50 protein-coding genes are annotated in these 57,671 nt (G+C 43.5%); 29 read left to right on the top strand and 21 right to left on the bottom strand.

The window, feature by feature from the left end; genetic code table 11:
* Positions 1-112 precede the first annotated feature (112 nt).
* Entirely contained in the window at positions 113-1,543 is a 1,431-nt protein-coding gene (locus VJL_RS11205; protein WP_038870800.1) for a methyl-accepting chemotaxis protein, read from the bottom strand.
* A 605-nt stretch (positions 1,544-2,148) separates the two neighbouring features.
* Here VJL_RS11205 and VJL_RS11200 point away from each other — a divergent pair.
* Together VJL_RS11200 and VJL_RS11195 are read left to right on the top strand one after the other, a co-directional pair.
* A complete protein-coding gene (locus VJL_RS11200; RefSeq protein ID WP_038877936.1) occupies positions 2,149-2,745 on the top strand; it encodes an acyl carrier protein phosphodiesterase in 597 nt (198 codons plus the stop codon).
* Positions 2,746-2,820: 75 nt separating this feature from the next.
* Positions 2,821-4,077: a DEAD/DEAH box helicase gene (locus VJL_RS11195; RefSeq protein WP_038870796.1), complete on the top strand. Its 1,257-nt coding sequence runs from the start codon at positions 2,821-2,823 to the stop codon at positions 4,075-4,077.
* Positions 4,078-4,108: 31 nt separating this feature from the next.
* Here VJL_RS11195 and VJL_RS11190 read toward each other — a convergent pair whose 3' ends face one another.
* Positions 4,109-4,897, bottom strand: coding sequence for an EAL domain-containing protein (locus VJL_RS11190; protein WP_038877934.1), 789 nt, complete (start codon positions 4,895-4,897; stop codon positions 4,109-4,111).
* A gap of 194 nt (positions 4,898-5,091) precedes the next feature.
* Complete coding sequence (locus VJL_RS11185; protein WP_038870794.1) at positions 5,092-5,724, bottom strand: hypothetical protein; 633 nt, start codon at positions 5,722-5,724, stop codon at positions 5,092-5,094.
* 130 nt (positions 5,725-5,854) lie between these two features.
* On the opposite strand from VJL_RS11185, the gene VJL_RS11180 reads away from it, so the two are divergent.
* From VJL_RS11180 to VJL_RS11170, 3 genes are all read left to right on the top strand, one after another.
* Positions 5,855-6,097: a DUF2164 domain-containing protein gene (locus tag VJL_RS11180; RefSeq protein ID WP_038877932.1), complete on the top strand. Its 243-nt coding sequence runs from the start codon at positions 5,855-5,857 to the stop codon at positions 6,095-6,097.
* Between the two features lie 173 nt (positions 6,098-6,270).
* Positions 6,271-6,810: a cytochrome b gene (locus VJL_RS11175; RefSeq protein WP_038877930.1), complete on the top strand. Its 540-nt coding sequence runs from the start codon at positions 6,271-6,273 to the stop codon at positions 6,808-6,810.
* Positions 6,807-7,376 (top strand): YceI family protein, encoded by a 570-nt coding sequence (locus VJL_RS11170; RefSeq protein WP_038877928.1) that lies wholly within the window; start codon positions 6,807-6,809, stop codon positions 7,374-7,376. The genes VJL_RS11175 and VJL_RS11170 overlap by 4 nt, the downstream gene beginning before the upstream one ends.
* Before the next feature lie 99 nt (positions 7,377-7,475).
* Here VJL_RS11170 and focA read toward each other — a convergent pair whose 3' ends face one another.
* The gene (gene focA / locus VJL_RS11165) at positions 7,476-8,927 is read right to left on the bottom strand and encodes a formate transporter FocA (RefSeq protein WP_038870786.1); all 1,452 of its coding nucleotides are present in this window, start codon (positions 8,925-8,927) and stop codon (positions 7,476-7,478) included.
* Between the two features lie 287 nt (positions 8,928-9,214).
* Between focA and VJL_RS11160 the strand changes: the two genes are divergently transcribed.
* Positions 9,215-10,120: a LysR substrate-binding domain-containing protein gene (locus tag VJL_RS11160; protein ID WP_038870783.1), complete on the top strand. Its 906-nt coding sequence runs from the start codon at positions 9,215-9,217 to the stop codon at positions 10,118-10,120.
* Between the two features lie 285 nt (positions 10,121-10,405).
* Positions 10,406-10,885, top strand: a complete 480-nt coding sequence (locus VJL_RS11155; protein ID WP_038877926.1) for a DUF1097 domain-containing protein — start codon at positions 10,406-10,408, stop codon at positions 10,883-10,885.
* A gap of 162 nt (positions 10,886-11,047) precedes the next feature.
* Here the strand turns inward: VJL_RS11155 and VJL_RS11150 are convergent, their stop codons facing one another.
* Positions 11,048-12,679 carry an ATP-dependent endonuclease gene (locus VJL_RS11150; protein WP_038877924.1) on the bottom strand — a complete coding sequence of 544 codons (1,632 nt, stop codon included), beginning with the start codon at positions 12,677-12,679 and terminating at the stop codon, positions 11,048-11,050.
* Between the two features lie 273 nt (positions 12,680-12,952).
* Between VJL_RS11150 and VJL_RS11145 the strand changes: the two genes are divergently transcribed.
* The 4 genes from VJL_RS11145 to VJL_RS11125 all read left to right on the top strand — a co-directional run bounded on the left by VJL_RS11145 (position 12,953) and on the right by VJL_RS11125 (position 17,549).
* Entirely contained in the window at positions 12,953-14,695 is a 1,743-nt protein-coding gene (locus tag VJL_RS11145) for a bifunctional metallophosphatase/5'-nucleotidase (protein ID WP_038877922.1), read from the top strand.
* Positions 14,696-15,222: 527 nt separating this feature from the next.
* Entirely contained in the window at positions 15,223-16,242 is a 1,020-nt protein-coding gene (locus tag VJL_RS11135) for a TerC family protein (protein ID WP_038870773.1), read from the top strand.
* A gap of 279 nt (positions 16,243-16,521) precedes the next feature.
* The gene (locus VJL_RS11130) at positions 16,522-16,713 is read left to right on the top strand and encodes a hypothetical protein (protein ID WP_005424996.1); all 192 of its coding nucleotides are present in this window, start codon (positions 16,522-16,524) and stop codon (positions 16,711-16,713) included.
* Between the two features lie 137 nt (positions 16,714-16,850).
* Entirely contained in the window at positions 16,851-17,549 is a 699-nt protein-coding gene (locus VJL_RS11125) for a DUF1223 domain-containing protein (protein ID WP_038870771.1), read from the top strand.
* A 5-nt stretch (positions 17,550-17,554) separates the two neighbouring features.
* Here VJL_RS11125 and VJL_RS11120 read toward each other — a convergent pair whose 3' ends face one another.
* The 5 genes from VJL_RS11120 to VJL_RS11100 form a co-directional block, all read right to left on the bottom strand.
* The gene (locus tag VJL_RS11120) at positions 17,555-18,457 is read right to left on the bottom strand and encodes a homocysteine S-methyltransferase family protein (RefSeq protein WP_038878141.1); all 903 of its coding nucleotides are present in this window, start codon (positions 18,455-18,457) and stop codon (positions 17,555-17,557) included.
* Positions 18,458-18,624: 167 nt separating this feature from the next.
* Positions 18,625-19,182 carry a PhnA domain-containing protein gene (locus VJL_RS11115; protein WP_038870769.1) on the bottom strand — a complete coding sequence of 186 codons (558 nt, stop codon included), beginning with the start codon at positions 19,180-19,182 and terminating at the stop codon, positions 18,625-18,627.
* Between the two features lie 280 nt (positions 19,183-19,462).
* Positions 19,463-19,672 carry a YgdI/YgdR family lipoprotein gene (locus VJL_RS11110; protein ID WP_005435119.1) on the bottom strand — a complete coding sequence of 70 codons (210 nt, stop codon included), beginning with the start codon at positions 19,670-19,672 and terminating at the stop codon, positions 19,463-19,465.
* Between the two features lie 135 nt (positions 19,673-19,807).
* Positions 19,808-22,216 carry a VolA/Pla-1 family phospholipase gene (locus VJL_RS11105; protein ID WP_038877919.1) on the bottom strand — a complete coding sequence of 803 codons (2,409 nt, stop codon included), beginning with the start codon at positions 22,214-22,216 and terminating at the stop codon, positions 19,808-19,810.
* A gap of 22 nt (positions 22,217-22,238) precedes the next feature.
* On the bottom strand, positions 22,239-23,480 hold the full coding sequence (locus tag VJL_RS11100; protein ID WP_038877918.1) for a porin: 1,242 nt from the start codon (positions 23,478-23,480) through the stop codon (positions 22,239-22,241).
* A gap of 411 nt (positions 23,481-23,891) precedes the next feature.
* Between VJL_RS11100 and VJL_RS11095 the strand changes: the two genes are divergently transcribed.
* The gene (locus VJL_RS11095) at positions 23,892-24,920 is read left to right on the top strand and encodes a site-2 protease family protein (protein ID WP_050568835.1); all 1,029 of its coding nucleotides are present in this window, start codon (positions 23,892-23,894) and stop codon (positions 24,918-24,920) included.
* 156 nt (positions 24,921-25,076) lie between these two features.
* Here the strand turns inward: VJL_RS11095 and VJL_RS11090 are convergent, their stop codons facing one another.
* Positions 25,077-25,862: a M48 family metallopeptidase gene (locus tag VJL_RS11090; protein WP_038870761.1), complete on the bottom strand. Its 786-nt coding sequence runs from the start codon at positions 25,860-25,862 to the stop codon at positions 25,077-25,079.
* Between the two features lie 192 nt (positions 25,863-26,054).
* Here VJL_RS11090 and VJL_RS11085 point away from each other — a divergent pair, with 192 nt between their 5' ends.
* From VJL_RS11085 to cutA, 5 genes are all read left to right on the top strand, one after another.
* Entirely contained in the window at positions 26,055-26,489 is a 435-nt protein-coding gene (locus VJL_RS11085; protein ID WP_038870760.1) for a hotdog fold thioesterase, read from the top strand.
* A gap of 17 nt (positions 26,490-26,506) precedes the next feature.
* Positions 26,507-26,740, top strand: a complete 234-nt coding sequence (locus VJL_RS11080) for a DUF3389 domain-containing protein (RefSeq protein ID WP_038870757.1) — start codon at positions 26,507-26,509, stop codon at positions 26,738-26,740.
* Between the two features lie 79 nt (positions 26,741-26,819).
* Positions 26,820-28,526, top strand: coding sequence for an SgrR family transcriptional regulator (locus VJL_RS11075; RefSeq protein ID WP_038877914.1), 1,707 nt, complete (start codon positions 26,820-26,822; stop codon positions 28,524-28,526).
* Positions 28,510-28,761, top strand: a complete 252-nt coding sequence (locus VJL_RS11070; protein ID WP_038870753.1) for a hypothetical protein — start codon at positions 28,510-28,512, stop codon at positions 28,759-28,761. Before VJL_RS11075 ends, VJL_RS11070 begins: the two co-directional genes overlap by 17 nt.
* Before the next feature lie 9 nt (positions 28,762-28,770).
* Positions 28,771-29,103 carry a divalent-cation tolerance protein CutA gene (gene cutA, locus VJL_RS11065; RefSeq protein ID WP_038877912.1) on the top strand — a complete coding sequence of 111 codons (333 nt, stop codon included), beginning with the start codon at positions 28,771-28,773 and terminating at the stop codon, positions 29,101-29,103.
* On the opposite strand, the gene VJL_RS11060 is transcribed toward cutA, so the two are convergent.
* The gene (locus tag VJL_RS11060) at positions 29,065-29,661 is read right to left on the bottom strand and encodes a DUF2238 domain-containing protein (protein WP_038870750.1); all 597 of its coding nucleotides are present in this window, start codon (positions 29,659-29,661) and stop codon (positions 29,065-29,067) included. The genes cutA and VJL_RS11060 overlap by 39 nt on opposite strands.
* Before the next feature lie 222 nt (positions 29,662-29,883).
* On the opposite strand from VJL_RS11060, the gene VJL_RS11055 reads away from it, so the two are divergent.
* Positions 29,884-30,723, top strand: coding sequence for an isopenicillin N synthase family dioxygenase (locus VJL_RS11055; protein ID WP_038870749.1), 840 nt, complete (start codon positions 29,884-29,886; stop codon positions 30,721-30,723).
* Positions 30,724-30,835: 112 nt separating this feature from the next.
* Positions 30,836-31,456, top strand: a complete 621-nt coding sequence (locus VJL_RS11050; RefSeq protein WP_038877910.1) for a DNA-J related domain-containing protein — start codon at positions 30,836-30,838, stop codon at positions 31,454-31,456.
* A gap of 84 nt (positions 31,457-31,540) precedes the next feature.
* Here the strand turns inward: VJL_RS11050 and VJL_RS11045 are convergent, their stop codons facing one another.
* The 4 genes from VJL_RS11045 to tesA all read right to left on the bottom strand — a co-directional run bounded on the left by VJL_RS11045 (position 31,541) and on the right by tesA (position 37,255).
* Positions 31,541-33,196, bottom strand: a complete 1,656-nt coding sequence (locus VJL_RS11045) for an ABC-ATPase domain-containing protein (RefSeq protein WP_038877908.1) — start codon at positions 33,194-33,196, stop codon at positions 31,541-31,543.
* Between the two features lie 72 nt (positions 33,197-33,268).
* On the bottom strand, positions 33,269-35,179 hold the full coding sequence (locus VJL_RS11040) for a bifunctional diguanylate cyclase/phosphodiesterase (protein WP_038877906.1): 1,911 nt from the start codon (positions 35,177-35,179) through the stop codon (positions 33,269-33,271).
* Positions 35,180-35,369: 190 nt separating this feature from the next.
* The gene (gene fabV, locus VJL_RS11035; protein ID WP_038877904.1) at positions 35,370-36,569 is read right to left on the bottom strand and encodes an enoyl-ACP reductase FabV; all 1,200 of its coding nucleotides are present in this window, start codon (positions 36,567-36,569) and stop codon (positions 35,370-35,372) included.
* Positions 36,570-36,652: 83 nt separating this feature from the next.
* A complete protein-coding gene (tesA, locus tag VJL_RS11030) occupies positions 36,653-37,255 on the bottom strand; it encodes a multifunctional acyl-CoA thioesterase I/protease I/lysophospholipase L1 (protein ID WP_038877902.1) in 603 nt (200 codons plus the stop codon).
* Here tesA and VJL_RS11025 point away from each other — a divergent pair.
* The 3 genes from VJL_RS11025 (at position 37,254) to VJL_RS11015 (ending at position 42,190) form a co-directional block, all read left to right on the top strand.
* Positions 37,254-37,955, top strand: coding sequence for an ABC transporter ATP-binding protein (locus tag VJL_RS11025; RefSeq protein WP_038870743.1), 702 nt, complete (start codon positions 37,254-37,256; stop codon positions 37,953-37,955). The genes tesA and VJL_RS11025 overlap by 2 nt on opposite strands.
* A complete protein-coding gene (locus VJL_RS11020; RefSeq protein ID WP_038877900.1) occupies positions 37,946-40,402 on the top strand; it encodes an ABC transporter permease in 2,457 nt (818 codons plus the stop codon). The genes VJL_RS11025 and VJL_RS11020 overlap by 10 nt, the downstream gene beginning before the upstream one ends.
* A 354-nt stretch (positions 40,403-40,756) precedes the next feature.
* Positions 40,757-42,190, top strand: a complete 1,434-nt coding sequence (locus tag VJL_RS11015) for an FAD-dependent oxidoreductase (RefSeq protein WP_038877898.1) — start codon at positions 40,757-40,759, stop codon at positions 42,188-42,190.
* A gap of 52 nt (positions 42,191-42,242) precedes the next feature.
* Here VJL_RS11015 and VJL_RS11010 read toward each other — a convergent pair whose 3' ends face one another.
* From VJL_RS11010 to VJL_RS11000, 3 genes are read right to left on the bottom strand one after another with little or no spacing between them, the layout of a single operon-like run.
* Positions 42,243-43,178 (bottom strand): 5-oxoprolinase subunit C family protein, encoded by a 936-nt coding sequence (locus tag VJL_RS11010; RefSeq protein ID WP_038877896.1) that lies wholly within the window; start codon positions 43,176-43,178, stop codon positions 42,243-42,245.
* A complete protein-coding gene (locus VJL_RS11005; RefSeq protein WP_038877894.1) occupies positions 43,175-43,858 on the bottom strand; it encodes a 5-oxoprolinase subunit B family protein in 684 nt (227 codons plus the stop codon). The genes VJL_RS11010 and VJL_RS11005 overlap by 4 nt, the downstream gene beginning before the upstream one ends.
* Entirely contained in the window at positions 43,858-44,613 is a 756-nt protein-coding gene (locus VJL_RS11000; RefSeq protein WP_038877892.1) for a 5-oxoprolinase subunit PxpA, read from the bottom strand. Before VJL_RS11000 ends, VJL_RS11005 begins: the two co-directional genes overlap by 1 nt.
* 289 nt (positions 44,614-44,902) lie before the next feature.
* Between VJL_RS11000 and VJL_RS10995 the strand changes: the two genes are divergently transcribed.
* Together VJL_RS10995 and galE are read left to right on the top strand one after the other, a co-directional pair.
* The gene (locus tag VJL_RS10995; RefSeq protein WP_038877890.1) at positions 44,903-46,861 is read left to right on the top strand and encodes a diguanylate cyclase domain-containing protein; all 1,959 of its coding nucleotides are present in this window, start codon (positions 44,903-44,905) and stop codon (positions 46,859-46,861) included.
* A gap of 54 nt (positions 46,862-46,915) precedes the next feature.
* Positions 46,916-47,932, top strand: a complete 1,017-nt coding sequence (gene galE, locus VJL_RS10990) for a UDP-glucose 4-epimerase GalE (protein WP_038870736.1) — start codon at positions 46,916-46,918, stop codon at positions 47,930-47,932.
* Positions 47,933-48,408: 476 nt separating this feature from the next.
* Here galE and VJL_RS10985 read toward each other — a convergent pair whose 3' ends face one another.
* Positions 48,409-50,580 carry a TonB-dependent hemoglobin/transferrin/lactoferrin family receptor gene (locus tag VJL_RS10985; protein WP_038877888.1) on the bottom strand — a complete coding sequence of 724 codons (2,172 nt, stop codon included), beginning with the start codon at positions 50,578-50,580 and terminating at the stop codon, positions 48,409-48,411.
* Between the two features lie 235 nt (positions 50,581-50,815).
* Between VJL_RS10985 and VJL_RS10980 the strand changes: the two genes are divergently transcribed.
* Complete coding sequence (locus VJL_RS10980; RefSeq protein ID WP_038877886.1) at positions 50,816-51,703, top strand: LysR substrate-binding domain-containing protein; 888 nt, start codon at positions 50,816-50,818, stop codon at positions 51,701-51,703.
* Between the two features lie 156 nt (positions 51,704-51,859).
* On the opposite strand, the gene VJL_RS10975 is transcribed toward VJL_RS10980, so the two are convergent.
* Complete coding sequence (locus tag VJL_RS10975; RefSeq protein WP_038877885.1) at positions 51,860-54,493, bottom strand: bifunctional acetate--CoA ligase family protein/GNAT family N-acetyltransferase; 2,634 nt, start codon at positions 54,491-54,493, stop codon at positions 51,860-51,862.
* Between the two features lie 236 nt (positions 54,494-54,729).
* Between VJL_RS10975 and VJL_RS10970 the strand changes: the two genes are divergently transcribed.
* The 4 genes from VJL_RS10970 to yciH all read left to right on the top strand — a co-directional run bounded on the left by VJL_RS10970 (position 54,730) and on the right by yciH (position 57,268).
* Positions 54,730-55,299: an SPOR domain-containing protein gene (locus tag VJL_RS10970; RefSeq protein WP_038870728.1), complete on the top strand. Its 570-nt coding sequence runs from the start codon at positions 54,730-54,732 to the stop codon at positions 55,297-55,299.
* Between the two features lie 151 nt (positions 55,300-55,450).
* Entirely contained in the window at positions 55,451-56,440 is a 990-nt protein-coding gene (locus VJL_RS10965) for a D-alanine--D-alanine ligase (RefSeq protein ID WP_038877884.1), read from the top strand.
* A gap of 128 nt (positions 56,441-56,568) precedes the next feature.
* A complete protein-coding gene (locus VJL_RS10960) occupies positions 56,569-56,952 on the top strand; it encodes a DUF3319 domain-containing protein (protein WP_038870724.1) in 384 nt (127 codons plus the stop codon).
* A 4-nt stretch (positions 56,953-56,956) separates the two neighbouring features.
* The gene (gene yciH, locus VJL_RS10955) at positions 56,957-57,268 is read left to right on the top strand and encodes a stress response translation initiation inhibitor YciH (RefSeq protein WP_038870723.1); all 312 of its coding nucleotides are present in this window, start codon (positions 56,957-56,959) and stop codon (positions 57,266-57,268) included.
* The last annotated feature ends 403 nt before the right edge of the window (positions 57,269-57,671 follow it).

The following is a 57,671-nucleotide window of genomic DNA, read 5'->3' as shown; positions in this document are numbered from 1 at the left end:
TTTTGATACGAAAAAGAAATGACGAAACTTAGTGGTAATAATGAATAGATAACGTAATAAACAAGAAAAAGGGCTTCCAATTGGAAGCCCTTGTCGTAGGAAGCGGTTTGCTCTAAGCGGTACGATAACGCTTTAGTATTTCACCTAAAGAGTTTGATGCTTTGGTCAGATTGGTGACTCCCGATGTTGATTGCTCGGCGACTTCTCTGATGGTGTTTGATTGGGAGCGGATATCGGCCAGCTCGGAGGCAATGTCATTTGCGACAGCACTTTGCTCTTCCGCTGAAGTCGATATTTGAATACTCATGTCCATTAATGAGCGGGCCGAACTCGCAATTGAAGCTACATCGCCACCTATCTCATCAATCAAATGACTGCTTGTTTGTGCTTGTTGAACGGTACGGTTGGTGATCGAGGCAATGTTTTGGCTTTCCGTTTGTAGTTTTTCAATCATCGATTGAATCTCAACGGTGGCTTGTTGTGTTCGACTTGCAAGCGTACGTACTTCATCGGCTACCACTGCAAAACCACGGCCTTGTTCACCAGCACGGGCAGCTTCAATTGCTGCGTTTAAAGCGAGTAGGTTGGTTTGTTCAGAAATGGCATTGATTGTGGTAATCACTTCGTTAATTTGAGTGGTGTTTTCATTGAGGCTTCCAACTGAAGCAGACGCCTGCTCAATATAGTTTGATAATGTCTCAATTTCAGATATGACACTCTGAACACGGATACGACTCGTCTCAATTTGTTGTGTATCTTGATCGGACTGCATCATCGCTTGTTGAGAGATATTCGATACTTCTTTTGCGGATGCTGTCATTTCTTCCATTGCCGTCGCAACAGAATCAAGCGTTTGATATTGGTGCGTAATCTGTGTCTCACTCCGACGCATGTCTTTTTCGAAGGCCGTTGAAGTCTCGCTCAATGTGTGTGCGTTGTTTTTTACGTTGTTGACTAGGTCAGTCAACGTATCCATCGATTTATCGAGTGCGCAGCCGATTGTGCCAAACTCGTCTCGGCCAGGATGAAAACCAAGACGTGAAGTTAGATCGCCATCGCCGATTTTCTCAGTCGTCGTATACAGTACCCACAGTGCGCCGCCGATAAAGGTTGCGACCCAATACGAAAACAAACCAAATGGGACAATCCATAACATGCTAAGAAGGAAAGTTGTTAAAGCGTCTGTTTTAGCTTGTTTATATTGGTTAGATAAGTTTTGCGTTAACTGAATCGCTTGTCCGGATTCGAGTTGAGAGTATACCGTTACCGTACCATTATTGAATTTTGGGTTGTTTTGAGCGCTGACGTTTACCAACCCGCCTATATTACGCAAATTTTCGGGTTGGGCTTGCACCACACCAGAAATTGTCGCTTGTGCAGAAGCAATCGAGCGTTGCTCAAATGCCTGTATGTCATTGAAATATCGGCTTCCTGCCACTGAAGTTAGAGCTCCCAGAAACAGGAGGAAAATGGCCCACATTTTGTCGTTGATAGACATTTTAATGAATAGCTTATCTATCGTTCTAAACTCTACTTCTCTCATTTGTTACTCCATTTGAGATGAAAAGGATGGTGTACAAGTTATGCGACTATCGAAACAAAATATGCGATAGGAATCAGCAAAATATGTAACAGTCAGTTGATGTATTTCAAAATATGAGATCTAAATTCACAATAAACGGTTTGTCGTATCTTTTAATGACAGAAATATTGATTAACCATGACAATGAGCCTTTGTGTTTATGGAGTCAGTTGGGCGGAGGGGGTTATAGAAGAGAACAATCGATGCAAACGTTTACTTATGATTCCTGTCATAGCTTTCTAAATCTTTACTTCTCGCTGTCATGAATGTGTCATATAAAGTGTATAAAAAGGAGTTGCTGTCATCGATGAAGAAAAGAAATGACAGTGAAGATTGAAGCGGGTTGCTTCAGGAGATGTAAAACAAAGGAGGTCACAATGAGCGACCAATACCAAAACGACGAATGCCTAGAGTTGCTAGATGCACTTGAAATCGGTATTAACTTGTCGGAATACGTAGGCTCAGAAGACGAAGCCGAATAAGTACAATTAGTACTCTCACCGCGTCACAACAGACGTTATAATAAGTTCATGTAAGACGAGCCAAAAGGCCACTCACAGCGTCTAATGAACTTTCTAGCCCACCTGCATATTGCACAACATTGTAATAGCCATTTAATGGGAAACTTGCTTGGAGATTTCGTAAAGGGAGATCCAAGCAAGCAGTATCAAACTGACATTTCCAATGGCATTAAACTCCATCGCTTTGTTGACCGCATCACAGATCATCACCCCATAGTAGAAGAATGTAAGCCGCACTTTACTGGTGTCGCCCGTCGTTTTGCGCCTATTGCGCTTGATATGTTTTGGGATCATTGTTTGGCCAAACATTGGGACAGTTTTTCTTCTGAATCGTTAGATTCGTTTGTCCACAAAGCTTTCAAACAAGTCGATAACCAAATCACAGATTCATTGCCATCAAGGTTTTTACTGATACATAACCGAATGTGGAGTGGTGGGTGGTTACAATCTTATCGCCAATTGGAAAACATAGAGTTTGCGTTATATCGAATGTCTCAACGTACGCCTCGTATGGCGGATCTCACCACAACGTTTGAAGTATTGGATAAAGAGTATTCAACGTTAGAAGCAAAGTTTCCTGCGCTTTATCAAGATGTTCTGAGTGAATCGCGAGAATTCTACCAACAACTGATCAATTCATAGATTGGCAGAGTCTAAAGGTAGTCGGACTATCAAGGCTCTGGTAAACTCTGCGCTCCAAAAATTATGAGGTTTATCATGTCCGTTAATTTCGCTGATCTTGGCATTGAACAACATTTGGTGGAGACGTTAACTGGTTTAAATATCGTTACTCCAACACCTGTGCAGGAAAAATCTATCCCGCATGTCTTGGCCGGAAAAGATCTACTTGCTGCAGCTCAAACAGGCACAGGTAAAACCGCCGCATTTGGTTTGCCAATTATCCAAGCCGTGCAGCAAAAGAAACTGAACGGAACACCTCAAGCTCTGATTTTGGTGCCGACGCGTGAACTTGCTCAACAGGTTTTCGATAATCTAACGCAATACGCTACCAACACTGAGCTCCGCATCGTTTGTGTCTATGGTGGCACAAGCATTGGCGTACAAAAGAATAAGCTTGAAGAAGGAGCTGATATTCTTATCGCGACTCCTGGACGCTTACTTGATCACTTGTTTAACGGCAATGTAAACATTTCAAAAACGGGAATACTTGTCCTTGATGAAGCCGACCGTATGCTAGACATGGGCTTCTGGCCAGATCTGCAACGTATTCTTCGTCGCTTACCTGAGAGCAAACAGTTCATGCTATTCTCTGCGACATTTGAAAAACGCATTAAAACCATTGCTTATAAATTGATGGATGAACCCGTTGAAGTCGAAGTGTCTCCACCAAATACGACTGCCGAAACGGTAAAGCAAATGGTGTACCCAGTTGATAAGAAGCGCAAGCGTGAACTATTGGCGTATTTGATTGGATCTCGTAACTGGCAACAAGTGTTGGTATTCACTAAAACCAAACAAGGTAGTGACGAACTGGCGAAAGAGCTTAAGTTGGATGGTATCAAAGCTGTGTCGATTAATGGTGACAAGTCGCAAGGTGCTCGTCAGCGTGCACTTGATGAGTTTAAATCAGGCAAAGTTCGCGCTTTGATTGCAACTGACGTCGCCGCCCGTGGCTTGGATATCCAGCAACTAGAACAAGTAGTGAACTTTGATATGCCTTTCAAAGCTGAAGATTATGTTCACCGAATTGGTCGTACTGGCCGAGCTGGTAAATCTGGTTTAGCTGTGTCTTTGATGAGCCGAGATGAAGAGTATTTGTTGCACGCTATTGAGAATTTGCTCGATCAACGTTTACCACAAGAATGGTTAGAAGGTTTCGAGCCGAGTCTAGTTGAAGAAGTGGAACCTGAAAACAATAATGGTGGTGGCCGACGTAAGAGCCGTTCATCAGAAAAACGTAAACTAAAAGCGAAATTAGCGATTCATAAAAATCGTGGTAAAAACCGCCGATAGAAAAGGTGATGGCGTCTATCAGTAACTCTGATTACGCCGTCTTAGCTTCTTGGTAGGCTTCAAGGGGTTGAGGCATCGCCAATAAGTAACCTTGATACATATCGAAACCGAGTTTTTTCATTAAGTTAAGTTGATGCTCGGTTTCAATTCCTTCAATAACGGTTTTTGAACGAATATCTTTTGCGAGATTGAGTGCTTCCATCAAGCAAGAAAAGTCCCCATTTTCATATCTGAGTAAAAGTGACCGGTCAATTTTAATAATATTCGGTTTTACGCATCGAACTCGCTCAATGGTAGAAGCGTCAATTCCGTAATCATCAATCGCCAGAAGATAACCATTGTTGATCAACTCCTTCGTGGCTTTATATAAGAAAGCTTCATCACTGGCGTCTAATTCCACCAATTCCATGACGATCTGCTCCCGCCTTAAATCAGCTTCAATAATCGCTTGTTTGAGTAGATTGCTGTATGAAACATCTTTTGCCAACATTTCCGCGGCTTTAGGCAGAACATTCAAAAACAGCTTCTTATTACAAAACTTTGATTGACCAAAGTTACTGATGTGAATGAGACGGCTGAGACGTTCAACATTGATTTGGTCTTGGGCGGGGATAGTGTTTGAATGGAAGAACTGATCAGGTCTGATCATTAATCCTTCTTGGTTACTAATTCTAACCAATGCTTCGAGACCGATGATGGAAAGATCTTGTTTATAGATAGGCTGAAACACACTACGCAACGTGAGTTGATTGTATTGTGCTATGTACTGCCCATCGGGTTGCTTCGATATGCAGCCAAGCAGCTGCGAAATACTCATCATTATTGTTGTAACCTAGACCAATGCTCTTTACTGATGCTTAACTGATTGTTGTGCATCTAGTTTTACTTCAGTAGTTTGAATCTAAGCGGGGGCTTGCTCCAAGGCAAGAGAGTTAGCACTCGATAAACAGAAATATCGACCAGCATCAAACAAATGGATGAACAGGCTGATAATCTACCCGTTGCAATTTGATACTACCACTGTAATACCGCATAAAGTTGGAGGTATTTTCTGACCAATTGTTGTTTGTTTGAACGACGCAAAGGGTGGCCAAATTTAATGTAGCAAGGGCTAATCCCAAACCTACCATCCAAAGAATTGCTCAACTGCGATTCGCTCGTAAAGAGCGTGATTCCTTGCTCGGTATATTCATTAATTGGCTCAGGAAGTTCACCCATCCACCAGTGTAAAAGTTCTCGACTGGTTTTACTGCGGCTAATCCAATGGTCACTGACCAAAAACAACAAATCATTGGGTTGTAGCGCATACCCATATTCACTTTGCCATTCGGTAATAGAGGAGAGCAGGTTTTCTCGGCAAGAATTTCCTGCGCTCACCATATGGTGGCTTAGTACCCAAACCGTACCCATTTCAGAAGAAATACGATAATGATGAGGTAAATCTGGTGCATCGAGCACTTCGATTGGTTTAATGACACTGCTATAGCCAAAATGGCGGAAGGTGTGTTCCATACGTCTTGCAAACGCGAGTCCAAGGTGATGTTCACTCATGCCTTGGTTATGCACCGCAGGATAATGCTTCTCACAGAGTTTGAGACAATCGTCCTGAAAATCATTGACACTTTGGATGACTAAGTCGAGTAGCAAAGAATATCCCTTAACGGTTAACAAAATGAACGGCGAAAGGTTAGCATAGTCCTTTTAGGATAGACTAATTTGGAGAGGCAACTTCTTGATCTAAACATCAATTTTGAGAATGGAACAGTATAGGTAGAACATGATCAAACTAGAAAGAGCACAAAAAGAAGCGTTAGCTTGCGCAATTCAAGATTATATGCAGGATGAATTGAGTGTGGAAATCGGCCAATTCGACAGTGAGTTTTTAATCGACTTCGTAACAGAAAAGCTTGCTCCGATTTATTACAACAAAGGAATTGAGGATGCGAAGTCAGTGATTGAAAGACGCATGCTAGAAATGACCGATGAGTTGTATGAAATTGAGCAAGAAGTTGATATCTAAGTGTCAGTTTTTTAAATGATCTGAAGTTCCTTCTAATTTTTCGAACAACTTGTTTAAAAAGGTGTTATTGGTTAGATGTAAAGGATGGTAAATAATCTGTTGCATACAAGGTAAATAAGTTAATGTCGTGTTTCTTGCTCAACATCAACTTAGGAATATATCTAGGACGTGAGATGGATACACTGGTAAAGAATTACAACCTAACTGCACGACTTATGCATTGGCTATCTGCTCTTTGCATCATCGGTTTATTTGCTGTGGGTTTGTGGATGGTCGACCTTAGCTACTACAGCGAATGGTATCGCACTGCACCACATTATCACCGCTCTGTGGGCATTTTATTAGCAACCCTCACTTTGGTACGCATCGTATGGAAGCATGTGACGGCGTCACCAAAAGTGGAAGGGAAACCTTATGAAGTAGTAGCAGCGAAAGCCGCACATGGTGTGATGTATCTATTGCTCATCACCATCTTTATTTCAGGTTACCTCATCTCAACATCTGATGGTCGCGGTATCGAAGTATTTAATTGGTTTACGGTGCCAGGGGCGGGGGAATTGTTTCCCGGTCAGTCGGATATTGCAGGTGAAATTCACTTCTATGCAGCTTGGGCAGTAATCCTAATGGCAGGTTTACACGCAGCTGCTGCACTCAAACATCACTTTATCGATAAAGACAACACATTAAGAAAAATGTTAGGAGCTTCAAAATGAAAAAGTCACTTTTCGCTACAGGATTAGCAATCGCTATGGCACTACCTTTTGGTGCTAACGCTGCAGATTACGTTATCGATACGAAAGGTGCTCACGCATCAGTTAACTTTAAAGTTAGCCACTTAGGTTACAGTTTCATCAAAGGTCGTTTTAATACATTTTCTGGTGACTTTTCTTTTGATGAAAACAACATCGCAGATTCGAAAGTAAATGTAGTGGTTGATACGACAAGCCTTGATTCAAACCATGCAGAGCGCGACAAACACATCCGTAGCGGTGATTTTATTGATGCCGGTAAGTTTGGCGAAGCCACATTTAAGAGCACCAAAGTTGTCGACAAAGGCGACGGTAAGTTAGATGTAATAGGTGACCTAACGCTACATGGTGTTACAAAACCAATTACGATTACTGCTGAATTTGTTGGTGCAGGGAGCGACCCATGGGGTGGTGAGCGTGCGGGCTTTATTGGTCAAACTCGTCTAGAACTTGCTGACTTCGAAATCCCAGTAATGGGGTCTTCTAGCTACGTGGATATGGAACTGCACGTGGAAGGTATCAAAAAGTAACCTTCTTGCAGTACAACAGAGTTTCCAAATGATGAAAGCGCTCTTAATTAGAGCGCTTTTTTATTGGTGCCAACCGTATATTGTCAGTATTTATATTGTTTATGCGGTTTCTAGAACGTTATCTTCAACAAGGTTTAAGCGTTCGCCGTAAACTGGGCGCAGAGCTTTAAGCACTTCATTACGTGTTACAACGCCAACCATCAACCCATTTTCTAGAACAGGGAGTACCTGAGGTTTGCTTACTTTAATGCTTTTTGCTCGCTCTTCTAGAGAAAGAGACGTTAAGCGTGTAGCCATCCCCATACTTGTTGTCGGGTATAGTTGTTCTTTGTCAATGCAAAGGAATTCAACGACATCAACTAGACGGTCATTGGCATCAATTGCCACGACATTACGACTCATCAAATCTACGACTTTCTGTTCGTTAGCAGGAATGTAGTCTTGGCACCACAATTCAACCATCACATCATGAGCAGAAAGGAAGCCAACTAGACGGTTTTGAACATCAACAACAGGTGCACTGATTAGATTGTTATCCAATAGGGTATCAAGTGCAGTTGCTACTGGCATTTCTACGCTTAGCGTAACTGGCGTTGGGTTCATGATTTCTTTAACGATAGATGCATTTTTCATAGTGCTTTCCTTAACTGACGTGAGTGTTGTAGTGTTTGTAATTGATGCAACTTTTGCTGCTTTTAATTCTGGGCGACGGTAAATACACCAGTTAGCCAAGCCAACTAAGACGGCACCACCGACGATGTTGCCAAGTGTCACTGGAATTAAGTTTGCAGTAATAAAGTGACCGACATTTAAATCTGCGTATTGAGAAGCTGGTACACCGACTGCAGTCCAGAACGACTCCGGTGCGAAGTTTGCGATAACGATCCCCAGCGGTACCATGAACATGTTTGCAACACAGTGCTCGAAACCACTGCTGACGAACATGGCAACTGGCATGATGGTCATTGCGGCTTTAGTCATTGCATTTGCAGAGCTGAATGTCAGCCAAATAGCTAAACAAACAAGTAAGTTACAAAGAATGCCTAGTGCGAATGCTTGTACTAAGGTGTGGTGCAATTTATGTTGTGCGATGTTCAGTGCATTTAAGCCCCACTGACCCGCGTCCATTGTGTACAAGCCTGCCGCACTAACGAGAGCCAGCAAGAACATGGCACCAATAAAGTTACCAACGTAAACTTTGCCCCAAATCGAAAGCATTTTGCCGAATGAAATTTGTCTGTTTGCCCAAGAGATGCTCGAAAGCACAGAACTGGTAAACAACTCACCGCCGCAAATCACGATGAGAATTAAGCCCATACTGAACGCTAAACCACCAGCAAGACGACTAAGACCCCAACCAGCGTCAGCACTGCCTGTTGTTACTGTGATGTAGAACAGGAAAGCCAATCCGATAAATGCGCCTGCCATGATGGCCAAACCCAGTGTCATGCCGCTGGTTTTATTTGCCTTACTTAGCGCAAACTTCTCAGCTTCAGCCATCATTTCTTTTGGAGAAAAGTATTGATGATTTTCAGAGCTGCTCACCGCCATGTTGACTCCTTAGTTTGTGGTTCCATAGAAACTCCTTAGTTAATGAAATCGAGGTATTTAATGCGCTCGAAAATGAAGGTGTTAATTGTGTTTTGTTGCGGTGTTCCCGAACCGCATATCCAGATTAAGCACTCAGGACGTACAGGTAAAATTGATAATATTTAGAATCCTCATCAAATTATTTGATAAGTTCTGTAGGGTAGGTAAAATGAACCTCATTGCGTATTTACGCATGGATTTTGGGGTCGCGAGGGTATGAGGAATACTCGCCAATTAGGGAGACAACTTTGCGCTACTCACTTAAGCAATTAGCGGTTTTTGACGCAGTTGCAGACACCGGCAGTGTAAGCCAGGCCGCAGATAAACTGGCTTTAACACAATCAGCGACAAGTATGTCGCTTGCGCAATTAGAAAAAATGCTTGGCAGACCTTTGTTTGAAAGGCAAGGCAAGCAAATGGCCCTAACGCATTGGGGGATGTGGTTAAGGCCAAAAGCTAAGCGTTTATTACAAGACGCGCTGCAAATAGAAATGGGATTTTATGAGCAGCATTTGCTGAGTGGGCACATTCGATTAGGTGCCAGTCAAACTCCGGCAGAACACTTGGTTCCTGACCTTATCAGTATCATTGATAACGACTTTCCAGAGATGCGAATCTCACTTGGAGTACAAAGTACGCAAGCCGTTATTGATGGAGTGTTGGATTACAAATACGATTTGGGCGTGATTGAAGGGCGTTGTGACGATAACCGTTTGCACCAAGAAATTTGGTGTCGTGATCATCTTACTGTAGTCGCAGCGTCTCACCATCCGTTTGCTCGTAACGATTCGGTTAGTCTTGCTCAGTTAGAACATGCAAAATGGGTTTTACGTGAGCATGGTTCTGGTACTCGCAAGATTTTTGATAGCTCTATTCACCATCTCATTGAAGATCTCGATGTTTGGCGTGAATATGAACACGTCCCAGTGCTACGCAGCTTAGTAGCGAACGGTCAATATCTTACTTGTTTACCTTACCTTGATGTAGAGCGATACATCGAAGCGGGTGAACTGGTGGCACTAAACGTACCTGAACTAAAAATGGATCGAACGTTGTCGTTTATCTGGCGTGCGGATATGGCGGAAAACCCATTGGTTGATTGCATCAAGCGTGAAGGTCTACGAATGATGAAAGGTAAACCTTCGGTGCTTTAAACGATATCTGATATAAATTGACCGAATTTTTCAAAAGGCTCTGCATTAGGCAGGGCCTTTTTTGTGATTTTTGATCAATTCATTATGATTTTGTTATTTTCGAAATCTGTTGATTTATCGGTTGCGTCAAATTTAACGTGTAAAAAATGAAACGATATGAAGTTTAATGTGATCTTAATCACCGAAGTGATAGGACTATATGCCTAGTATTGACTGCCTGATTTCAATGTATGAAGGCAGTTCTCAAACCAATTCGGTACGAACTAGCAAGCGGGTAAGAATACCATGACAACACTTTTAGCAATCTCTATTACTACTGGCATTCTCTCTGGCGTGTGGGGCTGGATCGCGATCTCCCTAGGCCTGTTATCTTGGGCTGGCTTTCTTGGCTGTACAAGTTACTTTGCATCCCCGACAAGTGGCTTAAAAGGCTTAGGAATTAGCTTAATTACCAACTTGAGTGGTGTTTTTTGGGCAATGGTGATCATCTATGGTTCTACTTACGCAGGGCTAGAGATTCTTGGCTACGTAATTACTGCTGTTGTTGCGTTTTTCATGTGTATTCAAGCCAAGCAAGCTTGGTTAGCGTACATCCCTGGTACTTTCATTGGATCATGCGCGACTTTCGCTGCTGATGGTAACTGGCAACTTGTCGTTCCATCACTGATCTTAGGTGGTGTGTTTGGTTACCTGATGAAAGCGACGGGACTTTGGTTACATGCGAAATCAGCCGCTACTTCTTCGCTTGCTGAGCAAGTACAGTAGTGAACCCCCGATCTTATTTGTATCCGCTGTGTATTGAGACTTATCCCGCTCAATACAGTTAATCAAAATTATTGATTCTTGATACGAGCACACCAAATTGGTGTGCTTTTTTTATGTTTGTATTTCCGTTTCGCTTATCAGCAACATAAGTCACCGGCACGATCAGGTGTTGCCGTTCGCCATCGTTACTACTCGTTTTAGGGTCCAACGAAGCAAGACAGGGATGCATTCGACACCTCGTTCTTCGCAATGGGCAACGATAGCAAGGGCTAAATCTGGCTTTGCTTGTTTCTTCAAAACACGATTAACTACTTTTTTCGCAGGGATCGGGTGGTCATGAGGGATCTTAACAATGTCTTTAAAGAACAATTCGAACCCGTTGTTATACAAGAAGTGTTCAATGTCTCGATCTGGCAATTCGGTTAAGCGATGGCGTTCCTGATCATTATCTAAGTGCGCTCGAACCGTATGTGCGTATTTTTTCCCCGCGGGGTCTCCATCGGTAACAACGTGCCAATCAATCCCAAACTCTTTGGCCACTTTGATGAGTGACTTCAAACCAGACTGTGCAAACTCAACAATTTGAACGCCCTCCGCCGCTAAATCATATCCGCATTGGCGGGCGAGTTCGTTAAATAGCCATACTTCAGTTTCTCCCTCAACCAATAACCAACAGCGCGCAAAGAGTGCACCAGCACGGTGGAAGCGAATGTGGAAGCCAATCCGTCTCAATTGATCGACACTAAATCGGTTAGTATTGAGTGACTTTGCAACGGTCTTGTCTGATAAACGAACTAAACGTCGGATAGAGGCCAATGGAACAGAACCGAGCAAACGGGCACTGTTGGTTGTAAGAATTTTCTGCATTGGTAATAGCTGCAACAAACTCCAAGCACGCGATAAGTGGGTAGGGTGTAAACGACCTTCTGGATCTTCAATGATTAAAACAGGGCGAGCGCAGCGCCTCAAGTCGGTTGGACCTTTTGCTTGCAAATACGCGTTTAGTAAGCCCATTAAAAGCAATCGACTTTGTTTGTTGTTGGTTTCTTTAAGAAACTGCGCAAGGCCTTTTTCAGAGGAGGGGCTCGCATAGAACAATCCGTCGCGTGGCTTTCTTGGGTTGCCTTTTTTAACACTTCGGAAAGCAAAGTAGTGTTCAACCAAAGTTTGCATGGAGCCTAGACTACTTCGTACCTCACCTTTGTTGACATGGCCGGGCATGGCAACTAAACGACGACAAGTGTTGTTAATCCGTTTTTCAATACGTGCATTTTTGCTGTCTCCATTGGTGGGAGGAGCAGGGAAACGACGTGAGTCGCGTAAACGAATCACTGGATGCAGCGTCATGAGTTCAACCGCGAGCTTTTCTGAATGGTGCAGTTGTTTTGGTTCACCGTCGCAATCTAGAAAGGCGTACTTTGTCGTCGTGTTATGGCCGTCTCGCGTGGCACTTATACGGTAATAAATGACGTGCTCATTGTCTGCATTGATACACCATGTCGGCTTTATACGACGGTAACGACCAGCATTCACTTCTTGTTTATCTTGCGCCTTAAAACACAGGATAATTTGTAAATGCTGCGATTGCGGATGGGCGATGGCGTAGTCAACGTGGAAATCAGTCATCTCAAACTGATAAAGAGAACCGTCAGCAGGAAGGGCAAGCGAAAGCGCATCAAGTAATGATGATTTGCCCCAAGTATTTTCACCAATCAAGGTGGTGAGTTCGTCAAAAGAGAGTGACAGGCGTTTGATGCCTCTAAACCCAGAGATTTCGATGCGTTCTAGTCTCATCTCACTCCTCCTTGCAATTATTTGAATTATAGAGAGTTCTTTTGCTTCTCCTAAGCATATATGAAATTGGTCTAATCGAGTTAAGCTCAGTTCACAAAATTAAGAGCATTCACCCTAGGAATGCAGACCGTTTAGGCGTAAAGTCGCTTTCATAATTGTACGCAAGATGAATCTTGATCACGTTAAAATGAAATGACAATTTCTCTGTTTCATAAAATTCATGATTCTGTCATGATTCAATTCTAATAATTAAAAGGAATGAAAAGAGAGAAGATGACAATGAATAAAAATCATAAGCCAGTCAGAATCAAACTGGCGCACATCAATGACACACATTCCTACTTTGAACCAACGTCATTACAACTAAAACTCAATATCGATAACGAACGTACACTGGAGCCTTACGTGAGCGCTGGTGGTTTTTCGCGTATTGCAACGCGCGTAGAACAGCTTCGCGATGATGCTCAACGCCAAGGTCAGGGCATGTTGTTCCTTCATGCTGGTGACTGTTTTCAAGGCACGTTGTATTTTTCCCTATTTAAAGGCAAAGCAAACGCTGATCTGTTAAATGCTCTAAACATCGATGCCATGGCTTTAGGCAATCATGAATTAGATATGGGGAATGAGCCAGTCGCGTTGTTTTGTCAACGTACTCACTTTCCACTGCTTGCGGGCAATTGGGATTTGTCGAATGAGTTATCGAGCAAAGATCACCGTATGAGTGATTGTGACAATGTACTGAGCTTCGATACTGCAACTCAAAGTGCGCAATATTTGATCAAGGAATTTGATGGCGAGAGAGTGGCCATTTTCGGTTTGTCTATTGATAAGATGAGCGACATTGCAAACCCAGATGCGGATACACCATTCATATCTGCAATTGAAACCGCAAAGCATACGGTTGAACAGATTAACCAAGCGGGTATCAAAAATATCATTCTTTTAAGCCACTTAGGTTACGAAGGCGATCTTGAATTAGCATCCAAAGTAGAAGGTATTGGCATTATTGTCGGCGGTCACAGTCATAGGTTACAGGGTGACTTTGCCGCTATTGGTCTAGGTCAAGACGACCCTTATGGCATTAAAGTTAATGACACTTACGTTGTGCAAGCTGGTTATCATGCGCTGACGATGGGGCATTGTGTGCTTGAGTTTGATGAAAGCGGCAAACCGACCATGCTAAATGGCCAAAATGAGTTGTTGCTTGGACGTCGAATCTTTTGGGACTCAACGTTAAACGAGCAGCTCGATCAAGGTGTGTTTGAGGAAGCGTGTGACTTTATTCATGGTCAGCCAAATGTGGTGGTGTGTAAGAAGCACCCTGAAACACAGGCAATTTTGAGTGATAAATACATTCCGCGAGTGCGCAAGTTGCAAGCACAAGTCATTGCAAACGTAGTGCAGAAAAAGCGTCATGTTCGAGTGCCCGATGAATTCGGTGGTAGCGAGCTTGCGCCATCCGTTGCACACTCCTTTCTTTATAGTTTGAACAAACGTGGTCATCAGGTTCAATTTGCAATTCATAATGCGGGTGGGGTGCGCACTTCTCTCAATCCGGGAAAGATCACCGTGGCAGATGTTGCCGGACGATTGTTGCCATTTGCCGTGCCAATTGGCTGTTATGATGTGCAAGGTAAAGCGATTCGTCTAGCATTGGAAGGCGCAATCAATAATGCACTCAACAATGGCGTTGAAGGCACTGGTTCTGGTAGCTACCCATATACGCATAACTTGAGCTTTGAATACGATGCGGGTGCGGCCAAAGGACAACGCATTAAAAAGTTAGAAATTTTTGATGGGGATCGTTGGTCACTGATTCAAGAAGAAGAGTGGTATCGCGGGGCATCCTCGGCCTACACAATGAAAGGTAAAGAAGGCTATGAAGCCTTGTTAAACATGAAAGGTGAAGGGTTTGTGAGTAACCTTTCTATGGCCGATTGTTTCATTGAATTACTGACCGATGAACCAAACTGTTTGAACGAAAATCACAAAGTTTATTCCCAAAAGAACCAGTAAAGCTTATTGGTATCCTTTTTGCTCTCTTTCTGTTGCACATGCGATTAAGAGGGAAGAGAGTATGTGGAAAAAAGATTGGGCTGATGCAGCGGTCGTCGTTGCGTGGGTCGCGGTTTGGTCAACACTGGTTTATTTTGTACCATTAACTGGTTTGTAAACCCGATAAGTCATCAAAAAGGAGCACAACCGTGCTCCTTTTTTGTATTTATCATCCAGTTGATAGGTGCTGCTGATAACTGTTCTTCACAAAATACTTTGTTTTTATCGATAAGTAATTTTTGTTGGAGATCGCTGCAGGCAGGGGTATGATGGCGGTGTTTGGGGAGTAGTTAGCGCAAGTTTATTTATCGTCATCTCGTTAAGCATCAGCTTATCCGGTAAATAAAGGTGATACTTGATTCATCAAGTCGTCACTTCAACGAGACCAACGCATTCATTGATTAGCAGACACATGGGTAATGTGACTGCTGGTTTGTATTGTTTGCGGAAGGTCAGCCCGAATAATGTCCTTCCGCTCGGGAGGAAGCATGTCTCTTATCGAAAATACCACCCAATTATCCCAGTCTGTTCCACTGCAAGAATCACTGACAATGTACGGTGTATTCGGCCTATTTACCTTGGTTTTAGTCGCTCTCGATATCTATCAGACTCGTGGCGGCGTGATTACCATGAAAAAAGCGATTGGTTGGAGCGTATTCTGGTTCTTATTAGCGTTTGTCTTTGCAGGTTCTATCTATTTCTTTTGGGATTATTACGCGCCTCATAGCGTTTATACTCACGAAAAGGCGACCATATCATTCTTAACGGGTTATTTGCTTGAGAAATCGTTAAGTGTCGACAACTTGTTTGTTTTTGCGATTATCTTTGCGCAATACAAGGTGCCAGAACATTTACGTCCTCGTGCTTTGCTGTGGGGGGTCATTGGTGCGTTAGTGCTACGTGCAATCATGATTGCTGTTGGTGCGCAGTTGTTGGCTCAATACCACTGGGTGCTTTACCTATTCGCGGCATTCCTAATTTGGACTGGTATCAAGTTAGCGCGAGATAAAGGCGAAGAAGAAGAGGTGAACCCTTATCCTGAGCAATTCATTCGCAAGTTCTTACCAGTGACAGACAAGTATCAAGGCAACCACTTGATCTTAAAACAAGCAGGTAAGTGGGTTGCAACGCCAATGTTGATCGTTGTTGGTGTGATTGCGGTGATGGACGTTATGTTCGCTTTGGATTCTATCCCTGCGATCTTCGCTGTTACACGCGAACCGTTCCTAGTTTTAGCGGCAAACGTATTTGCTTTACTTGGCTTACGTTCATTGTACTTTGTACTTCAAGCGATGTTGGATAAGTTTGTTTACCTAAAACCAGCGTTGTCAGTCATCATGATCTTTATCGGTATCAAGATGCTGCTAGTCGGAACTCAATATGAAATCCCGACGGTTTGGTCATTAACGTTCTTGGTTACGGTCATGACGGCGGCGGTTATTGCGTCTATTTATAAGAACAAATCTAACGATAATTCTAGCGTTAATATTACTAATCAGAACTCTTGATGATTTTGTAAATTCAAAAACACTGGAAAACGATTTCAGTTAAAAAAATGTTGCATTTAAACTTGGATTTACCTACGTAAATCCAAGTTATTCAACTAAAGATTTCAATTTGTGAATAACTATTCATTTTGGTGGCTTTTGTATTCTGGGTGTTTGTAAATACCTTGTTTCATTAGAAAAACTAATTTGAATGAGCAAATTTTGTCATTTTTTGCTCAATGAAAAAATGACTAATATACAACCAACGAAACAAATTACTGCTTTTAAAGAGAGGCAATCATGGCACAAGCAATGCAAATGACAAATGTAGCTTTACCAACCTCTATGGATAAGAAAACCTACTCGGTTAACTTCAAAGGATTGATTGCTCACCTACTAGACATTCTTTTTGTAGACAATTCTGCACCTCGCAGCTACTACGCAGAAGATTTGTCAGCACATATTCAGAAAGATATCGGTATGTATCGTTAATCTGAATATAAAGCGAATTCGAAATGCCGGCTTAATCGCCGGCATTTTTGTATCTGAAATCTACACTTCTAAAACAGTATTGAAAGCTATCTTTAGGTAGCACGGTCATAGTCAGTAGTTACAAGAAGGAACTGTCTATGATTGCTATATCAACTTTGTCTATTCTAGCGAGCCTTTCTGCTTCTCAAATATGGTCTCATGAGGGGCGGCCTGCCCAAGTCATCGAACTGTTTACTTCAGAAGGTTGCTCTAGTTGTCCACCTGCAGACAAATACCTTTCCACGTTCGAATCCAACCCTGATTTGTGGGGAAAGTACATTCCCGTTGCCTACCACGTTGACTATTGGGACTATCTTGGCTGGAAAGACAAATTTGCAAAGCCTGAATTCTCTCAGCTGCAACGTTTGTATCGTGCTTATGGTGCGGTAGGGAGTGTTTATACTCCGGCATTTGTCGTTGATGGTAAAGAATGGCGCGGCTTCTTCAACTGGCGTGAGCGTGTGTTACCAAGCAACCACAACGATAAAGCTCAATCTTTGGTTCTAGAGCGATCTGGCAACCAATTCACCCTGCGATTTGAAGAGGTGGGTATGTATGATGCGACGATTGTGTTTCTCTCAAATAATGAAACCACACCAGTGAAAAGGGGTGAGAATCGAGGTAAAGTCCTTGAGCATAATTTTGTGGTATTAGAGAAACAACAAAGTCGTTCAGAGAATGGACATTGGACGTTTAAGCTCAGTCAACCGTTAGATAATATTGATGCCGTTGCGGCTTGGGTGACTGAGCCTGGTACCTTTAACCGTGTACAGACGGTTGCAGGAGAAATTGATTAGAATGTTTACACTGCGTTTTTCCAATCCACCAACGCTTTGATGTGTTCTGGGCCGATACCGCAGCATCCACCAATGACGGTTGCTCCTTTTACATACCATTCTTTCGCAAATTCGACGTATTCTTTAGGAGTAAGTTCGCGCATGGACTGAAGTGCGCTATTTGCTTCATGATCAGATTTAATTGCAGTAAAGTTATTTGCATAAACGCCAATATCAATATTGCTCTTGTGTTTGTTTAAGATAGCGTTGGTGTCGCTGACCGCTTTTGCCATTACCTCTGGTACCGAACAGTTGAAGTATATACCACGTGTATTAACCGAAGCATTGGCCACCACTTGTTCAATGGCTTGCGTTACGGTTTCCCCGGAACGAAGGAGTGCGGTGCTTGACACGTCGTCGTTGAGAGAAAAGGCATAAACGACCGGTTTATTGCAGCTATTAAAGACGTTTTGCAAACAAGTGAGCTCCTCTAGGCTGCAGATCGTTTCCGCAATCCAGATCGCGACATAGTCATCTTGTGCTTTCAGTAACGTTTCGAAGATCTGTTCGCCTTGCTCTTTTTCAAATAGGTCAGGGCGATAGCTACCAAATGCGGGGGGAATACAGCCTGCGACGACAATGTCGTTTGGTGATTGATTTGCGCATTCTTGTGCAATCTGAGCCGCTTGACGAGCAAGCTCACTACCACGTTGTTCGTAGAGTGTTTCACCAAGATGAAACGGTACACAAGCATAACTGTTGGTGATAATGATCTCCGCCCCAGCATTGATAAAGCTTTGGTGCGCCTGATAGACGTACTCGGGAGATTCAATCAGAGCTTGAGCGCTCCATTGTGGCTGCGAGAAAGGTGCCCCAATGCGTTTGAGTTCACGGCCCATACCACCATCAAGAATGGTTAACTTCTTCATACAACAATCCATCTTAATTTGTTCCTTCTCGAACCATAATCGAAAATGCTTGAGAGCGAAAGCGAGGAATGACAGCGATAAAATAGATAAGTAGAAGAAAGCGGAAGTTAGAAACGAAAACGGGGTCCCAATTGGAACCCCGTTAAACTTCGAAAGTAATATCGAGATTACTTCTTACGGCAGTACTCAGCGATCACGTACATTGACTGACCGCCGTTTGCCTTACCTGAAACAAGTTTAGGATCATCACCAAGGCTGATACCACGAATAACAGTACCTTGTTTGATTACTTGGTTTGTACCTTTAACTGGTAGGTCTTTGATTACGGTTACGTCGTCACCTTTTTTAAGTTCAGTGCCGTTGCAGTCAACCGTTTTGTCGTCAGCAGACATACCTTTCATTGCCCAGTTCATTTGCTCTTCTTCCATGTACATCATGTCAAGAGCATCTTGAGCCCAGCTTTCAGAGTTTAGGCGAGTAAGTTGGCGCCATGCAGTGACTTGTACCGCAGGTACTTGGCTCCACATGCTGTCGTTTAGGCAGCGCCAGTGGTTAATGTCTTTAGGGTCTTCGATCTCACCATGACACTTATCACAAACCATGATAGCAGTATCAACAGTCACGTTACCGTGTGGTGGAACAGCAAATGCTGTTAGTTGAGATTCAGAAGAACACAGTTCACATTTTGACTCGCAGCGAGCAAGCAAAGTAGCTTCGATAGACATAAGGACTCACCTTAGTAATGTTTTTTTGGTGGCGGTATTATCCACTTTATCCTGAGAAATAAAAGGGTGTTAGAGAATTAAAGGCGAGATTTTACAATATTCCAACCTGAAAGGAGTGAAGATGTAAAATATTCGCTAACCAAATAATAGTGAGAATATAAATAAGGGTGTTGATTGTTTTGAATGATGAATTAGTTGCATTGATAAAGGCTATTAGTTTCAAGTTGAGTTATTCAGAGTGAATGAGAAGTGCCCTCTGTTTTCCAGAGGGCACGGTGTTTTATCGTTCAATGATCTGTACAACTTGGTCTTTAGAAATGCTCATTTCTTTTCCATCTACGTCCTCATATTCGTACATACCAGTATCTTCATTGAGATCTGGCTTGCCGTAAGAGGTAATGATTTTCCCTTCATTCGTTGACATAAGATATTGGCTGCTACCGCAAGCGGCAAGAAGTAGTGCAGTGGCAATCACGGTCAATACGCGCATAGAGTTTTCCTTTTTAAACAAGTGAGTTAGACAAAGACATCGACTTAACTATAGCAGAGGAAATATGAGTGGGTTTGAATAGCACTGAAACGAAAAAGCCCAGTTGAAACTGGGCTTTGGTATTGCTAAAGATACTTACTTAAGTACAGAGGTATTGGTGACACCAGTTAACATATCATCCATTAGGAAGTCAGCATTTTCCATCTGCATTTCTACATGATGGTCTAAGTCAGCAAGTGTTCCGCCTGGGGATGCAAACGTACTGTGTGTTGCTGTCGCATTAAATTGAACAAAGCTAGCAGAAGGAGATACCGCAGTATTTGCACTGTTCACAGTTGTTAGCCCAAGTTTAGCCGCAAGAGGTTCAGTACCCGCGAATGGTGCGTTTGCAACATTGTTTGGTACGGTATCGTCACCATCTACCTCTGTCATGAAGAATGGTGTTGATAGTGAGCCACTTGAGACAAGATCACTTGCATTGGTAAATGGATCAACTGTATCCAGCGTAGTTTGTGCAGCATAGATAAAGCTAGAGAAACCAGCATTAAGTGCCGCTAGTTGTGCGTCGCTTGCTACTTGTTCAAATGCCTCGTAACACGCTTTGTCAGACAAGTCTGCACATGATGCATCTGCATAGCTCGCGTAATCTGTTGAAGCTGCGTACGCTAGGTTATGCTTGATCTGTGGACCAAAGTTAGACGAACCAAGCAGTAGGTTACCAATTTGGCCACCTGCGTTTTGAATTGATGCGCCGCTGAATGTGTACAACGCGTCTGCCGTTGGGCTACCCAATGTGTTGTTCGCCGCTGCTACTGCAGAAGTACCGACGATACCACCCAATGAGTGACCAAGCATCTTCACTTTTGAACCCGTCATCGGGTTAAAGCCTTGAAGCGGGCTGCTTGTCAGAAGGCCAGCTTGCGCTGAAACAACTAAGCTTGCACGTAAACCCAGCACATCGAGCACGCTTTGGCGAAGGTTATCACGCGCCACTGCTAGGTTAGAAAGGTTCAGGTAAGCCAGTACATCTGCGTTGGCAGAGCGTTGGTCATCTAAACTACGAGTACCATGGATTGGTAGATCGATTGCAATAACAGCAACACCTGCTTTAACCATATTAAAAGCAAAAGAGTACGCATTTTCTTTAGCTGATGTAATACCGTGTTGGTAAATCACGACATCTGTAGGTGTGCCAGTTTGCGGTGTAAACAACAAGAACTCTACGTCTTCGAGTGATTTAACCACTGGTACAGGTGAATAACGAGTGATAATACGGTCGCTATCCAATTGTGTTCCTTCCGTTAGATACAGAGTCGAACCAACAAGCTTTAACTGTTCTGTCGGGTCCGTAGCTAACTTAGTGACATCTACAGGATCATCGGCAAATACACCTGTAGAAAGCTGTTGAACCATGTTCGCTTGTTCGCCTTCATCCGCTAGTGCAGCACTGACTTTAGCAAGGCTAGGCATTGCAGAAACCATTGGTTGCATGTTCCAGTCAGCGCCTTTCTCTAGATAATGAGGCAGTTTTGCAACACCTTGTGTCACATTGACCGCCACGTTAGCGCCAGCATATAAACCTTTGATTGCTGTTTTAGCTGCATCCAGGTCACTAACGTACTTGTTAAAGTCTTCATCAGCGTCAAGTGCTGTAATAAAGTCTTGTGTCGTCCCCATTGTCAGCGTGTATGCGGTAGAAAGGTCAATGGCACCTTCGTTTGCGTCGTTTTTGTACACAGTATTTAACGTATTAGCACCAGTAGCAAAACCGGTTGCCGTGACGCCTTTCACAGCAGCAAGCGTATCGCCTACAGATTGTGTGCTAAACCATGATGAGTAAACAATATCAGCAGGGTTGACACTTGCGAGTCCGAAAATACCCTCTACTGCTGTCGTGGCTGCCTGTACTGAAGCTAAGTCACCAGTTTCATAAACGATCTCTTTCGTTTTACCTGTCGCATAGCTCCCTGATGTACCAATTGGATTTCCGTTTACGTCTTGAATCGCTTGAGTTACCGCGAAGATGTATTCGCCAGATTCGTCCAAAGAGTTCATAAACTGAATGTAAAGAGAATTGCCGCTCGCTTGTACAACGTAGTCAGTACCCAGCGTAAGTACTTTTTCGATTGGGTTTGAAGCGCCATCCCAATCGGTAAGACGTTGGTTTATCTTAATAACGCTGATACCAGAAGTAACAAGGCCGTCAGCAAAACCATCGCCATTGAAGTTAAGAACGATTGGCATAGACGTTGACCAACCATCCATTGTGTTCATGGCAGCTAGGGGATTGGTTAATGCATCGTCCCCGCCTGTTGGAAGGCCAAGCGTTCCGTCTGTGCTATCCATCAATAAGTAAGATGGCGCAGGAACGTCTGCATCTGCACCTTGCAATGTAAAGCTAATCGATGTGTTGCGGTCAAGTAGCGCTTGTACTTCGGGCTCAAACGTCGGTTTATCTGATGTACCAGAGCTCGATGTATTGTCACCACAACCTGCAAGTAGGATTGCAGAACAAAGCAGTGATAGTTTAAACGTATGTTTCATTGGTTTACTCCGTTAATCCTAATTACTTGAACGTGTAGTTCATTTGTACAGCACTGATGTAGGCCGTACCTTCTGAATCAAATGTGATCTCTTGATCCGCGGCGTTGGTTTCAGTAAACGAGCCAGACTTACTCTTGACGAAAGCAAAACCTGCATCGAAGGTTAGGTTTTCTTTCATTGCATAAGTCACGCCTGCGCTGTACCAAAAACGGTCGCTATCAGGGATACTCAATGTGGCTTCACCGGCTTGCTCGTCATAGGCGATACCCGCGCGAAGTGTCCATTGGTTGTTCAGAGTGTATGTACCACCGAAGGAGTAACGGTTGTTGTCTTCGTATTTTTCAGGTTTGAAGAAGCAGACACCACCAGCACAATCTTTACTGGTTGCTTTTAATTCTTTAAATGTGCTCCAGTCCGTTTGTTGCCATCCGTAGTGGATCGCCCACGTTTCGTTTAACTGATGGAATGCAGAAAGTTCGATAATAGACGGAAGAGAAATTTGCAGACGGCCATCTACTTTTGCAGCGTTGGCGACACCAGAGTCATAGCTGCTGAATTCACCTTCATCAAAGTCAAGGTCTACTTTAGAGCGGTAACCAAAGCCAAAGCGGTTGTTTTCATCCAGCTCGTATAAAGCGCCAATGTTCCAACCCCAAGCAAACGTGTCGCCTTCCATACCAATGAGGTTGTCGGATTTCTTGCTGTCAGGACCAAATAGCGGAGCAAGTGCACCTTTGTGGCGAGTTAACTCTGCGTGTGCGTATACCAAGTTAATACCACCACCAACGCTGAATTGCTCGTTAATGCGATAAGCGATATTAGGGTTTAGGTTGACGGAAAGTAGGGAGGTATCACCCGCCATATCACCGGCAGAGATATCATCTGGGTAATCAGTCGCAACACCATAGGTAGTGAACATACCAATACCCCAAGCCCATTGATCATTGATTGGGCTGATGTAGTAACCCGCTGGAACGATTTGTAGCGGTGCCACGTCGTCAGCGTGCTCTTTATGGTAAGTGTCGTAGACGTTAACTTCAGGGTCGACAATAGACAGTGCACCTGAAAATTGAGCTTCTTTAAAAAGTGTCATCGCAGCTGGGTTACGTGCTAATACGCTTGCATTATCAGCAACCGCGCCTTCACCTGAAAATGCTCTACCAAGACCAGATGCCGAGTGCTCAGCAACCTGAAAGCCCGCCGATTGGGCATTACACGCAAACAATATTGAAATTGTAAGCAGAGAGCAGTGCTTCTTGTTCATCCTTGACCCTCCTAGGGTGTCATTATGTTAGACCGAAGTCTTTGTAATTGTTGTGTAGCGATTACACCAGCTGTTGTCGGTTCGAATTACAACTGCGATGTAACGATAATGTTAATTGTATGTTTATTAACTTGTCAAAGATCATACCTATATTACGTTTTAAATTTGATGCATAGGTCAAATGGCATTTAGTAAGGCCATGTATTATGGTGATATTTTTATAACAAATGGTACGACCAGAGTTTTTTTGTAAATCTGATGGTTAAATGATAGTCAAACACTAGTTGTTAACATGCTTTTCGTTCGATTCCTTTACAGGCATAATCCGCACTTCGTGTTTATCGCATTGGGAATAGCGTGGAATTACTACACATTGAATTTCTTGGGAGACCATTGAGATTAGAAGGGTCAATGGCTGGATGGCAGCAGTTGTTTTGGGATAACACTTTGGTATCGCAAATTGATGCCAGTGAGGATGATTCAGGCAAAACCTCACATCAATTTAAGCTTTCTTCAGCGGAAGAGATCTTATCTTGCCAACTCGACTGTGAGCTAAATTGGCAACCGTTTGATTTCAAATATCAAGCGTTTATCGACGATGTTTTGGTTACCGAAGGGACAAGAAACGAAAAAGACATTGAGCGTCAGATACCGGTTGAAGCGCCGCCAACCGAAAAGCGTTTTAGTTTAATTGGTATGGTGTCACTGGGGATGAAAGCACTGAAGAGTGCGAAAGTCATCAAGGTTGCGCTTGCGTCGGCAAGTTTAGCAGCGTACTCCTGGTTATTTTCCATTGAGTTTGCTTTGGCATTGTTGGCGTGTCTTGTTTTTCACGAATACGGGCACATTAAGGCGATGAAGTACTTCGGCATGAAGACCAAAGGAATTTATCTCATCCCGTTTCTTGGTGGTTTAGCGCTGAGTGATGAAAAGATAAATACTCGATGGCAAGACGTGGTTATTTCCATAATGGGGCCGTTCTTTGGCTTGGTGCTTAGTATCATTTTCACCGTTCTTTACTGGATGACTGGAGAAATGATCTTCGCAGGGTTGGCAGTGTTTAATGCACTGTTAAACCTTTTCAACCTATTGCCGATTCTACCTTTAGATGGTGGTCACGTCTTAAAAAGCATTACCTTTTCAATGAATACTTGGGTCGGGCTTGTCGGTAGTATTCTCGCAGCATTGTTTGGAATCTATATCAGTTACACGTTTGGTTTAACGTTATTAGGATTTCTATTAATGATGGGCATGTTGGAAGTGGTAATGGAATGGCGAACGCGACATCATAGCCACTTATTGCCGTTAACTCGTTATGGCCAACTGTTCTCGTTTGCATGGTACTTAGTATCCGTCGGTGGTTTTGTGGCGATCATTTGGTACTTTGCTGGGTTAGGAGATAGCTTACTCAGTTTGCCATTGCAAATTCTGGGCACCTAATTTTCGCTCTCGAGCTGACCAATCTCATCTGAAGCAGGGACCATAAAGGCAAGAACTAAAAAGAAAGCTCCGGTAGGTTTTAGCCTAACGGAGCTTTCGTGTTTCTGGTGTTAGATTAATTATGTATTTTTACGTAATACAACCTAAAACATTAAATTACCCGCACTTCGGAGCTTTCACGGTAGAAGCTGGCAAGGTTTTAATGGTGGCCTGCAAATCTCTGATACGAGTGTTATGCGATGGGTGGGTTGAGAAGAACTCAGGTGGTTGCGCACCACCGGCTTTGCCCATATTTTGCCAAAGATCGACGCTCTGATTCGGGTCGAATCCCGCCTTTGCCATAAAGCCAAGGCCAACAATATCCGCTTCCGACTCTTGAGTTCTACCATAAGGAAGAATCACACCATACTGAACACCAACACCTAATGCCGCCATGGTCATTTGCTGGTATTGCTTGTATTCAGAGGCGCCGATTGCAACATTAGCAAGGGACAACCCTGCGTTGGTGAGTTGGCTTTGAGAGAGGCGTTCGTTACTGTGATCCGCTAGGACGTGAGCAACCTCGTGGCCAATAACGGTTGCTAGTTGGTCTTGGTTTTTAGCGACTTTCAACAGTCCTGTGTATACGCCAATTTTGCCACCGGGTAACGCAAAGGCGTTCACTTGGTCACTATCAAAGACAACCACTTCCCAATCTTTAAACCCAGCTTGTGGTGGAATGGTATCAGTGATTTGTTTTGCAACACATTGAACGTATGCATTGGTTTTCTTGTCTTTGCTGATCGGGATCTCTTTCTTCATTTGATCAAACGATTTTGCGCCAAGTGAAGACATTTCTTGATCAGAAAACATTAAAATCTGATTGCGGCCAGTAGGGGAAGAACTGCACGCTGTTAAGCCAGCTATAGTGAAAAGCACTGATGCTTTAATCCATGTTCTCATAGTGGGGTCCATATAAATATTTTCTGTTTTGTACCAATAGTATAACGCTTAGTAAAGAAACTTTAAGCCATTATGTTGATCACGTTGAACGATGTGTTTCGTCTTGAAGTGATGTTACGATCGGGACTATCCTAGAGGCACTTCAAATCGAGATTACCAGTGGTTGTAACTGGTTAGAATAAGAGCGAAAACATGAGTATTTGGAAAAAGCCAATGAGCTTGGAGGTTCTTAACGCTACGTCTAAGAACACCATGATGGAACATCTGCAAATCGTCTATACCGACTTCACTGACGACTCGCTTACCGCGACCATGCCTGTGTGCAGCTTTACTCATCAGCCATTAGGGATGCTTCATGGTGGTGCATCGGTTGTGTTAGCAGAAACGTTAGGCTCACTTGCCGCTAATTTCTGTGTGGGCGAAGGCAGTTACTGCGTTGGCTTAGACATTAATGCCAACCATGTGCGTGCGATGAGAAGCGGTTACGTTATTGGGACGGCTACACCAGTGCATTTAGGCGTATCTACACAAGTTTGGCAGATCAATATTACCGACGAACGAGAACGTTTGGTTTGCACCAGTCGTTTGACCATTGCAGTCAAACATCAAAAAGAAAAGACAGCATAATTCAACGAAGGTAAGGCATGGTTATCGAATTTTCTCTGGGTAAGATCATCGCAACCCAACGTGAAATTGTCATCAAGTTAACCGGTTCGGGTATGGTTACGATGCAAGCCCAAACTGATGCAATTCAATTGCTTGGTCGTGGTGCGAATGTGGTGTTAGCACATGGCGCAGAAACAAAATGGTCGATCAAACTCGACGATGAAGATCAATTACGCCAAGTAGCGCAAGAAATTGGTATCGACATTCAATAATTTCACTTCCGAGGTTTGCACTTTTTGCAAAAAATGAGGAAACTTAGTTTATCGCAATGAAAACTAAAATTTCCTCTTTATGAGCAGTCCTCGTTTACGTGTTCAATTCGAAACACTGTTTGAAAAATTTTCTGGTAATGACACGGAAGTTCAACTCGAAGACATTACCGAAGCGCTCTTTTGTACTCGACGTAATGCCCGAATCGTTCTCAATAAATTAGAGGAAGAAGGGTGGATTGAGTGGCATCCTGCCGCTGGTCGAGGAAAACTCTCTAAACTTGTCTTTAAACGTAATCGCAGTGACGTGAGTGAAAACTTGGCTCGTCGTTATCTTGATGAAGGAAAAATTGGGCAAGCTTTAGAAGCGTTAGACAATGATGCCGCCAAACTGACTCAGGTAATCCAAGGCTACCTTGGTTTGCAGCACCGTCAGGGTGAGCAAGTCGTCCGTTTGCCTTACTATCGGCCATTAGCCATGTTGAATCCTCAGAAACCGATGCGTCGGTCTGAGCAACATATTGCCCGACAAGTATTCAGCGGTTTGACTAAGCTCGACGACAACGAACAACTGCAGCCGGATTTGGCGCACTATTGGGAAGCGCTATCCGATACCCATTGGCGTTTTTATTTGCGCCGAGGTGTTCGTTTCCATAATGGAGAGTTGCTCACGACGGACTGTGTTATTGAAAGCATTTCTGCATTGAGTGGCTTGAATCTGTTTTCTCATATAGAAAAAGTGATTTCACCAGAACCGTGGACGGTGGACATCCATCTTGTACGTCCTGATAAGTATTTGCCCCTCGCGTTGAGTGAGTCTCAGGCGAAAGTCCTGCTTCCCAAGACGCTTCGCTCAGAAGAGTTTGATCGAAAACCCGTCGGTACAGGGCCATTTCAAGTCAAAGTAAACGATGACAAACGACTGATATTAACAGCGTTTGACGGTTATTTTGGACTACGTCCGCTACTTGACCAAGTCGAAGTCTGGGTGATTGATGAAGCGTACTCTTCGATGGTTTACCCAAGCTTATCAAAACCACAAATGGACAAACAAGCCTCCACCGACGAAGTCGAACTGGACCCAGGCTGTACCTTTTTACTACTCAATAAAAACAAAGGGATAGCGAAAGATCCACGTTGGGCAGAGTTCCTAAGTCAGGTATTGAACAGCTATCAAATTTACTCTCTTGTGCCACAAGATAAGGTCATCGAACTCGGAGTGCTTCAAGCATTTGGATTGAAACCTGGTTGGATAGATCTTAAGCCGACAATGGGAGGTGATGCGCCTCAAAAAGAGAAAACGATTTGTGTTGCTTATCAGAAAAAACACCCAATGTTTCCGGTCATCGGGAAGGCTATTAAAACACTGTTAAAGCCGCATGGTATCGATGTAGATTTCATTCGCTATGATACTCAGCCGCCTTCCCCAGAAGAAGTGGATATTTGGATTAAAGCCATGGGCATTGCAACAAATCGCAATGACGCACTAGCAGGTTGGCTACTAGACTACAGTGATATCGATAAATTTAGCGCAGGGTACGACTTTTCTAGATGGGCAACGCTGGTGGATCAGTGGCGAGCAGGGCAACACAATGATTTTCCTGCACGAGAGCTTGGTCGACAATTAGTGAAAAGTTGCCAAGTCATCCCGATGTTCCACTGCTGGCTTGGCGTAAACAAAGACCACAGTGGCGCATTACAAAACGCCAAATGCAACGCACTAGGCTGGTTCGACTTTAGCAATGTATGGGTAAAACCAGAAATAGAGAAAAATGGCGAAACCGAATAAAAAACAACCGACAAAAACCGTCGAAATATACTGCGCAAAATGCAAAGCTCAGCTGTTTAAATACCGTAAAGGAGGAAAGGGTGCTTTGGTCAAATGTTTTAAAGAACGTATTGTCGAAGACTTCACTAAAGTGCCTTGTGTTTGTCCGGGTTGCGAGCAAGAGTTTGCACGAGATACGTTGGTAAGAGGAACGCCCGCCTTCAAGATGATTGGCGGTAAGGTCACGATGAAATAAGAGTCAGTTATGAGCGAACAACACGATTACTGCATGGTACTGAGTACAGCGGGTACACAACAAAACCGAGATGAAATTATCAAAGGTCTACTAGAGGCTAAACTCGCTGCGTGCATTCAAACTATGCCAATAGAAAGTCATTATGTGTGGAAAGGGGAAATTTGCAGCGATAACGAATGGCTCATGGTGATTAAGACGCGGCGTGATTTGTATGCATTAGTGGAAGACAAAATAAAAGACCTGCACGAATATGAAGTTGCTCAAATCGTACAGGTCCCAATTGTCGAAGGGTTTAATCCGTATTTAGAATGGCTTCGCCAATCGACGTTGAGTTGTCAGTAATAACAAAGAAACTATCGCACCCATGGTGTCGCACAACATGTCTTTCTGGGCATCCCAAATATCGCCCTGTGATCCCAGAAAGGCAATGCCTTCATCTCCACCCGCAATCGCGGCGTACCACCATTCAATGATCTCGTAGCCAGCCGCTAACGACATGATTGCAAACAAAGCAAACCAAGAAGCGAAGCTTGCGCTGATTTTCTTTTTATTAATCAGATATTCAGCGATTGGGTATGCGTATAAGCCAATAGAAAAGTGCGCGACTCGGTCGAAGTTGTTGCGCTCAGATCCAATCAAATTGTTAAACCAGTCAAAGGGGACTTCTGCGAACGTGTATTTTGCGCCAATGGTATGTAAGCAAAGCCAAATGAACATCAATACGTAAGCGGTGTTACTGAATTGGTAACGAATAGACAGTGCCCAAATCGCGATGAGAATACCAATGGCTGGTACGATTTCGGCAAACCACACCGCTCGAGAGCTCGGCTCTAACGCTGAAAACAGAAATACGACGGCATAGAAAATGGTTAAACCCAATAAGGTAGAAGTATTCTTCATAGAGAAATTGATCCTTCAATTAAATACTGACGTTATGATTACACTTAATTGAACGCTGTGCAATTGTTTGTTTTATCAAAATAATGATTACTGTTTTTGTTGATATATTGGCAAACTGCTCAACAATAAAACGTTTGCGCGGAAACATTTCATTAAAGTTTGATTTACAACATGCCCATCCATAGAATTCACGACTCAGTCTAATAAAAAAGAAGTAGAGTCATGAAACTGGAAACTGTCGATTATCTTGCTGACGATGCTGCTCAACAGTTCGTCACCTCACTACGTGAAACTGGGTTCGGTGTATTAAAAAACCACCCAATCCCACAAGAGCTGGTCGAGTCAATTTACAAAAACTGGTACGAGTTTTTCAGCTCAGCGCAAAAAAACGATTTCCAATTTAATGTTGAAACACAAGACGGTTATTTTCCACCTTCCGTTTCTGAAGTTGCGAAAGGCCACAGCGTAAAAGACATCAAAGAGTACTTCCATGTATACCCATGGGGTCAGATCCCTGTGCAGCTAGAAAAAGAAATCTTAGAGTATTACGAACGTGCGAACGCATTTGCTCAAGAATTACTTGGCTGGGTAGAAGAGTACGCACCGAAAGAGGTTCAAGAGAAGTTTTCTATTGCGCTGTCTGAAATGATCAACAATAGCGACAAAACATTGCTACGCGTTTTGCATTACCCTCCAATGACGGGTGAAGAAGAACCGGGAGCAATTCGCGCTGCGGCTCATGAAGACATCAACTTACTCACGGTGCTGCCTGCGGCAAATGAGCCGGGCTTGCAAGTTAAGAGCAAAGAAGGTGATTGGTTAGATGTGCCTTGTGACTTTGGTAATATGATCATCAACATTGGTGACATGCTACAAGAAGCGTCAGGGGGTTACTTCCCATCAACGACACACCGAGTCATCAACCCAACGGGTGGTCGTCAAGAGAACTCCCGCATTTCTTTGCCGTTATTCCTCCATCCAAAGCCTGATACAGTGCTTTCGGAACGTTACACAGCACATAGTTACCTGATGGAACGACTACGAGAACTCGGCGTTATTTAAATCAATGAGATCTTCGTTCAAAAGGCCGACCGTTTCTTACTGTCGGCCTTTTTGTGTTTATGGTACAAATTGACTAGCTTTAGAGAATAAACCGAGAAAACAAAGAGGATACATGGACGAACAACATGACGTTTGCCAACGTGGTCATCATGATATGGAAAATCCATTGTTATGGCCGATCCTCGAAATCCTCAAAAAGAAACCTTCAGGCTGGAAAGTGCATACTCTAGCTCATGAATTGAGTGAGCATGGTTACATTGCCCAATTAGACTCATCTCCAGATAAAGATCTCTTCAAACGTAACTTCTTGTTGATGAATGCGCTCTATCAATTACAAGAAACGTTATATCCAGAAGGTTGGCTGCAAGTTGAAGCCATGGACATCGTGTTAATGTCCTCATTAGAAGCTACGCGCCATACTGTCGACACGACGAATCCGTTACGAGAATACTACCTCGACTGGAGTAATTATGAAGCCAACGAAGGAGAGGTACGCCGATTGCTGAATGACTTTTGGAATCGCTATCAACACTTCATTGGTGGCTCATCCAGTTCTTGTATTGATAGGTCCAAAGCGTTGAGTCTGTTTGAGTTAGGGCGCGACGCGACAAGAGTGGAGATCCGTAAGCAATGGCGAAAATTAGCGTTGCGTTGGCATCCAGATAGAGAAAACGGCAGCGCAGAACGCTTTCGTGTGCTGTGTGATGCGTGGAACGTATTAAGAAACGGATAGTTAACTAGAAAACAGTTGAACATAAAAAGGCAGCGGTGAAACGCTGCCTTATTTAATTCTTCTTTAGGTTCTTGAACGATAGAATCAGTTGGTTGGCTTAAACTGAGATTTACGCATGCGGTTTAACGCTGCCATTACGTCAAGTGTACGTGGCTTAGCCAGATCGCCTTGCTTAGGTAAGTTTGCGTGCCATTCGCCAACTAGCATGTCATCAATCTCTTTCGCAGGGTTGTTACACCAACCTGGAAGTTGCGCTAACTGGAACCACAGCCAGCCAATGGTGTTCACTTCATCCGCGGATTCTAGTTGCTCCAAAGCACTTAAATCAGCGAACTCTTTACCGAAGCGAAGTGAATCTTTGCCTTTTGCATTTACGCGGAATTTGCCATCCATCAAAATGTTCATTAACGCGACACGATTAAGTGCACGCGGACGGAACGTTTGCAGAGGCTCTTCAGATTCGTTATGACGCTGAGTAGGGTGCTGAGCTATCACTTGTTTGGCTTTTTCTGTCACGTTAACCGCTTGGTAATCGTGCATTTGAATGACGGTGTCTGCAACGTCTAAGTAATCACCAGATCCCCCCATAACAATAATGGTTGATATCTGCAGCTCATTACGTAATTGGCCAATACGATCCACAAGGGGAGTAATTGGCTCATCACCTTTTGCAACCAATGCCTGCATACGCTCATCACGGATCATAAAGTTAGTCGCTGACGTATCTTCATCAATAAGCAGTGAGCTTGCACCGGCTTCAATTGACTCTTGCAACCAAGCGGCTTGAGAGGTTGAGCCAGATGCATCTTGAGTAGAAAAGTCGGCGGTATCTTTGCTCATTGGTAAGTGGTTGATGTAGTTCGACAAGTTCAAGTGATGAACACAACGGCCGTCTTCTGCACGAATCTTCATCGCGTTTGCATCGGTAACAATGTACTCACGGCCATCACCTGGAATGTGGTCGTAAATAGAACGCTCAATTGCATTCAATAACGTTGATTTACCATGGAAGCCACCACCAACGATCAATGTAATGCCTTTTGGAATACCTAGGCCTGTTACGTAGCCTTTGTTAGGGGCGTGGAGTGTAACTTGAAGGTTTTCAGGGGCTTTGAATTCGACCGCTTCTTTCATTGGTAGATCGCAGTTACCTGCGATACGAGGAAGAATGCTTCCATTCGCAACGAAAGCTACGAGATTGTTCACTTCCAATTGTTCACGCAGCGCCGCTTGATCTTCCACCACTTGGCAGTGTTCTAACAAGGCTTCTTTGTCTAGCTCACGTTCCAGCGTTGCACGGCGGATGAATTTTGGTAGATGGAAAGTCAGAATGTTATTGGCTTTTTTACCAAGCACTTGACGTCCTTCCGCAGGAAGGTTTACGCGGAAACGTAATTCAATACCTTCTTCAGTAAAAAGGACTGCCGTGTTGTCTAGCACGGTCTGGCCGCTTAGCGAGATAGTTACCGTATTCTCTTGTTTCGCAAATTGCTCAAAGCTGCGTGCAATGAAATCACGCGCTGCGCGTTGGAAAGCTGGAGATTCATCTTTTAGCCATTCAAGGCCAGTGAGTGACCAAGCACGAGTTGCACGCAAGCGAGAAGCAGAAGCGTATGGGTCGCCTTGTACATGATCAATGTACAGATTGAAATCATCGAAGTCGTATTGACCCTTGATTTGCTGGTAAGCGCGGTAGTTCTGCTTTTCGATTTTTTTTAGCGTGGCAGTCAACTGATCCATGAAGATATTGGCCTTTTTATTGGAAGCGGGCGGCGATTATAGAAACCACCGCAAGCAGAGTAAAGCAAATGCTTAGGAAGAATAGGTGTATTGACCACCCAAGAGGTTTTGATTAAACAAACTTTGCTCAAATTCGTTACAAGGCATAGGCTTGCCATAAAGAAACCCTTGCCCAATGTCGCAGCCTTCACCAATTAAAAATTGTTCTTGCTGGGCGGACTCAATGCCTTCTATGACGACTTGTAACTCCAACTTTTTAGCGATGTGTATGATAGAACAAATAATGGCACGGTCATCATCGGACTTATCCATTTGCTGAACAAAGCTTTTATCGATTTTAATCGCATCAAACGGGTATTTCTTTAGGTAACTGAACGACGCGTAACCTGTTCCAAAATCATCTAGTGACAGTGTCACACCTAGATTGTGAAGTTTATTCAATGTATTACGAGCAACAACCTCATCAGCAATGAGAGCGCTTTCGGTGACTTCAAGTTCTAGAAAGTGAGCGGGCAGATGGAAGGTTTCAAGTAGGTGTTCAATTTGTTCCGCAAAGTTGACGTTCTGCAATTGGATGGGTGATACGTTAACGGCAATCTTAAAGTTATCCACTAACTCAGACCATTGCTTAGCTTTATCGATGGCGGTGCGTAGTACAAACGAACCGACTTCAAATATCAAACCATTTTGTTCTGCCATATGAATGAGAGCCTCATTCGAAACATCGCCTAATACTGGATGACGCCAGCGCAGTAGGGCTTCTGCACCGATCCACTTGTGAGTATGGGGCAGTACTTTGGGTTGAAAATAAAGCATTAAGTCGTCGTTTCTAACTGCTTGGAGTAGGTAGCTTTCTAGTTGGTTATGGTTATTGAGTTCTTGTGTATGGCTTTCGCAGAAGTAACTGTAGGGTTCACCTGACTCTTTACAGAGCAGCATCGCGTAGCAAGCGTTTTGTAGCAGTTGTTTGGAATGGCTGTTTCTGTGCGCTTGAACAACCCCAATGTAAGAGTGTAAATGGACCTCGGTATCTTCGATGTAGAAATTACCAACACTTACATGTGTGATATCTTCTAGCAGTTTCTGGACTTTGTTTTCGACATCTTCTCCCGATACGACAATCACAAGGTCATTGGAGCTTGGTCGACCCGTGACAAAATAACTGGTTTCGTTATGGCCCAAGCGAAAGCGAAATTCTTTGAGTACCTCATCAAAACCTTCAAAGCCAAATTTTGTCTGTATGCTTCGTGCGTTGCTGAATCCTACGTTAATCACTGCAAGCGCTTCGTGTTCATGATTCAATGTTTCTAACGTGCTATCGAGGACTTTCTCTAAGGCGGAACGGTTTAAAAAGCCTGTACCTTGGTCGTGTGTTTTTTGGTAACTCACTTGCTTTTCTGCGGCTTTACGGCGGTCGATTTCTTTGGTTAAGGAATAGCTGAGTTGTGCTAGGTCAGTGGTCCGAGTTTCGACTCGGTTTTTAAGTTCACTGTTTAGTCTCATCAGCTTGTGTTGTTGAAAAACCACCGCAAGCTGCGCTTCGATGGACTCTTTGAAAGTATTTAAAAGCTGCCGATAAGTTGCGTTGTATTGATTTTCTTTGGAGTCGAGCATGCAGATCGTTCCAAATGTTTCCCCATTTGGCCAGTAAAGGGGCAAGCCGCAGTAAGAAATCATACCAAGCTTAATATCAGGATTATTTTTCCATTCGTCATCGAGCAAAGCGTTGGGTACCATGAGCTCCCTTTTGTGTTCAATGACATGTTCGCAATAGAGGCCGTGTCCAAGTCCTTCTTTATCACCGACTTTGTAAGGGTTATTTTGTGTCTCGCTGGTGGTGTTGACTTCGATATGGTTAGGGTGGATGCGCATGATGAGCGTGGTCGGAACATTAGCAATTTGTGCGAGAAGGTTGACGATGTTTTGCCAACTTTTCTGCATGGAATCCGGGATCTTATAATCTAAAGTTTGCAATGTTCCCATAAGGTATCCTTCCCGAACGTTCACTTCCTGTGAATGGAGGTTTGTTTTTATTCTTGTGTTGAGGCTGCTATTTAACCACTCGTTAAGATTAAGTATAGGGGTGGGAGATTTCGAAACAAAAAAAAGTCCTGAAAACCGTTCAGGACTTTGAATTACTTGGCACTATCTCACCTATGAGACAAGCTGTTGGCTACGGCTTGAGTGCTTTTAATGTTTTTAAAGAGATGTCTTGTGAGTAATCCACGCCTTCAAAGTTAAACCCGTTCAGCTTCATGAACTCATCTTTGAAGCCTTCATAATCGCCAAGCTCTTTAAAATTGTCTGCGTTCATTTGTTCAAGGATGGCAGAGACCTCTTGTTGAACTTGTGGATCTAACTCAAGATCATCAATACGGATCAAGCGTTCACCATCGACGGGTACTTTTTCTTGGTCATACAGCTTAGTTGTGAATAAACGTTGCATTTGCTCAATACATCGTTCGTGTGTACCTTTCTCTTTCATCACGCGATAAAGCGCTAGTAGATAAGGGCTCAACGCCGGTATGAATACACTCGCTTTGGTCACCAAAGCTTTACACACCGTCGCGTGAGCGCTACCGCCGAAGTTAGCCATTTTCAAATTCAACGAATGGCTGGTTTGGTGTAAGTCTACCTTTGCTCGGCCCAACGTACCGTCAAGGTAGATAGGGTGAGTTACTTCTGGGCCCATGTAAGAGAAAGCAATGGTTTTACAGCCGTCAGCGACCGATTCTGAGTTGATTAAAGCATCAATCCAACTTTCCCAGTCATCACCGCCCATGACTTTGATGGTCGCTGCCGCTTCTTCTTCGGTTGCTGGTTCAAGCGACGATTCAACCCATTGATCGTTCTCTAGCATAATTGAAGCGCCAGTGACTGACTCGCCGATAGGTTTGATGACACTGCGCCAAAACTCTTCTGAATTCGGCATAGGGCGAACACCCGTAGCCAAGCTGTAAATAACTAAGTCAACTTCACCTTCAAAGTAGGTTTCAATCGCTTCAATCACTTGATTACGGACTGTATCCGAAAAGGCATCACCAACGATGTTGATGGCTGTACGGCCATGATGTATTGCTTCTTCTTTAAAAAAGATATTGTTGTACCAACCTGCGCTACCAACCCCTTTGTCTGACGGGCCGCGTTCAAAAGATACGCCAATTGTGTCAGCTTCTGCGCCACCAAAGGTTAGGGCGATACGAGCGGCCAATCCAAAGCCGGAGGAAGCACCAATGATCAAAACCCGCTTTGGGCCTTTTTTGATTTGTGGCGCTTGTTTTACGAAATCAATTTGCTCTTTGATGGAAGCACGGCAACCATATGGATGCGACGAACGAGCTACAACACCTTGAATTAACGGTTCTATTTGCATTTTTATTATGTGACCTTGGTGAATAAGATTCAGATAAGAGTAACGTAAAGTTAGGTAAAACTTATTGAGCTAGACCAGTAAAATTAGAGATGTTTAACCAATTCTTCCGCGACAAAGTCGGCAATAAAAGGCTGTGCCTCTGGTTTAGGGTGTAGGCCGTCGGACATCATCCATTCTGGTTTGATGATTACGTGCTCTAGGAAGAAAGGCATCAACTCAACTTGTTGATGTTCTGCGAGCTTAGGGTAGATATCGTAGAACATGTCACTGTAGCGTTTACCGTAATTAGGCGGTACACGGATTTGCATCATGATCACATTCGCACCAGAATCTTTGATCATGGTAATCATTTTCGATAGGTTCGACGTAATAAGCTTAGGTGGGAAGCCTCGAAGTCCGTCATTAGCGCCTAGCTCGATGAGTACAACGTCAGGAGAGTGTTGCTTCAATAACTGGGGTAAGCGGGCCAAGCCGTTTCCCGTGGTGTCACCAGAGATACTGCCGTTAACAACTTTTACATCTTGGCCATGTTCTAATAACGCGTCTGGGAGTAAGCTAGGCCAACTCTCCTCGATCGGCATTTGATAGCCAGCGCTCAGACTGTCGCCCAATACAAGAAGCTTTTCGCTCGCCATAGCGGTTGCGGAAAGACTAAGAAAGAGAACTAAGGAAAGTATACGAATCATGCAAACACCTGTACTTAAAGCACCTATTGTTCAAGCGAATTTGGTTTCTAAACAAGTTTCTACTAATCAAGAACAATTAACAATCCTTAAAAATGTAAACGTCGACATTAGAAAGGGAGAAAAAATCGCCATCGTAGGTACGTCGGGAGCGGGTAAATCGACGCTGATGACACTGCTTGCTGGCCTAGATACTCCAACATCGGGTGAAATTACATTATTAGGGCATGAGCTTTCCAAATTGGACGATGAAGCTCGCGCTAAAATCCGAGCAGATTCGTTGGGGTTCGTATTTCAAAGCTTTCTTCTTATCCCAAGTCTCAGCGCGTTGCGTAATGTCACTCTTCCTTGTCTCCTACGTGGTGAGGCTGAGAATGATGCAAGAGCGACTGAATTGTTAACCGCTGTTGGTTTGGAAAAGCGACTTGACCACTTACCGAGCCAACTATCAGGGGGTGAGCAACAACGCGTCGCACTTGCAAGAGCGTTTATGACCCAGCCGGAGTTGTTATTTGCTGACGAACCAACTGGTAACCTAGACCATCAAACCGCAGAGAAAGTCATCGAGCTGTTATTCGACCTCAACGAGCAACATGGAACGACCTTGATTCTTGTCACCCACGACAGTCATTTAGCAAGCCGTTGTGACCGCGTTTATCGAATGGAAGCGGGTGAAATGATAGAGGAGGTGGCATGTCCGTAATTTCTTCAAGCGAACAAGGTTCCGACCAAGGGCACGTTAACCCTAAACAATCACCAAATAAGAGTCTTATCCGCTGGAGTTTAGGTGAAATACGCCAAGGTAACTTATGGCCCATCAGTGTGGCATTGGTATTGGTGATCGCTAGCATTTTCGCATTATCGGCGCTGGCGGAGCGAATGGAGCAGGTGATCATTAAACAAGGTAAGGATGCGTTAACTGCTGACGCTGTTTTTGTCTCTGCCAATCCGATCCCAGAACCGCTTCTAGCGAGCACACAAGCGCTTGAACGTTCAACTATGACGCGGTTTGCGACCATGGCTTTTAGTGAGAATGGGATGCAGTTGATTACCGTAAGGGCGGTTGATGAAAACTACCCACTTATGGGTGACCTAGTACTGGATAGTAATGAGTCAGGTCATGTAACGCAGAACCAACTGTGGCTTGATGAACGTATTATGGCCCAGCTAGAAGTGAGTAAAGGTGACATTGTCACGATAGGCGATGCTGATTTTACGGTTTCAGGCGCTGTATTAATGGAACCGGGGCTGAGTTTTAATCCTTTCCAACAAATGCCTTCCGCCTACATAAGTTCGTCAGACGTGGTCAAAACGGGCGCAATACAAGTTGGTAGTCGAGTACAATACCGATTGTTTCTGAAAGGTGACGACGCGACTCTTACTAAATTGCAAGACAGCACCCAGCTTTCACCCAGTGACCGTTGGCGAACACAAGACACCGCAAGTCGCAGTAATGAAGTATTCGACCGCACGACTCAATACTTATCTCTTACCGTTGCTATTGTCATCATAATGGCGGCAACTACATTAGTATTAACGTGTCAAAGTTACGTGAACAGCCGTACGCAAACTATTGCGATGTTAAAGAGCTTAGGGGCAAGTCGTCGCTGGATCGAAAAATGGCTTTTAATACAGGTTACGATTCTGTTGGTGAGTGCAAGTGTCGTCGGCATCTTGCTTGGCAGTGGGTTAGAGTACCTATTGCGAATCCCACTGAAAGACTTGCTGCCAAATCCATTACCTAGTTACGGCGTCACACCAATACTTGTGTCTGTCGCCTCTGCCATATTGATCACGGTGCCTGCACTTGGGATTCCACTACTTGGCCTTATCAAAACTCCCGCCTTAGAAGTGCTCCAGCAAGGGACTGCAAAACGTTCATGGAAGCGTATGTTGTTAGTTTTGGTCCCAGTGGTTCCTCTATTGGTTATTTATGCCAATAACACGTTGGTGTGGATAGTCTTAGCTGGTATTGCGAAATTATTTATTGTGTTGGCGGCGGTGAGCGTTGGACTCACCAAATTATTTGCACGTCTATCAACACGCCCTGCAATGAAACTGGCTTTAAGTCGTATCAACAGAACGCCGCTTACGAGTGGACTTCAGTTTGGTGCATTATCTTTATCTCTAATGTTGCTTTCTATTATCTGGTTGGTGCGTAGCGATATTCTGGCTGACTGGGCGAGGACTCTTCCAGCTGATGCCCCGAATGTATTTGCTTTAAATATTGCGGACTATGAGTTAGATAGCTATCTGGAAACGTTAGATAAAAACCAAGTGACACGGTCACAAGCGTTCCCAATTATTCGTGGTAGATTGACCGAAATTAATGGCGAGAACGTTAAGGAAATCGAGTATCAAGGCGAAGGGTCTGATGCGATTCGTCGTGAACTCAACCTGACATGGGGCGATGTGTTACCTGAATACAACGAAGTGCTTTCTGGTGAGTGGACGAATAAGGACAGCGTCTCAGTCGAAGCTAAAGTTGCAGAGGACTTAGGGATAGGGCTGGGTGATACACTTCGCTTTGTGATTAACAGCCAGAATTTCGATGCAACGGTTGATAGTATCCGACATGTAGAATGGCGAGATATGAAGCCCAATTTCTACTTCATTTTTTCTTCGGATGTCATGGCTAGCTTACCTGGCTCCTATTTGATCAGTTATCGTATTAGTGAAGATGATGATTCGTTACTAACTTCAATGTCTCGCGCTCATCCAACGGTTTCGGTTCTTGATATTCGTACGATGGGAGACAAGATACAAGAACTCGTACAACAAATCGTCTCTGCTATTACTATTCTTGCTCTATTGGGTGTTGTTGCTGGTTTATTACTGATCTTTACGCTGTTAAGGCTGAGCCTCTCTCAACGACAGCAAGAAATTCGCTTGTATCGTACCTTAGGAACAAGTAAAAAACGGATCAACACTACGTTGTGGGCGGAGTATGGGATCATGGCCGTTGTTGCGAGTGGTGTAGCCGTCATAGCTGCAGAGCTTTGTGTCGCTGCTGTGATGAAATATGGCTTTGATCTGAACCCACAGATCCACCCAGAATTGTGGATAGCTTTGCCTCTGGGTACGTTTGCTGTTCTAGCCTTAGTGGTGATGAGTTTATTGAAAAGATTGTTAACCCCTGTAAACACTTAATGCAACGTGAGTTAGTCACAGCGGAAGCGCTCTATGACAGTTTTATTTTAGTTATCCACAAAAACAGTGGATAACTTTTTGGATAACTGAAGTGGTCGAAAAGTAGGGTGTTTCCGCAGGCTTTACACCATGGGTGTTGGAGCAAAATTATTATGCACATGCCCCTAAAAATTCGCTTTCTCAACAACCTCGTCAAGCATTTTTTTTCGAAATTTTTTGCTCTTAAAAGTAACTTTTGACGTATACCGTTAACAAATGCAAACCCATGAACTTTTTGTGATTTTAATCATGCTCAAAGGCGAGTAGAATCAACATTAAGTAAAGATTTCTCCTTATAAAAATTTCAGTGAAGCAATGAAGTCTGAGTTTCCAAATCGTAAAGATAAACATATCGCAGTAATCGGTGGTGGCGTTGCAGGGGCAACCGCTGCTATCCATTTTGCAGAGCTAGGTTTTCAGGTATCAGTGATCGAGAAGGGTGTTTCGCTCGTTAATGGCCCACCCATCTGTCATTTACATGCTGGTGGTAACCTATATCGGGAAATTTCTGAGCAACAGTGCCTAGATCTTTTAACGCAGTCTATTGATACAATTCGTTTGTATCCTCACTCATTGAATATTCGACCAACCGTCATTGCAGTACCTCACTCCGATGGTGGAGACCCTACTACGCTCATCCCTCGTTTAGAGACCATCAAAAGCGCCTATCAGTCTCTTGTTAAGCAAGACCCCCGAAATCAAGTTTTGGGAGATCCAGAAGCGTATTACAAGCTCTATTCAAAAGAAGCGTTATTAGCTTTAGCTGACGGTATTCAACCAGAGAACCCTAAAACGATCGATGAGTGGTGTATTCCATTTGCACAACATGCTGATCTAGACACGTTGAAGTACCCAGTGGTCGCAGTACAAGAGTATGGTTGGAGTGTTTTCCGATTAGCTGCTGTTGCCAACATGACGCTGGCACAGCTTCCGAATGTTCAGGTATATACTCAAGCTGAGCTGAAAGATGCGGCATGGAATGGTGATACATGGTCGTTATGCTTCCAACAAGACGGAATAGATAAGCAATTGTATTGCGACTATCTCATCAATGCTTGCGGCTTCGAAACCGGTGAAGTTGATGATTCCATCGGCGTAAAACGAGATCGACTTGTTGAATTTAAAGCGGCTTATGTGACTCGTTGGGAAGCGAGTCATCAGCAGTGGCCAGAAGTTATCTTCCATGGCCCTCGGGGAACAGACAAAGGTATGGCGCAACTGACGCCTTACGGTAACGGCTACTTTCAATTGCATGGTATGACGAAAGGCATCACATTGTTTGATGATGGTTTGGTCGAGAGTAGTGCTGAGTCTGCGCAACCGGTGTTACCAACACGCTTACTTTCTAAGATACGCAACGGTTGGCGGCAAGAGGTTCTTGAAGAGCGCACTGACAATGCGATTCAGCATATGGCGCAATTTATTCCAGATTACAATACCGCGATAAAAGGTGGTAAAGCTTTATTTGGTGCTCAGCAGATACCGGGCACTGATCCTGTGCTTCGTGCTGCTGATGTTACGTTTGAAGATAACCATTATGCACGTGTTGAGGTGGTTAAAGCCTCATCGACCTTACTAGCAGCGCAAAAAATGGCGCAATACTGGTTTGATATCGAGCCAAGTAGCCATGTTGAGAGTCAACATCCTGATGCGGTCAAGTGGACCGCAGAAGAAGTCGAACAGTTTGCTATCAAGCTCACTCAACAACGTGGTTACCCACAAGCATTAGCTGAGCGCTACGGCATGTAAATTTGACTTTACTGCAAATATCCTCATGGATAATGTTTAACGAAGTTAGGGCTCAGTACCCGAAAAACTGAGCCCACTGACACCAAACATCCTGCAAGCCTTTTCTATCTCCCTTAACAAAACTCACTGCTTGACCTGGCTTTGCTTGTGCTAAGCGAGGTAAATCAATTCTCGCAACGCAGCCAAATTTTGGATACCCCCCAATTGTTTGGTGATCATTCAGCAACACGATGGGATTACCATCATTTGGGATTTGAATTGAGCCTAGTGCAATGCCCTCAGATAAAATACCGTCATATGGCGGCATGATCGTTTTGCCTTCCAATCTATAGCCCATACGGTTTGAATTCGTTGAAATCGAAAAACGACTGGAATAGAAATCGTTGACAGATTGTTGGGAGAAATCTTCGTGTTGATAGCCTTCGATCACTCTTAGCTTAATCGGTAGGTTGTAATCAGGTTTGAATCGGAACGTCATCTGCTTAGGTTTAGTATTCGGCAGTGAATGAGGGTGACATTCAACGATATCACCAACTTGAAGCGCTTCACCGTTTCCTTGCAAACCTCCGAGCCCCTCACGAACGACCGTTGAACTGCTACCAAGATGCGTACTGACGCTAAAACCACCTTTGACTGCTAGATAAGCGCGCAGTCCATTTTTTGCCATACCAAATCGAAGTGTTTGACCTTTTTTTAATGTGAAATCAGACCAATTGGCGATAGGTGAACCTTCAACAGAAGCATTTAAATCCCCACCACAAATTGCTAGGTGACAATCCGATAATGCTATAAAGCTCGCGTTACCGAGAGTAACTTCGATGACTGAGCAATTGACAGGGTTATTGAGTAGATGATTAGACCAACTGTATGCGTAATCATCCACCGGCCCACCTTGAGTGATTCCGATATGAGCTAAGCCAAAGCGTCCAAAATCTTGAATCAGAGAGAGCGCCCCTGGTTTTTCTACATATAATCCTATTCGACTCATAGAATACCTCCTAAGTTGAGGAATTCTTGTTTTGATATTGCACCAAATGTGACCTTGTCTCCTACTTCGAAAGGGATAAAGGGAGGGGTATCCACAAAGAGGGAAATAGGGGTTCTGCCGATGACGTTCCAACCTCCAGGGCTATCAGAAGGATACACCGCTGTTTTAGAGTCAGCGATTGCGACACTTCCAGCAGGAACGTGCGTTCTTGGGGTTTGATGCCTTGGTATTTGAATGCGTTCTGCTACGTCAGAAAGGAATGCAAAGCCAGGGGCAAACCCAATTGCAGAGACAGTATAAACCACTTGCGTGTGCTGTTCGATAAGCTCTGTCAGCGTTAACCCTTTGAGTTCAAACCGCTTAAGATCAAGAGCTGTTTCTTCCGAATAGTAGACTGGGATAGAAATGTAATTTGGCTGTTTGTTGTCCATGGACTGAACGTCGAAACGAGAGATGAGATGTTGAAGCTCATTTAAAATCGACGCTTCTTGAATTCGAAAGGGCAAATAATCTATCAAGATGGTGCGGTAAGATGGGACCACGTTCATGACGATCATATTTAACTTGTCAACAATCTGATGTGCGAGTTCGCCAATGTGCTCAACGGTAATAGGTTCTTCGAAGCGAATAAGAATACTGCACTCTGATATCGGTGAGATAGAAAACTGCCCTTGATTCATTAATTTCCTCCAGTGTAGAGACTCTGACGTATTTTTTGTATCAACGTGATCGATTCTTCATTGTCTCCATGTACGCAAATGGTATCGGCCTCTAAGAGAATGTATTGGCCTGAAGCCGTTTTTACTCTGCCTGATTCTGCCAGCATTTTAACTTGCTCAAGAATGGCGTGTTCTGTGTTTAATACCGCCTTAGGGTGGGTTCTAGGAGTGAGTAAACCGTCGTCTTGATAACGTCGATCTGCAAACGCTTCAAAGAGCAAAGGAACATCGAAATCATCAGCAATCTCAAGGTATTTTTCATTCTCTTGTGAAGCAAGGATCATTAAAGGGACTTTGAACAATGCGGCCGCTTTGACTAAGGCCAAGAAAACACCGTCATTTGCCATCATATCGTTGTATAACGCACCATGAGGTTTGATGTAACCAATGTCGGTGTATTGCGCTTTGCACAGTGCCTGCAGCGCGCCAACTTGATAAATCACCATGTTGGTAATGTCATCGTTGTTCATAGCCAAACTACGACGGCCAAAGCCCTGAATGTCGGGATAGCCAGGGTGAGCTCCAATTTCTACGTCGTGCTGGTTGGCTAGGGTAATCGTATCATGCATGACATTTGGGTCGGAGGCGTGGAATCCGCACGCGATGTTCGCCATATCAATATGTGGCATAACCGTTTCATCGGCGCCCATTTTCCACGATCCAAAGCTTTCGCCCATATCGCAGTTAAGTGTCAGTTGCTGTTTATTCAATGTCATACGTTTCTATAAATCCGAACTATGCATGTAAAATGCAGGAAAATACGTTTAAGTTCAGTGACTAACTTCATTTTTCAGGTAGAAGACTAGCAGATGATAATCGATAAAGATCGTTTAGTAATTTGAAATGATCCGAAGTTTCAAGAAAATCATGTTTTATCAGTCTAATATCTGAGAATTACAGGTTCATTTCATCGATTGTCGTGTTAGTCTTGACTCTTCTTTTTGTGTGATAGCTTGCATAGCAACCATTGTGTCTTTTGGGTTGTCTTTTGCGACAGGAATATATATGTCAATACGAGCAAAGCTAATATGGCCGATACTCGCTTTCATCACGGTCATCTTTGTTACATCTCAGAGTTACACGTCATACATCACGTACCAGTCCGCCAAACATGAGCTCGTTGAGCAGACGAAAGTTCTTATTAATGATGTCGCTCATTCCATTAAAGATGCGCTCGCCACAAAGAACAAGCAAAAAGCACAAACCATTTTGGCTGATTTTTTGATGGAGCCAAACGTATCACTCGTCAAGTTGTATGACAAAAACAATCAGCCGTTTGCCGTTTTTGCGCTTGATGGCTTTTCTGCACCGAGCCCCTCAGTTAAAGAGCGCAGCCGTTTGCATTCCTTAGGGTATGCGTTATCGGCTCATTTCCTTTATGTATTAGAGCCAATTATTCATGAAGGGCAAGTTATCGGTAGTATTCGTGTAACGTTATCTCAATTGCCGATGATGCAAGTAAGAGATGCGCTGTTACAAGATGGCTTATTGTTCTTGGTTATTCTCTTCGCTGGTGGTGTGACTTTTTACTTTGGTGTCGAACGACGAGTTCTTCGTCCACTGATTGAAGTGAACAGAGCATTACAGGATTTTGCTAACGGTCACCATTTGAGCGGACGTATCAATCATCGAGCAAAAGATGAAGTGGGGGATCTCGTTGCTTCATTTAACCTCATGGTCGATAAGCTACAAAAACGTGAGAAACAGCGTAAACATACATTAGATATACTTGAGCGCCGTAAGTCGTTTTCAGAAGAAGTGATTGACTCGATTCAATACGCGCTCATTGTGACGGATAACTTAGGAAGGGTCATCCATTGCAATAAGATGACTCACCATATATTTAAAGAAACGTTCCATAATTTGGAAACGGCGAACATCTGCGACTTGATTAAAACCAAAACACCCAACGAACTTAGTCAGATTCTGAGCCGCGGATTAGAGTGTGATGATATACATCTACAAAGTGATTTGAACGAGCAACAATTGAGCCTTACGAGTCGACGTCTATCCAAACACGGATATTTGTTGTTTGCGATTCAAGATATAACCGCCATCGAAGAGGCGATGAATCGTCAAAAAGTTGCAGGACGTGTGTTTGAGAGCAGTCAGGATGGTTTGGTGGTTCTTAATCACTTAGGCATTATTACGATGGTAAACCCCGCCGTCACGAAACTGACCGGCCTTGAGATGGAACAGTTGATTGGAAAGCCGTTTATCAAATCGATTCGTTGGCGCAAGTTACAAGCGATGATGCCAAGCATTTTAGAGTCGATCGAAAACTATGGCATGTGGCAGGGGGAAGTCATTGAGAAAAACCACAACGGGCAACTCATTCCTCTGTTTGCAAAAGTAAATCGCATTGTGAAAAGTGAAGATAATAATGCGTATGATATGGTGATCATCTTGACTGATCTTTCGAGCGCAAAGGAAATGGAAAGGCTTGAATACCTTGCTCATCATGACGCACTTACCGGCCTTGCTAATCGTTCCAAATTTCACTTGGAGCTGGAAGAATTGGTACAAAGATCAGGCTACTTACGAGATGAATTTGCGGTACTTTATCTCGACTTGGACGGTTTTAAAGCCATCAACGATACTTACGGGCATGATGCCGGGGATGAAGTGCTTAAGCAAGTTGCTGAGCGTATGACGTCCACCACGCGACACAGCGATCTCATTGCGCGATTGTCTGGTGATGAATTTGTGATGTTAGTGAATCCTGCAAATCAAAAAGCAGTGACACGCATCGCTGAACACTTACTCGAGAGTATTTGTGCGCCGATTGAATACAGAGGCTCCTTACTGAAAGTCGGTGTCAGTATCGGTGTTAAGTTGGTCGGTGTGAATGAACGCGATGCCACAAGAATATTGAAAAGCGCCGATACGGCCATGTACCAAGCAAAGAAAGCGGGTAAAGGCCAAGCGATTTTAATGGGTTGCGAATCCCCAGAGACTGTTTAAAAACGGGCTAGAAACCTTTAAACTAGCCCGATTCGCGTCAGAAGGAATGATAAAATGAAAGTACTTGTTACGGGTGGTATGGGCTACATTGGCAGCCACACTTGTATTCAAATGATCGAAGCTGGTATGACGCCAGTTATTCTCGATAACCTTTACAACAGCAAACCGACAGTACTAGAACGTATAAAGAAAGTTTGCGGTGTGACACCTGTATTTATTGAAGCGGATATTCGCGACAAAGCCTCATTAGTCGATGCGATGAAGACGCATAACATTGAAGCAGTGATTCACTTTGCCGGTCTCAAAGCGGTGGGTGAATCTGTAGAGAAACCATTAGAATACTACGACAACAATGTTAACGGTACGCTCGTATTGGTCGATGCCATGCGTGACGCTGGTGTGAAATCTATCGTGTTTAGTTCATCTGCAACGGTATATGGCGATCCTGCAACAGTGCCAATTACAGAAGATTTCCCAACAAGTGCAACTAACCCTTATGGTCGCAGTAAGCTGATGGTCGAGGAATGTTTAACTGACTTCCAAAAAGCGAACCCTGACTGGAGTATCACGTTGCTGCGTTACTTCAACCCAGTAGGTTCGCACCCAACAGGTGAGCTTGGTGAAGACCCACAAGGTATTCCAAATAACTTGATGCCTTTCGTCTCTCAAGTTGCTGTAGGTCGTCGTGAATTTTTGTCGGTATTTGGTAGCGATTACCCAACAAAAGATGGTACGGGTGTTCGTGACTACATCCATGTTATGGACTTGTCTGACGGTCACGTTGCGGCATTAGACAAAGTAGGTAACAAAGCAGGCCTTCATATCTACAACCTAGGTACAGGTAATGGTTATAGCGTACTGGAAATGGTGAAAGCGTTTGAAGCTGCTTCTGGTAAACCGGTTCCATTTAAGCTGGTGGATCGTCGTCCTGGTGATATTGCTGAGTGTTGGGCTGACCCTTCAAAAGCAGCGAATGAGCTGGGTTGGAAGGCAGGGCGAACACTTGAAGAAATGACAGGTGATACGTGGCGTTGGCAGTCAAATAACCCACAAGGTTACCCAGACGCCTAAAAGTGACAATTTTACAAAATAGTAACAAAAAGGTGCGTTATCGCACCTTTTTTGATCTAAATCGGAAAAAATCGTAAATTTGTGGTTAAAAGGTAGCACGTAATTATAGAAGTGCTAAACTATGCCCGACTCTTAATTTAGGTCGTAAATTTTCTTTAAACTATTCGGGGTAGTTCATGGAACTTGGTTTAATCATCGCATTCATCGTTGCTGCAGCAGTTATGGTGAAGAAAGAGATGGCAAAACAATAATCTTTCATTTTTCATTCTTTTCTTAACATTTTAGAAATGAAAGTACTGGTAAAAAGTCAGCATAATGCTGGCTTTTTTGTTTTTGTAGTGCGGAAGAAATGTTTTACTTAGAAAAGTCTGTAAAGCATCAAAAATGCGTTAAACCTGCAGCCTTTAAGGGTTTACATAGAATAAAAAAGCGCCTGACATTGTCAGGCGCTTTTCATTATATCGCTAAAAAGTAAATTAGAATTGGTAGTCTACAGATACACCCCAGTTACGGCCAGGTTGGCTGTAAAAATCGGTGTTGTCGGTGTTATCAAGGCCGCGAACGTCTTGGTATGTCCAATATTTCTTGTCGAACGCATTGAACAAACCAGCCGATACTGTCAGGTCTTTCACTGGCATGTAGTAAGCGGTAATGTCCATTACACCGTAACCTGATGAATCAATTTGGTCTTCATCAGACCAGTCATCTTTCTTCGCCGCAAGTTTTAGTGAGGCTAGTGCACCAAAGTTGTGCTCAACATTGTCGTAGCCTAAGCCAATGACTGATGAAAGCGGTGCTACAGAATCAAGAGGTTTACCTGTCGACTTGTCTTCGCTGTCTAGGTAAGTCACAGACAGTTTAGTGTACATACCTTTAGGCGCTGAGAAGCTTTCATCTAGCAGTAGAGTTGAACTAAATTCCACACCAGAAATATCCACCTCGTCACGGTTTACGATGGTGATACGATCTTTGTTTGGGTCGATGCTTGGCAGGTCTTCAGCGTCAATAAAGTCTTTGTATTGCGTGATAAAACCGGTCAATTCAAACTGAGCAAAGTCGTTTTGACCTCGGAAACCGATCTCGTATGAAAGGCTCTTTTCCGCTTCTAGATCTGGGTTTGGAACGAATTCAGCACCCGTGTCGTATTCGTAGTAAAGCTGCTCGACCGTTGGCGCTTTAAAGCCTTGGCTGATTTGAGCAAATGTACTTAGCTTATCGTTAATGTGATATACCGCACCCAGTTTACCCGTCCAAGCATCGTTGCTGTTTTTCTTACGTTCAGTTGTGAAGCCTTCATCTGAAGAAGGGTCAGCTTCAAATGAGTCATAACGAATACCAGCGTTAAGAACAAGCGTATCTTCTAGTAAGAATGCGTTGTTTTGAAGGAAAACGCCCCATTCAGTTACTGTTGCGTCTGGGATAGTGGTTGAACCAGGTTTTGTTGTGCCATTGTCATGGAAGATATCAACGTTAGTCAGCTGAAAATCAGTGTGTACAGAGTTCAAACCGTAGGTTAGCTCATGAATAGCATTGTCCATGGTAATCACTTTATCGAACTGTGCATCAAACTGGAGCGATTTATCTTCAGCTTGGCGCAGGCGAGTTCGGTCACCTTCGTAACCAATGTAGCCTAAATGATCAGTCACGTTAGAGAAGTTAGAGTTTTCGCTTTCTGTAACCTGATAGTTCAAGTCTAGCTTCATTCCGTCGAAGGCTGGGTTAGCTTTCGTTAACTCGTAGTTAATGCCGTAGCGCGTACGTGTCGTCTCATCACTGCTTTTTGCATCAGCATAAGTGACACCAGGCATAGGGCCAAAGTTTAGTGTGTAGTTACCACTGCGATTGTTTTCATCGTACTGGTAATTGTAACGCTCAAAGACGAGACCAATTTTGTTCGTATCATTTAGTGTGTAGTAGGCTTTAGCAAGAATGTTGTTTAGGTCTTTGTCTGCAGGGTTTTCTAATCCGCGATCACTACCATCAATATCAGAACCGTCACCGTACGTTTGTCGCTCGCTACCTGTAGCGTATGTACCCATTAATAGCGTTTCAAGGTTACCTTGGCGCATTGCCCAAGTTAATGTGTTCTTGAATTGCTCATCAACAGAGTAGTAGCTTGATTTAATACCAAAACGGTTTTCATCACCGTCTGTTTTCAAAACGTCTGATGGATCTTTCGTCTTTAGAACAACCACGCCACCCATTGCATCTGAACCGTAAAGGGTTGAAGATGGGCCTTTGTTGATCTCGATACTTGTGAGTGTATCAAGCTCAATCGCGTTTGGATAAATAGCTTGTACAGCGCCACCACCTGGGTTGAATGGAGTGGCTTGCTGAACACCATCAACAACGATTTTAACTCGATCGCCTTCCATGCCTCGAATGTTAAAGCCAGAGATGCCAAAGCGACCTGAAGTGGTAGCTTCAACGCCCGGAGTGTATTGAACTGCATCATACAGATCTTTAGAAAGAGAACGCTCGATATCTTGAGAAGATACCGATTCAACAGAAGCTGAAACATCATTGATGTTTTGCTCTGTACGGGTAGCGGATACAACCACTTCATTAAATGTTGAAGTATCATCTGCGTAAGCACCTTGAGAAAGGGCAACTAGAATAGAGGCTGACAAAATTGATTTTTTATACATTGGCTTCAATACCTTAAATCCATAATAGGCAATAACAACGTGCGGTATCTTAGTTTATCTAAATGGTAATTACTATCATTACCATTGTTATTTAATATTGTTTTTGTCAAAAGTAATTTGTGCTACGCCAAAGGTAGTCTTTAATTATCAATCTGTTATATTGTTTAAAGTCATTTTTTAACATGGTATTTCAAATGCCACTACCGTGATTAAAATCACATAAAAGGAAGTTCATGTGCAAAGCCCAATCACTTTAGAAGCACTTCATATCCTCGATGCGATTGATAGAAGGGGGAGTTTTGCTGCCGCTGCGAACGAGCTGGAACGAGCTCCTTCTTCTCTCAGTTACCAGATCCAAAAGCTTGAACAAGACCTTGATATCATCATCTTCGATCGTTCAGGGCACAAAGCACATTTTACAGAAGCCGGGAAACTGATCCTTGAAAGTGGTAGAGCAATTCTTCAAGCAAGTGAAAAGTTAGTAAATGATGCGACCTTGCTGGCTAACGGGTGGGAGTTGGACATTACTGTCGCTTTTGATGGCATCATTCCCATTTCCAATTTTTTCCCGATGGTGGATGCTTTGGCCAATGTGAGTAGTACGAGAGTGCGCTTGCAAGAAGAGATACTTGCGGGTAGTTGGGAATCATTAAATACAGGCAGAGCTGATCTATTAGTGTGCCCAGCACTTGATACACTTCCTCATGATGTGAAAGCGGAAAAGATCGGCAAAATGAGCATGGTTTGGGTTGCCGCGGCTGATCATTACGTACATAAGCGCAATGGCGATTTCGATGATGCGGCGAGAGAAAAGTACCGAGTGATAGCAATCGCCGATACGGCAAGAGAGCAACCAGCGCTGTCTATCAATGTTATGCAAAAGCAGCCCAGGCTGACAGTGACCAACTTTCCTGCAAAAGTAGAAGCATTGGCTTCTGGACTGGGTATAGGGACGCTTCCTAGTCAAGTCGCACAGAGTATGATTGAGAGTGGGCTACTAAAACGTATCGAAGGTACTGAAGAGCAACCCATCGAGATAATCCTTGCTTGGCGCAGAAACGCCATGGGAGAAGCGAAGTCATGGTGCGTTCAGTATTTGAAGAAAAACTGGAAATTAAAGTGACATTGTCACGCTTATGGCTAATAACGCAGACGCATAGAAATTAATAGGGACGCGCACAACGTCCCTTGTTTTTTCTGTCAGATTCGAGGTTTGCTGTGCACATACTCTATCCGCTGTGACAACTTTGAGCTCTTAAACCATATCGGCATAGCAAGGCTAATTTAATGGCAAAACCATGTCTGCAGTGCCATCAGCAAACTGAACATCAAGTTCGAAGCCTAAACTTTGTGCTAGAGAAAGCATGCCTCGGTTAGTCGGCATTGTCATTCCTGACATCTGTTTGGTCCCTTTGACTTGACAATAACTAATGATTTTCTGCATCAGAACTTTACCGAGCCCTTTACCTTTCAAGTCAGACCGAACCAATATTGCAAACTCAGCATCGCTATTGTCAGGTGTAATCAACGCTCTTGCTACACCGATGATAGAAGGTCCATTCTCATCAAAAGCAACAGCAACAAACGCCATTTCACGGTTGTAATCAATCTGAGTTAGATTCGCAAGCGCTTCATGATTAAACTCGCCAACGTCCGAGAAGAAGCGATTGTACAAGTCTTCCTTTGACACACTATTAATAAACTGTGCATGGATGGGTTCATCTTCTGGCAAGATTGGGCGAAGTAAGATTGGTTGCCCATCTCTTAACGTGACGGTTTCCACAAACTCAGCAGGGAAAGGGCGGATAGCCAAACGTTCTTGAGCATCCCCTTGGTACTTCCTGAGCGTTAAGTCGGCATCAATGATGGTAAAATCACTACCTGATGCAAGTACTGGGTGAATATCCAGTCTTTCTATTTCAGGTAGCTCAACCGCCATTTGTGAGATTCGAACTAGGAATTTAGACAACTCGGTAATGTCGATGGCATCTTTGTGTTTTTGTAATCGTATTTTGCCAGATTTGAGTGCTATCACGATTAAGTAGCGTGCCAAATTCATATTTAGAGGAGGCAAAGCGGCAACAGCATCTTGGGTGATGTTCCAATCTGAACCGCCTTGACCAAGCAGAATTACGGGCCCAAATACGCTGTCTACTACAATACTTACCCGCAGTTCTTCCGCACTACCAAGCTTAGCCATGCCTTGTACGAGAAGACCCTGAAGGTTTGCAGATGGATAACTCAGTTTCGCTGTATCAAGGATTGCTTGTGCTGCACTTGATACTTCTTGGCTGTTCCTTAGGTTCAACGCAACGCCATGAACATCAGATTTATGAGGAATGTCGGGAGAACGCAGTTTTACTGCTACTGGATACCCAATATTTTCTGCCATATGAAGCGCTTCTGTTACATCAGAGGCAATCCAAGTCGGTAGCATCTTAAAGCCAAACTGTTCGAATAATGGACTTGTCTGGTGCGTATCGAGAACTACTGATTTTTTATCCAGTAGTTGGTCATTAACCCAATCACGGGCAAGATTGACGCTGCCTGAGTGCAGTGGTTCTGCCGTCGTTGGTGTTTCCATCAGCTGTTTTTGGTTGCGTCTGTACTCGACTAAGTGCATGTATGCGACGACCGCACTCTCAGGTGTACGGTAGGTGGGAATACCGGCCTGAGTAAACGCCAAACGTGCTTCTCTAGAGGTTTGTTCGCCAGACCAATTTGTCAGGATATTGAAATGCTTGTGCCTTGGGTGTGCTTGAATCGCTTCAATAACGGCATTCGCGGTATCCAATGAATCTGATACCGCTGAAGGGCTGTGCATGATCAAGATTGCATCAGTACAATCATTATTCATGATGGCATTGATCGTATCGACATAACGCTTTTTCGTCGCGTCTCCAGCTAAGTCGATAGGGTTGATTCCTCGCCAATTACTGGGCAAAGCGGCTTGTAATTGGTTGATTGACTCTTCATCAAGAGAGGCGAGTTTTCCCCCAAGTTCTAGTAACGTGTCAACGGCCATCACTGCGGGCCCGCCACCATTCGTCACAATGGCGAGGCGCTCTCCGCGAAGTGGCACCGAATGAGTGAGCGTCTCTACAGCTGCAAACAATTCATGTGTATTGCCAACGCGCAACATACCAGTTCTACGTATCGCAGAATCATAAATGATATCTAACGCATCGATGCTTTCTTCATCTAAAGAGCGAGCTTGTTTAGAGCGGCCAGCTTTTAAGACCAAAATTCTTCGGTTACGTGAGGCAGCTCGAGCAGCGGACATGAAACGTCGAGCATCTTTAATTGAATCAACGTAGAGCAAGATTGCCTCGGTTTTTCCATCCATACTTAAATAGTCGAGAAGTTCCGCAAAATCGATGTCTTGACCTTGTCCAATAGAAATGAAGGAAGAAAAACCGATGTTCTTGTCGTTGGCCCAATCAAGAACGGTTGTACATACTGCTGCCGACTGTGAAATAAAAGCTATCTTTCCTGGTCGTGCAGCAACGGGAGAAAAAGAGCAATTGAAGTTATGCCAAGGCAGAATAATGCCAAGACTATTTGGACCTAAAACACGAATATTCAGCTCTGAAATATCGATGCTTTCAGCGTCGTCAGAAATAACAATAGCGAATGCAGTACCACGAGCATCAAGGTCTTTTAAAAGCTGTTTATTACGAGAAACGTTTGTACAGAGGATCGCGATATCAGGTGTATAGGGTAGGGAAGCTACGTTCGGATAAGCAATGACACCAGATACCGACTTGTATTTTGGTGTGACTGGCATTATGGCACCGCCAAAACCACTTTGGAGTAAATTACGCATCACAATTTGCCCAGCTCGCAGCTCTTTTTGTGATGCGCCGACCACTGCAACAGAATTCGGTTTGAAGAGTTTTTGTAGTTTGTTCATTGTTACTCCTTGGCCATAGACGTCGAAAGCGAGTGGTTAGTCCTTATACAATCATAAACGAATAACTTTCTGTTTAAATATGAATAAGCCAGACATTGGTGCAAATCTAAACCATGCTTGTAGAGTTTGTGTCACTCATCACATCAAATTCAAAGATTATTGTGTTTGGTGCTTGATAAAATAGCCTGCTATCGGCATGATTTATCGTAATATTTGTTCAGAGCGTTTGTTACTTCATGAAAAAAATCGCAATCATCGGCTTGTCAGTACTACTTTCTGCTTGTGCCTCGGAAACTTACATCACTGACGTGACATCAGAAAGTTACCAAGAAGACTACCAATCTCAGGCTGTCTCTAAGCCAATTATGTCTTCTGAAAACGCAGTGGTAGAAAAAGACGTAGAGCCTACCGTTGTCAAAATGACTGCGAAGCCAGAAGAGAAGAAGGTGGTTAAATTAACCCCTAAAGATCAAGCGAAGCCAGTTAAGATCATTCCACCAAGTAAAAAGCAAGCGAGCATTCAACGCTTTGGTTACACCATCCAAGTTGTTGCCGTCGGCAGCCAAGCGAAAGTAGACCAATTCGCGAGCAAGCTTCCACAGAACAGCCAACCTATTTGGGAAAACTACAAAGTAGTCAATGGCACTAAGTGGTTCTCAGTGCTTTACGGCGATTACGCAACTAGCGCTGAAGCACAACAAGCAATATCGACGCTTCCTGGGCATTTTCAGCAGTTGAAGCCATTTGTTAAGAGTATCGATGCCATTAAAAACTCGGCATACCCAACACTTAATAAACTCAACTAATAACACAAAAAGAAGGGAGCAAATTGCTCCCTTCTTTCTTTGGTTAAATCCTATTCAAACAGCATTCTTCACAGTAAAATTACTGTACGTAGCTAACCAAAAGTTTATCATACTGAATAGTATCTTTTTAAAATCACGGAAAGATTGATTCATGATTAAAAATATTCTTCTTTTATGCGGTGGTTGTTCATCGGAACACGAGATCTCATTATTGTCTGCAAACTTCGTCGAGCAGCAATTAAATTTGATTGAAAACGTTAAAGTAACGCGCGTAGAAATCAAAAATGAAGGTTGGGTAACAAACCAAAATGAGTTGGTTTACCTAGACTTGAACACAAAACAACTTTGTTCAGATACTTCGAGTTTAGCCGTCGATTTTATCGTTCCTTGTATTCATGGTTTCCCTGGTGAAACTGGCGATATTCAGTCCATGTTTGAAATCGCAGGCATTCCATACCTTGGTTGCGGTCCTGAGGCGAGCAGCAACAGCTTCAATAAGATCACATCTAAGCTTTGGTACGATGCAATTGGTATCCCAAACACTCCATACTTATTTCTGACTCGTAATGATGAATACGCCCACGAGAAAGCGCAACAAGCATTTGATAAATGGGGAAAAGTGTTTGTCAAAGCTGCTCGTCAAGGTTCTTCTGTTGGGTGTTACAGTGTCACTGAAAAGTCAAAATTACGACAAGCAGTCAACGATGCCTTCGGTTTTTCTGAGCAGGTGTTGATTGAAAAGTCAGTGAAACCACGTGAGCTTGAAGTCGCAGCTTATGAGATGGGTGGCCAACTGCACATTACCAAACCAGGTGAGGTAATCGCGCCTGATGGTGCCTTCTATTCTTACGATGAGAAGTACAGCAGTGCGAGTCATTCGCTGACAGAAGTTGAAGCAAAGAACTTAACAGAAGAGCAGGTGGATGCGATTCTTGAAGCTTCACAGACAGTCTTTAAGCAAATGAATCTTCGCCATTTATCGCGTATCGATTTCTTCTTAACGGAAGACAATGAAATCTATTTGAATGAGGTAAATACTTTCCCAGGTATGACGCCGATCTCGATGTTCCCTAAAATGCTGCAAAATAATGGTCATCAGTTCCACGAATTTTTAGCTGATTGTATTAATACTGCAAGCTAACTAACGTTACCGTCATTCGTTTTGTGGTAGAAATAAGAATAACCGAACTTTTGTAAGGCATTAGTGTTTGAATATTGTTCGGTTATAATTATGATTGTATCAAAGCATTAGATAGATGGCTCAGTGGTATGGCAATTTCAAATTATAGAGGTTTTAACCTGCAATCAGGCGGATCCGATGGTAGCGTTTGGAAGGTTAAAATCAAAAACCACGTTTTACAAGGCAGTTTAACGGCGGTAAAAAAGAGCATTGATTGGTGGTGTGATACCGCGTCTATTATCGACCCCAAAGAGTTTTCTTCTTTAGGTCAACGAACGCAAAGCACCGGCAACCCTCAATCTGAAGTATTTAATGGCTACACGATAAAGAACGATACAGGAGAGCCAAATGCTTGGTACTGTATGTTCAATGGCAAGTTGATTAAAGGTGCGAAAGCCGCAATTCAACGTCATATCGAAGCGTATTTAGTTGCAAAGCAAAAAGCGATGCAAGCACAACAGCAAAAGAAATAAGAGTATGTCTCTCGTATATTCAACAGAAACTGGTCGAATCAAACCTGAAGAAGAAAAAGTCGAACGTCCTAAAGGCGACGGTGTTGTTCGTATTCAACGACAAACTAAAGGTCGCAAAGGAAAAGGCGTTTGTATCGTCACAGGTTTGGATTTAGATGACGCTCCGCTAAAGTTGTTAGCCGCAGAACTGAAAAAAGTGTGTGGCTGCGGTGGTTCAGTAAAAGATGGAACCATTGAAATTCAAGGTGATGCTCGTGATAAAATCAAAGCTCATCTTGAAAAGAAAGGCATGACAGTTAAGTTGGCCGGCGGTTAATTTAAACTAAGCAAAAAATTTTAAAGAGCGTCTCAAACAGACGCTCTTTTTGTATCTGTGGTTTGTGTCCGCAAAAGTTGTAATGCGTATGAAACATACCAAAGAACAAGCAACGATTAGTAAGCTAAAAGACAAACGAGCTAATAGCAGAGCGAGCAATCGTAGATTGATAGATCCATATTAGCTATTTTATGGTAAATCACCATTATGTTTAATGAACCTAACAAACGATGTCTGAATTTGAAATCTGAGAGGGATAGGAGACCCATGTAAACAAGATTTGGCGTACGTCTATATTGCATTTAACATAACACATATAATGCGCACTAAGGTGCGGTAGGTTTAAGGTTGTGAGCAATATAGATAACGACAGCTAAAACCCAACAGCCAACAAACAATAAAA

This window comes from Vibrio jasicida CAIM 1864 = LMG 25398, assembly GCF_000400365.1.
Lineage (GTDB): Bacteria > Pseudomonadota > Gammaproteobacteria > Enterobacterales > Vibrionaceae > Vibrio > Vibrio jasicida.
This window is presented reverse-complemented; position numbering and strand designations above follow the sequence as displayed.

What these genes read in the sequence shown, in the direction of transcription:
- VJL_RS10965 (WP_038877884.1), top strand. Translation starts at nt 55,451, where the DNA reads ATGATTAAAAATATTCTTCTTTTATGCGGTGGTTGTTCATCGGAACAC.
- VJL_RS11090 (WP_038870761.1), bottom strand. Translation starts at nt 25,862, where the DNA reads ATGAGAACATGGATTAAAGCATCAGTGCTTTTCACTATAGCTGGCTTA.
- VJL_RS11000 (WP_038877892.1), bottom strand. Translation starts at nt 44,613, where the DNA reads ATGACATTGAATAAACAGCAACTGACACTTAACTGCGATATGGGCGAA.
- VJL_RS11040 (WP_038877906.1), bottom strand. Translation starts at nt 35,179, where the DNA reads ATGGGAACATTGCAAACTTTAGATTATAAGATCCCGGATTCCATGCAG.
- VJL_RS11130 (WP_005424996.1), top strand. Translation starts at nt 16,522, where the DNA reads ATGGCACAAGCAATGCAAATGACAAATGTAGCTTTACCAACCTCTATG.
- VJL_RS11080 (WP_038870757.1), top strand. Translation starts at nt 26,507, where the DNA reads ATGGTTATCGAATTTTCTCTGGGTAAGATCATCGCAACCCAACGTGAA.
- VJL_RS10985 (WP_038877888.1), bottom strand. Translation starts at nt 50,580, where the DNA reads ATGTATAAAAAATCAATTTTGTCAGCCTCTATTCTAGTTGCCCTTTCT.
- VJL_RS10960 (WP_038870724.1), top strand. Translation starts at nt 56,569, where the DNA reads ATGGCAATTTCAAATTATAGAGGTTTTAACCTGCAATCAGGCGGATCC.
- VJL_RS11070 (WP_038870753.1), top strand. Translation starts at nt 28,510, where the DNA reads ATGGCGAAACCGAATAAAAAACAACCGACAAAAACCGTCGAAATATAC.
- VJL_RS11135 (WP_038870773.1), top strand. Translation starts at nt 15,223, where the DNA reads ATGTCTCTTATCGAAAATACCACCCAATTATCCCAGTCTGTTCCACTG.
- VJL_RS11175 (WP_038877930.1), top strand. Translation starts at nt 6,271, where the DNA reads ATGGATACACTGGTAAAGAATTACAACCTAACTGCACGACTTATGCAT.
- VJL_RS11120 (WP_038878141.1), bottom strand. Translation starts at nt 18,457, where the DNA reads ATGAAGAAGTTAACCATTCTTGATGGTGGTATGGGCCGTGAACTCAAA.
- VJL_RS10975 (WP_038877885.1), bottom strand. Translation starts at nt 54,493, where the DNA reads ATGAACAAACTACAAAAACTCTTCAAACCGAATTCTGTTGCAGTGGTC.
- fabV (WP_038877904.1), bottom strand. Translation starts at nt 36,569, where the DNA reads ATGCAAATAGAACCGTTAATTCAAGGTGTTGTAGCTCGTTCGTCGCAT.
- VJL_RS11145 (WP_038877922.1), top strand. Translation starts at nt 12,953, where the DNA reads ATGACAATGAATAAAAATCATAAGCCAGTCAGAATCAAACTGGCGCAC.
- yciH (WP_038870723.1), top strand. Translation starts at nt 56,957, where the DNA reads ATGTCTCTCGTATATTCAACAGAAACTGGTCGAATCAAACCTGAAGAA.
- VJL_RS11190 (WP_038877934.1), bottom strand. Translation starts at nt 4,897, where the DNA reads ATGATGAGTATTTCGCAGCTGCTTGGCTGCATATCGAAGCAACCCGAT.
- VJL_RS11115 (WP_038870769.1), bottom strand. Translation starts at nt 19,182, where the DNA reads ATGTCTATCGAAGCTACTTTGCTTGCTCGCTGCGAGTCAAAATGTGAA.
- VJL_RS11105 (WP_038877919.1), bottom strand. Translation starts at nt 22,216, where the DNA reads ATGAAACATACGTTTAAACTATCACTGCTTTGTTCTGCAATCCTACTT.
- VJL_RS11050 (WP_038877910.1), top strand. Translation starts at nt 30,836, where the DNA reads ATGGACGAACAACATGACGTTTGCCAACGTGGTCATCATGATATGGAA.
- VJL_RS11150 (WP_038877924.1), bottom strand. Translation starts at nt 12,679, where the DNA reads ATGAGACTAGAACGCATCGAAATCTCTGGGTTTAGAGGCATCAAACGC.
- cutA (WP_038877912.1), top strand. Translation starts at nt 28,771, where the DNA reads ATGAGCGAACAACACGATTACTGCATGGTACTGAGTACAGCGGGTACA.
- VJL_RS11075 (WP_038877914.1), top strand. Translation starts at nt 26,820, where the DNA reads ATGAGCAGTCCTCGTTTACGTGTTCAATTCGAAACACTGTTTGAAAAA.
- focA (WP_038870786.1), bottom strand. Translation starts at nt 8,927, where the DNA reads ATGGCGGTGAGCAGCTCTGAAAATCATCAATACTTTTCTCCAAAAGAA.
- VJL_RS11200 (WP_038877936.1), top strand. Translation starts at nt 2,149, where the DNA reads ATGAACTTTCTAGCCCACCTGCATATTGCACAACATTGTAATAGCCAT.
- VJL_RS11025 (WP_038870743.1), top strand. Translation starts at nt 37,254, where the DNA reads ATGCAAACACCTGTACTTAAAGCACCTATTGTTCAAGCGAATTTGGTT.
- VJL_RS11100 (WP_038877918.1), bottom strand. Translation starts at nt 23,480, where the DNA reads ATGAACAAGAAGCACTGCTCTCTGCTTACAATTTCAATATTGTTTGCG.
- VJL_RS11055 (WP_038870749.1), top strand. Translation starts at nt 29,884, where the DNA reads ATGAAACTGGAAACTGTCGATTATCTTGCTGACGATGCTGCTCAACAG.
- VJL_RS10970 (WP_038870728.1), top strand. Translation starts at nt 54,730, where the DNA reads ATGAAAAAAATCGCAATCATCGGCTTGTCAGTACTACTTTCTGCTTGT.
- VJL_RS10995 (WP_038877890.1), top strand. Translation starts at nt 44,903, where the DNA reads ATGTCAATACGAGCAAAGCTAATATGGCCGATACTCGCTTTCATCACG.
- VJL_RS11015 (WP_038877898.1), top strand. Translation starts at nt 40,757, where the DNA reads ATGAAGTCTGAGTTTCCAAATCGTAAAGATAAACATATCGCAGTAATC.
- VJL_RS11205 (WP_038870800.1), bottom strand. Translation starts at nt 1,543, where the DNA reads ATGAGAGAAGTAGAGTTTAGAACGATAGATAAGCTATTCATTAAAATG.
- VJL_RS11170 (WP_038877928.1), top strand. Translation starts at nt 6,807, where the DNA reads ATGAAAAAGTCACTTTTCGCTACAGGATTAGCAATCGCTATGGCACTA.
- VJL_RS11010 (WP_038877896.1), bottom strand. Translation starts at nt 43,178, where the DNA reads ATGAGTCGAATAGGATTATATGTAGAAAAACCAGGGGCGCTCTCTCTG.
- VJL_RS11110 (WP_005435119.1), bottom strand. Translation starts at nt 19,672, where the DNA reads ATGCGCGTATTGACCGTGATTGCCACTGCACTACTTCTTGCCGCTTGC.
- VJL_RS11020 (WP_038877900.1), top strand. Translation starts at nt 37,946, where the DNA reads ATGTCCGTAATTTCTTCAAGCGAACAAGGTTCCGACCAAGGGCACGTT.
- VJL_RS11085 (WP_038870760.1), top strand. Translation starts at nt 26,055, where the DNA reads ATGAGTATTTGGAAAAAGCCAATGAGCTTGGAGGTTCTTAACGCTACG.
- VJL_RS11125 (WP_038870771.1), top strand. Translation starts at nt 16,851, where the DNA reads ATGATTGCTATATCAACTTTGTCTATTCTAGCGAGCCTTTCTGCTTCT.
- VJL_RS11195 (WP_038870796.1), top strand. Translation starts at nt 2,821, where the DNA reads ATGTCCGTTAATTTCGCTGATCTTGGCATTGAACAACATTTGGTGGAG.
- galE (WP_038870736.1), top strand. Translation starts at nt 46,916, where the DNA reads ATGAAAGTACTTGTTACGGGTGGTATGGGCTACATTGGCAGCCACACT.
- tesA (WP_038877902.1), bottom strand. Translation starts at nt 37,255, where the DNA reads ATGATTCGTATACTTTCCTTAGTTCTCTTTCTTAGTCTTTCCGCAACC.
- VJL_RS11095 (WP_050568835.1), top strand. Translation starts at nt 23,892, where the DNA reads ATGGCTGGATGGCAGCAGTTGTTTTGGGATAACACTTTGGTATCGCAA.
- VJL_RS11045 (WP_038877908.1), bottom strand. Translation starts at nt 33,196, where the DNA reads ATGGATCAGTTGACTGCCACGCTAAAAAAAATCGAAAAGCAGAACTAC.
- VJL_RS11060 (WP_038870750.1), bottom strand. Translation starts at nt 29,661, where the DNA reads ATGAAGAATACTTCTACCTTATTGGGTTTAACCATTTTCTATGCCGTC.
- VJL_RS11180 (WP_038877932.1), top strand. Translation starts at nt 5,855, where the DNA reads ATGATCAAACTAGAAAGAGCACAAAAAGAAGCGTTAGCTTGCGCAATT.
- VJL_RS11155 (WP_038877926.1), top strand. Translation starts at nt 10,406, where the DNA reads ATGACAACACTTTTAGCAATCTCTATTACTACTGGCATTCTCTCTGGC.
- VJL_RS11005 (WP_038877894.1), bottom strand. Translation starts at nt 43,858, where the DNA reads ATGAATCAAGGGCAGTTTTCTATCTCACCGATATCAGAGTGCAGTATT.